The organism is Halobacteriovorax sp. YZS-3-1 (genome assembly GCF_047084945.1).
GTDB classification, from domain to species: domain Bacteria; phylum Bdellovibrionota; class Bacteriovoracia; order Bacteriovoracales; family Bacteriovoracaceae; genus Halobacteriovorax_A; species Halobacteriovorax_A vibrionivorans.
The window spans coordinates 800,828-857,959 of record NZ_JBKIYI010000002.1 but is presented as its reverse complement, the minus strand read 5'-3'; the positions used below and the strand labels follow the sequence as shown (position 1 = coordinate 857,959).

61 protein-coding genes and 3 tRNA genes (2 of these 64 only partly in view) are annotated in these 57,132 nt (G+C 35.8%); 32 read left to right on the top strand and 32 right to left on the bottom strand.

Annotation, left to right across the window (positions count from 1 at the left end; all coding sequences use genetic code 11):
- Positions 1–934, top strand: the 3' end of a protein-coding gene (locus ACMAZI_RS14175) for a DEAD/DEAH box helicase (RefSeq protein WP_412474366.1). The gene continues 1,055 nt to the left of window position 1, outside the view; only the last 934 of its 1,989 coding nucleotides appear in the window; its start codon lies off the left edge, out of view; the stop codon is at positions 932–934.
- An 80-nt stretch (positions 935–1,014) separates the two neighbouring features.
- Here ACMAZI_RS14175 and ACMAZI_RS14170 read toward each other — a convergent pair whose 3' ends face one another.
- The 3 genes from ACMAZI_RS14170 to ACMAZI_RS14160 all read right to left on the bottom strand — a co-directional run bounded on the left by ACMAZI_RS14170 (position 1,015) and on the right by ACMAZI_RS14160 (position 2,524).
- Positions 1,015–1,794 carry a hypothetical protein gene (locus ACMAZI_RS14170; protein ID WP_412474365.1) on the bottom strand — a complete coding sequence of 260 codons (780 nt, stop codon included), beginning with the start codon at positions 1,792–1,794 and terminating at the stop codon, positions 1,015–1,017.
- A 142-nt stretch (positions 1,795–1,936) separates the two neighbouring features.
- Entirely contained in the window at positions 1,937–2,308 is a 372-nt protein-coding gene (locus tag ACMAZI_RS14165; protein WP_114706414.1) for a tRNA-binding protein, read from the bottom strand.
- Positions 2,309–2,448: 140 nt separating this feature from the next.
- A tRNA-Phe gene (locus ACMAZI_RS14160) sits at positions 2,449–2,524 on the bottom strand.
- Between the two features lie 108 nt (positions 2,525–2,632).
- On the opposite strand from ACMAZI_RS14160, the gene ACMAZI_RS14155 reads away from it, so the two are divergent.
- Entirely contained in the window at positions 2,633–3,415 is a 783-nt protein-coding gene (locus tag ACMAZI_RS14155; RefSeq protein WP_158536820.1) for an alpha/beta hydrolase, read from the top strand.
- Here ACMAZI_RS14155 and queG read toward each other — a convergent pair.
- The 6 genes from queG to ACMAZI_RS14125 all read right to left on the bottom strand — a co-directional run bounded on the left by queG (position 3,407) and on the right by ACMAZI_RS14125 (position 12,774).
- Positions 3,407–4,399 (bottom strand): tRNA epoxyqueuosine(34) reductase QueG, encoded by a 993-nt coding sequence (gene queG / locus ACMAZI_RS14150; RefSeq protein ID WP_412474364.1) that lies wholly within the window; start codon positions 4,397–4,399, stop codon positions 3,407–3,409. The genes ACMAZI_RS14155 and queG overlap by 9 nt on opposite strands.
- On the bottom strand, positions 4,396–6,090 hold the full coding sequence (pyk, locus tag ACMAZI_RS14145; RefSeq protein WP_412474363.1) for a pyruvate kinase: 1,695 nt from the start codon (positions 6,088–6,090) through the stop codon (positions 4,396–4,398). The genes queG and pyk overlap by 4 nt, the downstream gene beginning before the upstream one ends.
- Before the next feature lie 38 nt (positions 6,091–6,128).
- Positions 6,129–8,072 carry a hypothetical protein gene (locus tag ACMAZI_RS14140; protein ID WP_162929563.1) on the bottom strand — a complete coding sequence of 648 codons (1,944 nt, stop codon included), beginning with the start codon at positions 8,070–8,072 and terminating at the stop codon, positions 6,129–6,131.
- A gap of 171 nt (positions 8,073–8,243) precedes the next feature.
- Complete coding sequence (locus ACMAZI_RS14135) at positions 8,244–9,290, bottom strand: DsbA family protein (protein ID WP_114706419.1); 1,047 nt, start codon at positions 9,288–9,290, stop codon at positions 8,244–8,246.
- Between the two features lie 81 nt (positions 9,291–9,371).
- The gene (locus ACMAZI_RS14130) at positions 9,372–11,132 is read right to left on the bottom strand and encodes an ATP-binding cassette domain-containing protein (RefSeq protein WP_412474362.1); all 1,761 of its coding nucleotides are present in this window, start codon (positions 11,130–11,132) and stop codon (positions 9,372–9,374) included.
- Complete coding sequence (locus ACMAZI_RS14125; protein WP_114706421.1) at positions 11,104–12,774, bottom strand: ABC transporter transmembrane domain-containing protein; 1,671 nt, start codon at positions 12,772–12,774, stop codon at positions 11,104–11,106. The genes ACMAZI_RS14130 and ACMAZI_RS14125 overlap by 29 nt, the downstream gene beginning before the upstream one ends.
- Before the next feature lie 197 nt (positions 12,775–12,971).
- On the opposite strand from ACMAZI_RS14125, the gene ACMAZI_RS14120 reads away from it, so the two are divergent.
- Positions 12,972–13,862, top strand: a complete 891-nt coding sequence (locus ACMAZI_RS14120) for a sensor histidine kinase (protein WP_114706422.1) — start codon at positions 12,972–12,974, stop codon at positions 13,860–13,862.
- Between the two features lie 8 nt (positions 13,863–13,870).
- Here ACMAZI_RS14120 and ACMAZI_RS14115 read toward each other — a convergent pair.
- Positions 13,871–13,947 (bottom strand) — tRNA-Val (locus ACMAZI_RS14115).
- Between the two features lie 117 nt (positions 13,948–14,064).
- Between ACMAZI_RS14115 and ACMAZI_RS14110 the strand changes: the two genes are divergently transcribed.
- A complete protein-coding gene (locus ACMAZI_RS14110) occupies positions 14,065–14,349 on the top strand; it encodes a hypothetical protein (protein WP_412474361.1) in 285 nt (94 codons plus the stop codon).
- A gap of 16 nt (positions 14,350–14,365) precedes the next feature.
- The gene (locus tag ACMAZI_RS14105; protein ID WP_412474360.1) at positions 14,366–15,418 is read left to right on the top strand and encodes a branched-chain amino acid aminotransferase; all 1,053 of its coding nucleotides are present in this window, start codon (positions 14,366–14,368) and stop codon (positions 15,416–15,418) included.
- A gap of 41 nt (positions 15,419–15,459) precedes the next feature.
- On the opposite strand, the gene ACMAZI_RS14100 is transcribed toward ACMAZI_RS14105, so the two are convergent.
- The gene (locus ACMAZI_RS14100) at positions 15,460–16,779 is read right to left on the bottom strand and encodes a putative Na+/H+ antiporter (RefSeq protein ID WP_412474359.1); all 1,320 of its coding nucleotides are present in this window, start codon (positions 16,777–16,779) and stop codon (positions 15,460–15,462) included.
- A gap of 149 nt (positions 16,780–16,928) precedes the next feature.
- Between ACMAZI_RS14100 and ACMAZI_RS14095 the strand changes: the two genes are divergently transcribed.
- A complete protein-coding gene (locus tag ACMAZI_RS14095; protein ID WP_412474358.1) occupies positions 16,929–18,338 on the top strand; it encodes a hypothetical protein in 1,410 nt (469 codons plus the stop codon).
- On the opposite strand, the gene ACMAZI_RS14090 is transcribed toward ACMAZI_RS14095, so the two are convergent.
- Positions 18,339–18,587 carry a ferredoxin gene (locus tag ACMAZI_RS14090; protein WP_114706427.1) on the bottom strand — a complete coding sequence of 83 codons (249 nt, stop codon included), beginning with the start codon at positions 18,585–18,587 and terminating at the stop codon, positions 18,339–18,341.
- Positions 18,588–18,711: 124 nt separating this feature from the next.
- Between ACMAZI_RS14090 and ACMAZI_RS14085 the strand changes: the two genes are divergently transcribed.
- Both ACMAZI_RS14085 and queC read left to right on the top strand, forming a co-directional pair.
- A complete protein-coding gene (locus tag ACMAZI_RS14085) occupies positions 18,712–20,478 on the top strand; it encodes a phospho-sugar mutase (protein ID WP_412475130.1) in 1,767 nt (588 codons plus the stop codon).
- 18 nt (positions 20,479–20,496) lie between these two features.
- Positions 20,497–21,192 (top strand): 7-cyano-7-deazaguanine synthase QueC, encoded by a 696-nt coding sequence (queC, locus tag ACMAZI_RS14080; protein WP_114706429.1) that lies wholly within the window; start codon positions 20,497–20,499, stop codon positions 21,190–21,192.
- Between the two features lie 38 nt (positions 21,193–21,230).
- On the opposite strand, the gene ACMAZI_RS14075 is transcribed toward queC, so the two are convergent.
- From ACMAZI_RS14075 to ACMAZI_RS14065, 3 genes are read right to left on the bottom strand one after another with little or no spacing between them, the layout of a single operon-like run.
- Positions 21,231–21,446 carry a hypothetical protein gene (locus ACMAZI_RS14075; RefSeq protein ID WP_114706430.1) on the bottom strand — a complete coding sequence of 72 codons (216 nt, stop codon included), beginning with the start codon at positions 21,444–21,446 and terminating at the stop codon, positions 21,231–21,233.
- An 8-nt stretch (positions 21,447–21,454) separates the two neighbouring features.
- Positions 21,455–22,519: a mannose-1-phosphate guanylyltransferase gene (locus ACMAZI_RS14070; RefSeq protein ID WP_412474356.1), complete on the bottom strand. Its 1,065-nt coding sequence runs from the start codon at positions 22,517–22,519 to the stop codon at positions 21,455–21,457.
- A gap of 58 nt (positions 22,520–22,577) precedes the next feature.
- Positions 22,578–23,291 carry an SPOR domain-containing protein gene (locus ACMAZI_RS14065; protein WP_114706432.1) on the bottom strand — a complete coding sequence of 238 codons (714 nt, stop codon included), beginning with the start codon at positions 23,289–23,291 and terminating at the stop codon, positions 22,578–22,580.
- Between the two features lie 166 nt (positions 23,292–23,457).
- Here ACMAZI_RS14065 and ACMAZI_RS14060 point away from each other — a divergent pair, with 166 nt between their 5' ends.
- The 5 genes from ACMAZI_RS14060 to ACMAZI_RS14040 are packed head-to-tail and all read left to right on the top strand — an operon-like array spanning position 23,458 to position 25,381.
- On the top strand, positions 23,458–23,628 hold the full coding sequence (locus tag ACMAZI_RS14060) for a hypothetical protein (protein ID WP_199506624.1): 171 nt from the start codon (positions 23,458–23,460) through the stop codon (positions 23,626–23,628).
- Entirely contained in the window at positions 23,628–23,933 is a 306-nt protein-coding gene (locus ACMAZI_RS14055) for a hypothetical protein (RefSeq protein ID WP_120404534.1), read from the top strand. Before ACMAZI_RS14060 ends, ACMAZI_RS14055 begins: the two co-directional genes overlap by 1 nt.
- On the top strand, positions 23,917–24,573 hold the full coding sequence (locus tag ACMAZI_RS14050; RefSeq protein WP_114706434.1) for a hypothetical protein: 657 nt from the start codon (positions 23,917–23,919) through the stop codon (positions 24,571–24,573). The genes ACMAZI_RS14055 and ACMAZI_RS14050 overlap by 17 nt, the downstream gene beginning before the upstream one ends.
- Before the next feature lie 36 nt (positions 24,574–24,609).
- Complete coding sequence (locus ACMAZI_RS14045; RefSeq protein ID WP_412474355.1) at positions 24,610–25,107, top strand: hypothetical protein; 498 nt, start codon at positions 24,610–24,612, stop codon at positions 25,105–25,107.
- Positions 25,091–25,381 carry a hypothetical protein gene (locus tag ACMAZI_RS14040; protein WP_114706436.1) on the top strand — a complete coding sequence of 97 codons (291 nt, stop codon included), beginning with the start codon at positions 25,091–25,093 and terminating at the stop codon, positions 25,379–25,381. The genes ACMAZI_RS14045 and ACMAZI_RS14040 overlap by 17 nt, the downstream gene beginning before the upstream one ends.
- A gap of 54 nt (positions 25,382–25,435) precedes the next feature.
- Here the strand turns inward: ACMAZI_RS14040 and ACMAZI_RS14035 are convergent, their stop codons facing one another.
- Positions 25,436–25,561 carry a hypothetical protein gene (locus ACMAZI_RS14035; RefSeq protein WP_255509261.1) on the bottom strand — a complete coding sequence of 42 codons (126 nt, stop codon included), beginning with the start codon at positions 25,559–25,561 and terminating at the stop codon, positions 25,436–25,438.
- 97 nt (positions 25,562–25,658) lie between these two features.
- Between ACMAZI_RS14035 and ACMAZI_RS14030 the strand changes: the two genes are divergently transcribed.
- Both ACMAZI_RS14030 and ACMAZI_RS14025 read left to right on the top strand, forming a co-directional pair.
- Positions 25,659–26,894 carry a pilus assembly protein N-terminal domain-containing protein gene (locus tag ACMAZI_RS14030; protein ID WP_412474354.1) on the top strand — a complete coding sequence of 412 codons (1,236 nt, stop codon included), beginning with the start codon at positions 25,659–25,661 and terminating at the stop codon, positions 26,892–26,894.
- A gap of 10 nt (positions 26,895–26,904) precedes the next feature.
- Positions 26,905–28,053 (top strand): CpaF/VirB11 family protein, encoded by a 1,149-nt coding sequence (locus ACMAZI_RS14025; RefSeq protein WP_412474353.1) that lies wholly within the window; start codon positions 26,905–26,907, stop codon positions 28,051–28,053.
- Here ACMAZI_RS14025 and ACMAZI_RS14020 read toward each other — a convergent pair.
- The 3 genes from ACMAZI_RS14020 to ACMAZI_RS14010 form a co-directional block, all read right to left on the bottom strand.
- Positions 27,986–29,035, bottom strand: coding sequence for an aspartate kinase (locus tag ACMAZI_RS14020; protein ID WP_412474352.1), 1,050 nt, complete (start codon positions 29,033–29,035; stop codon positions 27,986–27,988). The genes ACMAZI_RS14025 and ACMAZI_RS14020 overlap by 68 nt on opposite strands.
- 4 nt (positions 29,036–29,039) lie before the next feature.
- Positions 29,040–30,725 carry an energy-dependent translational throttle protein EttA gene (gene ettA, locus ACMAZI_RS14015; RefSeq protein WP_412474351.1) on the bottom strand — a complete coding sequence of 562 codons (1,686 nt, stop codon included), beginning with the start codon at positions 30,723–30,725 and terminating at the stop codon, positions 29,040–29,042.
- 83 nt (positions 30,726–30,808) lie between these two features.
- Positions 30,809–31,669, bottom strand: coding sequence for a hypothetical protein (locus tag ACMAZI_RS14010; RefSeq protein ID WP_412474350.1), 861 nt, complete (start codon positions 31,667–31,669; stop codon positions 30,809–30,811).
- 54 nt (positions 31,670–31,723) lie between these two features.
- Between ACMAZI_RS14010 and ACMAZI_RS14005 the strand changes: the two genes are divergently transcribed.
- The 4 genes from ACMAZI_RS14005 (at position 31,724) to ACMAZI_RS13990 (ending at position 34,499) form a co-directional block, all read left to right on the top strand.
- Complete coding sequence (locus ACMAZI_RS14005; protein WP_412474349.1) at positions 31,724–32,014, top strand: hypothetical protein; 291 nt, start codon at positions 31,724–31,726, stop codon at positions 32,012–32,014.
- A 2-nt stretch (positions 32,015–32,016) separates the two neighbouring features.
- Entirely contained in the window at positions 32,017–33,246 is a 1,230-nt protein-coding gene (locus ACMAZI_RS14000; RefSeq protein WP_114706443.1) for a class I SAM-dependent rRNA methyltransferase, read from the top strand.
- Between the two features lie 8 nt (positions 33,247–33,254).
- The gene (locus ACMAZI_RS13995) at positions 33,255–33,701 is read left to right on the top strand and encodes a DMT family transporter (RefSeq protein ID WP_114706444.1); all 447 of its coding nucleotides are present in this window, start codon (positions 33,255–33,257) and stop codon (positions 33,699–33,701) included.
- Between the two features lie 75 nt (positions 33,702–33,776).
- Positions 33,777–34,499, top strand: coding sequence for a lysophospholipid acyltransferase family protein (locus tag ACMAZI_RS13990; protein ID WP_120404526.1), 723 nt, complete (start codon positions 33,777–33,779; stop codon positions 34,497–34,499).
- Here ACMAZI_RS13990 and ACMAZI_RS13985 read toward each other — a convergent pair.
- From ACMAZI_RS13985 to ACMAZI_RS13960, 6 genes are all read right to left on the bottom strand, one after another.
- Positions 34,496–35,017, bottom strand: coding sequence for a hypothetical protein (locus ACMAZI_RS13985; RefSeq protein WP_412474348.1), 522 nt, complete (start codon positions 35,015–35,017; stop codon positions 34,496–34,498). The two genes, ACMAZI_RS13990 and ACMAZI_RS13985, sit on opposite strands and share 4 nt — an antisense overlap.
- A 349-nt stretch (positions 35,018–35,366) precedes the next feature.
- Entirely contained in the window at positions 35,367–35,885 is a 519-nt protein-coding gene (locus tag ACMAZI_RS13980; RefSeq protein WP_114706448.1) for a 4Fe-4S binding protein, read from the bottom strand.
- Complete coding sequence (locus ACMAZI_RS13975) at positions 35,882–37,039, bottom strand: NADH-quinone oxidoreductase subunit D (protein WP_120404524.1); 1,158 nt, start codon at positions 37,037–37,039, stop codon at positions 35,882–35,884. The genes ACMAZI_RS13980 and ACMAZI_RS13975 overlap by 4 nt, the downstream gene beginning before the upstream one ends.
- Positions 37,040–37,057: 18 nt before the next feature.
- Complete coding sequence (locus ACMAZI_RS13970) at positions 37,058–37,696, bottom strand: NADH-quinone oxidoreductase subunit C (protein WP_412474347.1); 639 nt, start codon at positions 37,694–37,696, stop codon at positions 37,058–37,060.
- Complete coding sequence (locus ACMAZI_RS13965; protein WP_114706451.1) at positions 37,689–38,171, bottom strand: NADH-quinone oxidoreductase subunit B; 483 nt, start codon at positions 38,169–38,171, stop codon at positions 37,689–37,691. Before ACMAZI_RS13965 ends, ACMAZI_RS13970 begins: the two co-directional genes overlap by 8 nt.
- 172 nt (positions 38,172–38,343) lie before the next feature.
- Positions 38,344–39,264 carry a hypothetical protein gene (locus tag ACMAZI_RS13960; protein WP_412474346.1) on the bottom strand — a complete coding sequence of 307 codons (921 nt, stop codon included), beginning with the start codon at positions 39,262–39,264 and terminating at the stop codon, positions 38,344–38,346.
- Between the two features lie 207 nt (positions 39,265–39,471).
- Between ACMAZI_RS13960 and ACMAZI_RS13955 the strand changes: the two genes are divergently transcribed.
- Positions 39,472–40,050 carry a superoxide dismutase gene (locus tag ACMAZI_RS13955; RefSeq protein ID WP_114706453.1) on the top strand — a complete coding sequence of 193 codons (579 nt, stop codon included), beginning with the start codon at positions 39,472–39,474 and terminating at the stop codon, positions 40,048–40,050.
- A gap of 52 nt (positions 40,051–40,102) precedes the next feature.
- Here ACMAZI_RS13955 and ACMAZI_RS13950 read toward each other — a convergent pair whose 3' ends face one another.
- Positions 40,103–40,339: a hypothetical protein gene (locus tag ACMAZI_RS13950; RefSeq protein ID WP_412474345.1), complete on the bottom strand. Its 237-nt coding sequence runs from the start codon at positions 40,337–40,339 to the stop codon at positions 40,103–40,105.
- A gap of 107 nt (positions 40,340–40,446) precedes the next feature.
- Here ACMAZI_RS13950 and ACMAZI_RS13945 point away from each other — a divergent pair, with 107 nt between their 5' ends.
- Complete coding sequence (locus tag ACMAZI_RS13945; protein WP_114706455.1) at positions 40,447–40,809, top strand: hypothetical protein; 363 nt, start codon at positions 40,447–40,449, stop codon at positions 40,807–40,809.
- A 1-nt stretch (position 40,810) separates the two neighbouring features.
- Here the strand turns inward: ACMAZI_RS13945 and ACMAZI_RS13940 are convergent, their stop codons facing one another.
- Genes ACMAZI_RS13940 through ACMAZI_RS13925 form a run of 4 tightly spaced genes read right to left on the bottom strand, consistent with a single transcriptional unit; the run spans position 40,811 to position 44,776 of the window.
- Entirely contained in the window at positions 40,811–41,350 is a 540-nt protein-coding gene (locus ACMAZI_RS13940; RefSeq protein ID WP_412474344.1) for a hypothetical protein, read from the bottom strand.
- Complete coding sequence (pdxH, locus tag ACMAZI_RS13935; protein WP_412474343.1) at positions 41,323–41,928, bottom strand: pyridoxamine 5'-phosphate oxidase; 606 nt, start codon at positions 41,926–41,928, stop codon at positions 41,323–41,325. The genes ACMAZI_RS13940 and pdxH overlap by 28 nt, the downstream gene beginning before the upstream one ends.
- Positions 41,929–41,932: 4 nt before the next feature.
- A complete protein-coding gene (locus tag ACMAZI_RS13930; RefSeq protein WP_412474342.1) occupies positions 41,933–43,828 on the bottom strand; it encodes a hypothetical protein in 1,896 nt (631 codons plus the stop codon).
- A 42-nt stretch (positions 43,829–43,870) separates the two neighbouring features.
- Positions 43,871–44,776: a LysR family transcriptional regulator gene (locus tag ACMAZI_RS13925; RefSeq protein WP_412474341.1), complete on the bottom strand. Its 906-nt coding sequence runs from the start codon at positions 44,774–44,776 to the stop codon at positions 43,871–43,873.
- Between the two features lie 100 nt (positions 44,777–44,876).
- Here ACMAZI_RS13925 and ACMAZI_RS13920 point away from each other — a divergent pair, with 100 nt between their 5' ends.
- The 4 genes from ACMAZI_RS13920 to lipB all read left to right on the top strand — a co-directional run bounded on the left by ACMAZI_RS13920 (position 44,877) and on the right by lipB (position 49,721).
- Entirely contained in the window at positions 44,877–45,434 is a 558-nt protein-coding gene (locus tag ACMAZI_RS13920) for a pentapeptide repeat-containing protein (RefSeq protein WP_114706460.1), read from the top strand.
- 183 nt (positions 45,435–45,617) lie between these two features.
- Positions 45,618–47,909 carry an efflux RND transporter permease subunit gene (locus ACMAZI_RS13915; RefSeq protein ID WP_412474340.1) on the top strand — a complete coding sequence of 764 codons (2,292 nt, stop codon included), beginning with the start codon at positions 45,618–45,620 and terminating at the stop codon, positions 47,907–47,909.
- 95 nt (positions 47,910–48,004) lie between these two features.
- Positions 48,005–49,003 (top strand): lipoyl synthase, encoded by a 999-nt coding sequence (gene lipA / locus ACMAZI_RS13910; RefSeq protein ID WP_114706462.1) that lies wholly within the window; start codon positions 48,005–48,007, stop codon positions 49,001–49,003.
- Positions 48,993–49,721, top strand: a complete 729-nt coding sequence (gene lipB, locus ACMAZI_RS13905) for a lipoyl(octanoyl) transferase LipB (protein WP_114706463.1) — start codon at positions 48,993–48,995, stop codon at positions 49,719–49,721. Before lipA ends, lipB begins: the two co-directional genes overlap by 11 nt.
- Before the next feature lie 25 nt (positions 49,722–49,746).
- Here the strand turns inward: lipB and ACMAZI_RS13900 are convergent, their stop codons facing one another.
- Entirely contained in the window at positions 49,747–50,283 is a 537-nt protein-coding gene (locus ACMAZI_RS13900; protein ID WP_412474339.1) for a hypothetical protein, read from the bottom strand.
- 143 nt (positions 50,284–50,426) lie between these two features.
- On the opposite strand from ACMAZI_RS13900, the gene ACMAZI_RS13895 reads away from it, so the two are divergent.
- The 7 genes from ACMAZI_RS13895 (at position 50,427) to ACMAZI_RS13865 (ending at position 57,011) form a co-directional block, all read left to right on the top strand.
- Entirely contained in the window at positions 50,427–51,008 is a 582-nt protein-coding gene (locus ACMAZI_RS13895; RefSeq protein WP_412475129.1) for an RNA polymerase sigma factor, read from the top strand.
- Positions 51,005–51,349 (top strand): hypothetical protein, encoded by a 345-nt coding sequence (locus ACMAZI_RS13890; protein ID WP_114706466.1) that lies wholly within the window; start codon positions 51,005–51,007, stop codon positions 51,347–51,349. Before ACMAZI_RS13895 ends, ACMAZI_RS13890 begins: the two co-directional genes overlap by 4 nt.
- Positions 51,350–51,367: 18 nt before the next feature.
- Positions 51,368–51,745 (top strand): DUF2237 family protein, encoded by a 378-nt coding sequence (locus ACMAZI_RS13885; protein ID WP_114706467.1) that lies wholly within the window; start codon positions 51,368–51,370, stop codon positions 51,743–51,745.
- A gap of 204 nt (positions 51,746–51,949) precedes the next feature.
- Positions 51,950–54,577 (top strand): hypothetical protein, encoded by a 2,628-nt coding sequence (locus tag ACMAZI_RS13880; RefSeq protein WP_412474338.1) that lies wholly within the window; start codon positions 51,950–51,952, stop codon positions 54,575–54,577.
- Positions 54,578–54,649: 72 nt separating this feature from the next.
- Positions 54,650–54,726 (top strand) — tRNA-Arg (locus ACMAZI_RS13875).
- A gap of 240 nt (positions 54,727–54,966) precedes the next feature.
- The gene (locus ACMAZI_RS13870; protein WP_412474337.1) at positions 54,967–56,160 is read left to right on the top strand and encodes a lytic murein transglycosylase; all 1,194 of its coding nucleotides are present in this window, start codon (positions 54,967–54,969) and stop codon (positions 56,158–56,160) included.
- Between the two features lie 83 nt (positions 56,161–56,243).
- Positions 56,244–57,011 (top strand): STAS/SEC14 domain-containing protein, encoded by a 768-nt coding sequence (locus ACMAZI_RS13865; RefSeq protein WP_114706470.1) that lies wholly within the window; start codon positions 56,244–56,246, stop codon positions 57,009–57,011.
- A gap of 39 nt (positions 57,012–57,050) precedes the next feature.
- Here ACMAZI_RS13865 and ACMAZI_RS13860 read toward each other — a convergent pair whose 3' ends face one another.
- Positions 57,051–57,132, bottom strand: the 3' portion of a protein-coding gene (locus ACMAZI_RS13860) for an NADP-dependent isocitrate dehydrogenase (protein ID WP_412474336.1). 2,135 nt of this gene lie beyond the right edge of the window; only the last 82 of its 2,217 coding nucleotides appear in the window; the start codon falls outside the window, past its right edge; the stop codon is at positions 57,051–57,053.

Sequence of the window (57,132 nt, the reverse complement as noted above, 5' to 3'; positions counted from 1 at the left end):
TTTTGATGACTGTGAATACCTAGACCCAATTCAAGAATTTATTGGCGATAAAATTCCAAAATTTGAAGTTGGACCAGATGATATTTCTAAGCAGCTTTCAAAGAAGCCATTCATTGATCGTAAAACTTACAAAGTTGTCGATAGAACGACTGGCAAGCCTCTAACTCAAGAGGAAAAAGATAAGCGAAAGAAACCTGTACGCAAGAACGCCCAAAATAATTCAAAGAAGAGAACTCAAGAAAGAGTGAAGAAAACGCCTGTAAATGAGCAATCGACAACAAAACCAGTTAAGAAAATAGAAAAGAAACCAAATACACCAAAGTTTACGATTCAAGCAGACTCTCAAGAAAGTGCAAAAAAAGCCGCTCTTGAATTCTTTAAGATAAAGTATGATTCTCAACTAAGCCTTGATGAATCGACACCAGGACGTAAGAAGTTTTTCTTATTTGGAAAAAGGCTTACAAAGTTCACTTATAGTCTTAGACCAACGTATAAGAAGATCGTGATGCCTTTCTTAATTGATGTGATAAAGAAGGCAAACTTAAAGCTATTTGCAAAATTCTCATTCAATGGAAAGAATATTAAAATCTTCTTTTCAGGAAAAGATGAGAAGATGTTAACACGTGATAATAATGAGCTACTCCAAGCTCTTGAACACCTGACAAGACTACACCTCTACAACAGTGTTGAAGTCCCAAGAGAAGTCAGACTAAACTTTAAGTGTAAGGGTATTAAGAATCAAGAAGACTATCTTATTAAGATGGTTGAGCGCGAGACAGCTAAAGTGCTAGACACTCGTGAGCCAGTCACACTTAAAGCATTAAACTCTTCAGATCGCAGGCTTGTTCATCAACACCTTGATAAGCACAAAGAAGTTAAAACAGTCTCGATCGGTGAAGGCCGAATGAAGAAGATTCAAATAACACTAGTGTAAGTACCTTAATGACTCTTTGATCTTCAATGAAATAATAAATTAACTAATTAATAACAAAGTATTGATTAGTTAATTATGTTTTATTTATTTTTAGACTTAAGATAGTCATAAGTTAATTGGTGATACTTCAATCTACATTTATAATCTCTTAAGATTCTACTATTGTAAGAACAAGTTTCCTTATAGTTTGCTTTCGTATGATTAACCAACGTCTTATAAGCGAGAGTACTTGTCTTTAGAGTAACTATATTCCTTAGCTTGTTGAGGTCATCCTCAGAAATATCGATATCTTGATCAACACCCAATGTATATAAAGTTAACGCTTCCTTAACCTCAATTGATTCTATTTTTTCAATATTTGAATTAATAACATGAATTGATTCACTGGAATCAATTAAACTAAGAGTTTCATGTGCAAGAACTCTATCCTTCTCTATATTTGAAAGCGCTAAAGTTGCATCTTTAAAGTTTTGTAATTTTTCAATACACTCATTGCGAACATCCTTAACAGCATGCTTATAATAATTTAATGAGTAGATTAAAGTAATATCAAAAAAAGACTTATCATAAATAGACTCGACTAACTCAGTATAGTTATCGAATCCAGCGCTATAGAAAACTTGACACTTAACAGTTTCCTCTTTGACATCTTCGTTTAAGCTTATAAATTTAAATTGGTCTGTATAATAGTAAGTATCATCTTCTTCCACGGTAAAAAGATTAAGAAAGTCCTGGTCAGTTTTTGATAAAGAATACGTCTTTCTCGAACTATTTATTAGAAGTTTGCTATTAGCATTCTCAGCTTCATTACAAGAGACAAGAGTAATAAAAACGAAAAACATAATAAAAGTCTTATGCATTATCTATCCTCAGCTTGGTGTTCATCTTGCAAAACTATCACATTCAATAAATATCACTTAATAAAGTTATAGATAATGTAATTTATACATAGTATTCACTCTCAAGCACCTATATTCAACAGTAAGTATCCTCGAGCGACGCTTAATGAAGTCTAGCACCATTTGGAACGTCTTTATCTAAATCGAAAAGAACAATATCATTGTTTTTGTCTGAAAATCCCATAACAAGAACTTCCGACATAAACTTGCCTATTTGCCTTGGAGGGAAATTTACTACGGCCAATACTTTTTTACCGAGCAACTCATCTTTTGAATAATGTACAGTGATTTGCGCACTTGATTTCTTTATACCTACACCATCACCAAAGTCTATTTTAAGCTTAAAGCTTGGTTTTCTAGCTTCCGGAAAGTCTTCAACTTCAACGACCTCTCCAATTCTCATATCAACATCAAGAAATTGATTAAAATTAATTTCAGCAGCTGGCTCACTATTTGGATTAAAATCAAGGTGCACTTGCTCTCCCATTCTAATTTAATTCGAAAACTTATTTTAGGGTATAAAAATACCCTTGTAAAAAAATAGAGTTTTGTAGTGTGCAATGTTTTGATGATTGAAGATAAAAAAAAAGCCAGATCAATGATCTGGCTTTTTTATGGTGCCCCGACGCGGATTCGAACCACGGACACAAGGATTTTCAGTCCTTTGCTCTACCAACTGAGCTATCAGGGCATAAATGATTTGGTTCCAATAAATTAATGGTTTATGCCTTCTTCGTCAATAGAAAATTAAAAAGTTTTTTAATTTTAATTTGAGATATCTTTAATTATTATGTCTGCTATGAATGAAAAATTTTTAAGTATCGATAAAATTATTTTAACAGTAAATGAGACTACGGTTAACGCCCTACTCTTTAGACCACCACAAACTAAGCTAAAAAATACTGGTTACGCTATTTTTACTCATGGATATACTTCTCACAAGATAAGTATTTTTTCATGGGCACAGAAGCTTTGTGACGATGGAGTCCCAACTTTAATCTTTGACCAACCGGGTCACTTTACTGGATCTTTTCACGATGTGAACTCATTTGAAGACTTTAAAAATGACGCACCGGAACTTTTTAAAGAAGCAATTACAAAATTAACTCAAGCCTATCCAAATCAAGAAAAGAAACTTCTAGTTGGTGGCCACTCACTCGGAGCTCTTACATCTATTCTAGCAGTTCAAAATAACTACTTTGAAGGCTTTGACATTCATCATGTTGGTGTTGGCTTTGGTGTTCCACCAGAAGGTGTCACACATGTATTTGATACGCCTTTTTATCAGGCCACAGTAAGAGCAAGAGCAGAGCTTGTCTCAACCCACCTTGGCCCAGATACAATCTTTCCTTGGATCAAGGATCAAAAACACAATTTAACCTTATCAGGTCACAAAATTCACCTCATCTCAGGTGAAGATGATGTGGTTGTAGGTAAAGAGGGAATGGAGAATTTTGCAAAGATCTTAGAAGAACTTGGCAATACAGTGACAATGGAGAAGCCTAAGAAGCTTGGCCATCACCTACCAGATATGGCCGGAAGTTTTATAAAGAAATATGCAAAGAAAATTGATCTAATCTAGATAATAGCGAAGGTTTTTTAGCATCCCAACACGTCCAGTGCGCTCAAGAGGAGTGCCTTTGAATTGACGTCGATACTCACGATTACTCATGGCCTCAAGATCATTAATAATCTCATCCACAGGCCTTGTTAAAAAGAAGTCGATAAATTGCCTTCCACTTTCTTTAAACGCTTCAGAGTCGCTTTCTAGCTTTCTCTCAAGCCTCTTATTCCAAGGACAAACATCCTGGCAAATATCACAACCAAAGAATTCTCCGCGGGCCTTATCAAAGCCTTCAGGTGCTTGAATATCTTTAAAATGTTCGATGGTAAAAGTTGATATACACTTATCTGCAACAATTGTTCGCTTCTCTAAATCAATAGCATCTGTAGGACAAGCATCCGCACAACGTGTGCACTGGCCACAGTGATCCGTTTCAAATTTATCATTTGGGGCCTCCACTTCTTTATTAAGTAAGAGTGAGCCGATTATGAAGTAGCTTCCAATATGACGATTAATAAGCATGGAATTCTTTCCATACCAACCAAGCCCTGACTGATAAGCAAAGTCACGCTCAAGAATTGGTTGGGTATCAAGAGAGAACTTAAATTCAAGATTCGGGTCAAGCTTTTGTAACTCTTCCCCTATGGCCTGTAATTTATCTCTCACCTCATAATGATAATCACGACCTTTAAATCCAACAACGTAATTGGCGATTTTTAGCCCATTGCTGTCGCTACTTTCATAGAACTTCTTAGCACTACGAGCGATATGAGAGTAATCAAAAGCGATAACTAATGTTGACTTAATATCAGGATAGTAATTTTTAAGATCTTCTCTTTTTATAGCACGTTCATCCGCAAGATAGCCAAGGGCACCATAGAGCCCATCACTTACCCACTTTTTGAATCGATCAAGAGACTTTGGTTTTGATTCAGAGACGACACCCCATACTTTAAGGCCTTGGCCATTTAGGATATTTTGGATATCATCTCTTTTAATCATGACTTTTCAATAATTTCGATAGCACCTGTTGGACACACTCTGATACATTCATAATCAAGAGTACAGTGCTTAATATTGTCTTTATTAAGCTTTGTAAGCTTTGTTTTCTTATCAGCTTGCCAAATCTCATGCGGACAAATTGAAACACAGTTTTGACAAGTTGAGCAGATATTATGATCTAGTAAAATTCTTTTTTTTTTATCTTCTGCTATATCAAAAGGTTCTTCACCAGATTCTTCATGATGTTTTGCTTGTTTGATTATTTCAACTTTCACCGAGTTAGAATAACCTTTAGAGAAGATCTTTCCATCACCTAAGGTAACAACGATCTTATCTCCGTTAAAAAGCCCCATCTTTTCTTTTGCATGATTCACAATATACTTAACGTAAGAGCCTGTATCTTGTACTTCTTCTTCTACAAGATATGGATAAACACCCCAGTATAAACAAATACGACGAGCGGTACGAAGATTATGAGTCACACCTGCAACTGGTGTTTGTGGTCTAAACATCGAGACCTTACGACAAGAATTACCACCTTCAGTTACTGCAAGAATTCTCTTTGCTTCGACTTTTTCAGCAATCATTGATGCTGCAACCATTACTGATGAATTTACAGAAGAAAGGTCAATATTTCTAAGAAGAGGTCTCTCTTTTGGAGTCTTCTCTGCTTCATAAATAATATTACTCATCATAGTAACTGTTTCAACTGGATACATACCAGAAGCCGACTCACCAGATAACATAACAGCGTCTGTACCGTCCCAAATAGCGTTGGCAACATCACTTGCTTCTGCTCTAGTTGGTGTTGGTGCATCAGTCATACTCTCAAGCATTTGTGTCGCAGTAATAACAGGAATCATACGATCATTACACTTTTGAATAAGCTCTTTTTGAATAGAAGGAACAAGGTGGTTACCTACTTCAACCCCCATATCACCACGAGCAACCATAATGACATCTGTAATATCAAGAATTTCTTCGATATTATCTAGGGCCTGTGGTTTTTCTATCTTAGAAACAATAGGAACTCTTACTTTTAGCTTATGAAGTAAGGCCTTCACTGTTTGAATATCTTCTTTTTTACGAACAAAAGAAAGTGCGATGTAATCGATATTATGTTTTAGCGCAAACATTAAATCTGCTTCATCTTTTTCAGTAAATGCAGGAGCAGAAACTTCACAGTCAGGAAGATTAATTCCTTTATTAGACTTAAGCTCACCACCTACAATAACTTCGATTTTATAAACATCACGATCACGCGTTGTCGCTTTTGCTATTAACTTTCCATCATCAAAGAGGATTCTTGCACCATCATGACAATCATCAACAAGCTTTTCGTATATCGTAGGAATATAGCAATCTTTATACTCAGGATAATCTTCTTGCTTAGACGAAGGACCTATTACCCATGTTTGACCATTTTCTAATTGAAGGCCATTTGGTAATTTATCTGTACGGATTTTTGGACCTTGAAGGTCGATTAGAATCGCAATTTCACGTCCAAGGTTCTTAGAAGCCTGACGTATATTTGAGATAAGCTGTGCATGTGCCTCATGAGTACCATGGCTCATATTTACACGAGCAACATTGATCCCTGCTTTGATGAGTTTTTCAATCATCTCAACAGTGTTTGATGAAGGACCTAAAGTCGCAACAATCTTCGCACGACGGACTCTGCCCATTCCCATTATCTCTCCCTGAATTCTTATATTTCAATTCTTTCTAATTAAGCTTTTCGACTTGCTTGCTGCTCTGAGAACATTCCCGAGCTAATTTCCTTAGATCTTTCTTCTAAGGCCATTGCATTTGCAGCGCGTACCTCTTCAATACGGTTTTCATATTGATTAATAAGGTTTCTTCTTTCAAGCTTAGAGTTCTCATATAAAGTATTATATTGATTTTCAAGTTCTGTCACTTTACTCATATACTTTCTTTGAGACTCATCACGTTCACGTGCAAGCATATCTTCATAGTAATCTACCATTCTTTTTACTTGAATGTCTGCTCTTTGTTTAACTTGAGATAAACGTTTATCAAAGTCACCTCTAACTTCTGCTAGATGATTTTGATTTTCTCTATCCTTAAGAGCAATAGCATTTCTAGTCTGTTCTTTCAAATGCTCTGCTTGTAAGTGGTTTGTCGTTTTTATACGCTCAATCTCTTTAGCATTAGCTTTCTTAAGACGACTTAACTTACCTTCATAAGAAGAAATTAACTTTTGGTTTTGTTCTTCTAATTGTTCGATTTTTTGCGTCATAGACTTAGTAAGCTTCTCTTTATTTTCCAGGAAGCTTTCTTTAACTTCTTTCATCTCTTTTGCATGCTTGAAACGCGTCTCTTGAATAAATTCTTTTGACTCATCAGAGAAGTCTTCTTGCATTTGAGAAATTGCCTCAGAGTTTCTATTATTGATCTTTTGAATCGTTTCACTAAATTGATTTCTTTGTTTTTCATTTATCTTTTTAGCGTGTTCTTGTTCGTTGTAAGCATTGACATCTTTTGCCATAAGCTTTCTCTTATAACTATCATGAAGCTCTTCAATGTCATTATTAACTTCAACATTGATTTCACTTAGCTTATCACTCTTAAATTCGGCCATATCCTTTTCAAGAGCTGCGATATAATTTGATGCTTTTTGTTTTTGATTTCTTAAAACTTCTTTTGTTGACTGGGTACGACGACGTTCTTGAATATCTGCATTAAATCGATCGTCTTCAATTTGATCGCGAATATTCTTAATACGAGTTTCGTAACCACGCTTTGTTTGATCTAATTTATCATTGAAAATATCTTCGCGATTACCACCTGAAAGTTTTTGGTTCATTTCACGACGTGCTCTATCTAGAGAACGCGCATGTTGATTTTGAAGATCTGTTGCAGCTTGCTTATTATCACGTTGTTCAAGTTTTCTCTTTCTTGAGTTACGAATATTGATATCATCAATAGAGGCCTTAAAGCTCTTTTGATTTTCAGCAAGTTGTTTATCTTTTTGATCTCGCAAATCCTCTATTCTTTCATCTTGATATGATTTAAGAGATGCTTCTCTTTGTTTATGAGTTTTACGTAGATTTGTTACATCATCATTAAATTCTTCGTACAGCTTTGCTCTTTCACTACCATGGGCCTTATTTGATTGTCTGATCTCATCTTCAAATCTTCCAATCAAACGACGACGATCATTCTTTGTTGCTAATTCATGATCATGAGCTGTATCGCGGGCATTGGCATAAACATCTTTGATCTTTTCGTTAAAATGACCTTCCATTTTATCGATAGTATTTTCAAAACGTCTTTGATTCGTTGAAAGTCGATTTCCCATCGTGGCCACATCATTCTTACCTTTGGCCTCATATGCTTCACGGATATTTTTAAAGCGATTATTAAAATCATCACGTATATCTTTACGTTCTCTTTCAAAGTCGCGCTTATTTGTATTTAATTTACTTAGGTAATCTTTTTGCTGCTCTTCAATTTTCTTTTTAGTATCTTCTGTTGAGATTTCTCTGAAACGATCTTGAGTTTCTTCTAGCTTCTGAATTGAATTATCATAAGCCTTTCTTTGCTTATTAAGACGATATTCTTGAGTTTCTTTTAACTCATCTAACTGACGATCATAATTTTGGCGCTGCTCTTCGCGCTTACGATTAAAATCCTCTCTGCTCTGTGACAATCTCTTACTATAGTCTCTAACGTCCATAAACTTTCTTCCAATTACCTAAAATATGAAGATTAAATAGGCCAAAATTGGCCAGATTACCTTACTATTCTATCAATTCTGAAGAATTTAAAAAGGCCGGGAATAAATGCCCGGCCTTCTTTATATAGTAAATATCAGAGTCTTTTACTTTGTCATTTCTGAATCAATAAGCTCTTTAAATACCTCAAATGGTTGAGCTCCATTGATTAACATACCATTTACGTAGAATGTTGGAGTTGATTTAACACCAACCTTTACACCTTCTTGTACAGTAGCATCAACTTGTGACTTCATCTTTCCAGAATCAAGACATTCATTAAATTTCTTTTGATCAAGTCCAACTTTCTTCGCCTTGGCCTTAAGTCCATCAACTGCTAGACCTGACTGATCAGCAAACATCTCATCATGTAATTTCCAAAATTTTTCAGATGATTGTTCATTTGCACATAGTGCAGCTTCAGCAGCTTTTGCAGCATCTTTATGGAAGCTAAGTGGAAAATTCTTAAATACAATCTTAACCTTATTTCCATAAGCTTTTTTGATTTCGTTCATAATCTCAACACCCTTTGCACAGAAAGGACACTGGAAGTCAGAATACTCAACAATAGTTACTGCTACATCTTTTCCACCAAAAGTTGGCTCATTTCCTGTAACAGGAATATCGAAGCGAGGTCTCTCAGGCTTTGCAAGATAGATCTCAACTGGTGAGTCCTTTGTTTTCTTAGCGATATAAGCTTCAATAGCATCACGCTTTTTTGTATTCTTTAGGAAGTCGATAATTCTCACTTTTAGTTGTGGATTCATCTGTGGAATATTTCTTTCTTTTGCGAAAGCATTGATTTCTTCTTCTGTGATCTCAATATCTTTAGCAACAACTGTATCAATAAAGTTTTCCATATTCATTGAAGTACGAGCTGGGTCTTCATTCTTATATTGTTCAAGTAGGTAGGCTTTTACCTTCCCTAGCTTCAGCTCATATAGCTTTTGCTTCATTTCGTAGATTTCGGCCTCTGAACCTTTGAATAATTCATCGTGACTTACTTCTTTTCCATTGAATTTAATTACAGCTGTATCATTTGGAGCCTTCTTAAATAGAAAATTAGGCTTTGAATTTACATCACTCGTACAAGCAATTAGTCCCATTGCAGAAATAGCAATCAGACCAAGAGCAATCTTGGATTTTTTGATCATGTTTGTTCTCCTTCACATCAATTTAAATTAATTATATGTAAAAAAGAGAAATAATGCATTAAGGAGTACGTCATTTTTTTGTCAATTTGATAATTCTTTAACAAATTGATCATACTGCGGTGAAGTATTTTTCAACTCTCCGTGTGTTCCTTTAGCAACAATACGTCCACCTTCCATCACAATAATTTGTTGTGCTTCTAGAATTGTCTCAACTCTGTGAGCGACAATAATTGTTACCGCTTGCTTTTGTACAAATAAAATCATTCTACGCAATGCTTCTTCCAGATCACTATCTAGAGATGATGAGATTTCATCAAAGAGAACAATTGGCTTTTTTAAATAACAAGAGCGGATAGCTGAGATAAGTTGTTTTTGTCCCAAAGAGATCTCATTTTGGTCTAATACTGTATCTGGCCTAATTCCCCACTTAGAAATATATGAGATCTGTGTACAGACTTCATTCCAGAAACTGTCGAAGTCACCAAATCCAGGCTGACCCATCGTAATATTAAACTCAACACTTTCAGAAAAGATATGTGAATCTTGTGAAACAATTCCTATTAATTCACGATACTCGTTAAAGTCATCGATATAATCAAAATTATATTCTTTTTTCAGTCCATCGTGGTTTTGAACATAGACCCTTCCTTCATCAGGAATAATATTTGCTGCCATGATATTTAAAAGAGTCGACTTTCCACTACCTGATAGGCCAACAATACCAATGAGGTCACCTTGGTTTGCACTGAAATTAATATCTTCAAGAGTAAATGGCGTCGAATTCTTACCCTTTGCAGGATAAGTAAATTTTTGGATATCAATATCCATTGTATCAACATCATATTTGCGTCTTTTTGCGTCTATATCTGAAGACTTCTCTTTTTCTAGATCAGTTAAAAATTCGTCAATTCGCCCAACCCCAGTTGCTGCCCTTTGTATATTTGCAACCTTAGATGAAACGTCTTTAATTGGATTAATTGAGCGTTGAATTAAATCAATTAATGCAAAGATTAAAGCAACCTGAGTTATACCACTATTTGGAATAATGAAAATTGCACAGGCCAAGAATACAGGAAAAAGAGATTCAGCAAATGAATAATAAGAAGCATCCCAAACATTTGAAGAAAGAATTTTTCTTAAGAACTCATCAAAAACCACTAACGACTTTTTTGAAGTATATTGCTTTGCCGGATTATAATAGTTTTCACGAACCCCACCGATTAAATCAGCAACGACGCGATAAAGTTTAGCTCTTGAGTTTCTAACACTCAAAAATACTGCTCTCATATACTTAGAGCACCAAATAAGAATTAAGGCCGCACCAAATTGAATAGCAGCAAGATATGCACCAGCGATGGCATTTAAACTAACAAAGCTCACCAAAGAAGCTAAAACGAAGAAGATATCAATAATGATTCCAAATGTTCCAGACGTTACAAGCTCTCTTAAACTCTCTGTATCACTCATAATACGTGCAAGAACTTCTCCTTGAGGATAACGATCATTACGATTTTCTTTTGACGTTTGAAGCTCAACACTTGATAGCCACTTCGAATAACAATGAGTTCTAACAAATTGAACCATTCCCACAACATAGCGATTTATAATCAAATTATAAACAGCGCGGTTTATAGCTGTCCCTAGAAAGACAAATGTCATGATTAGAAGGGTCTGGCGATAAATAGCTTCATTATCATAATTTGCCGTTAATTTATTTATTAACTGTGGCAAGGATGCTCCAAGCGCACTTGAGATAACTAGGCATAAAGTCATACTTAGCAGATACTTTCCACTACCTTCAAAGAATAAAAACTTAGAGGAGTTGTTTTTTGAAATGTTCATATATTTCTCCTTCTAAATTACTGTTTTCTTCTTTTTTCTTAAAGGCCTCAACTGTCATTTCTTCTAAGAGACCACCATCATCACAAATAAGAGATAAGTGATCACACTGCATGGCCGTTGTATATCGGTGAGTAGACATAATAAGAGTTCTGCCATCAAAAACGCCCATATCGTTTAAACGCTTTAAAATATCTCTTTCGAGAACGACATCAATCGATGAAAATGGATCATCCCAAATAATAAACTCACTATCAAAGAGTAAAGACTTTATGAGTGCAACACGTTTAATCTGTCCACCTGATAATCTCTTACCATTCTCCCCTACAACTAAATTAAATAAGCTTTCACGGTCCTGGGCGAGATAATCTAATCCAAATATTTTTAATAACTCGTAGGCTCTTTTAGACTCCTCTTCGCTAAAGTCTTGGCCCAGTGATAAGTTTTCAAAAATAGTTCCGTTATAAAGATATGGATCTTGTGCGACATAACTTGTTGTATGAGATTGTAGCTTTAAAAGTTCACTGATCTTTATTAGTAGCTCAGATTTCCCACAACCAGTCTTTCCAACAACTGCATTCTTTTGTCCCACATGAACTTTAAGCGCTAAATCGCGTTCCCAAAATGGAAGTTGTAACTCTACAATTTCCTCTTTCTTCTTTAATGAGAACTCTCGTTTCAAAGACTTTTCTAAATCACTTTCACTATTCATGGCACCAACGAGCTCTCTTACTCTGGCCCATGCACCAGCAGAACGAGTAAAGACAACTCCAATCCAAGCTAAGAACATAATTGGTTCTAAGAATAGGTAAACAAAACCAGAAAATAAGATCAGTGAAGATGCACCAAGCTGTTCCTTATAAATAATAAAAGCACCCCAAACAAGCGATAGCCCCACACCAGTAGGCATAAGAGGAATCGAGATACCGACTCTCTTACCAGCTTCATAGAAGTTATCTAATTCTTCTTGAGACTTCTTTGAGAATAAATCAATAAATGCTTTTTCTGCATGAAAGTTTTTGATTGTTTTCTTTCCTGCGTAAGTTTCAATAATTGTATTTTGAACTTCACCTTGTAGGTCTTGAGTTTTTCGATAAAACTTTCTATTTGTAGAGACAATGACGCTGAAGACGATGAAAGCAAAGAACATCGGCAGCAAGGCAACAAATAATTCTTTATTAAAGCTTAAAAGTTTTGGAACAAGAATCGAAAGTGCAATAATGATATTTGCAATTTGAAGTAGAGCAAAACCAACGAGGGCCCTAACATGCTCTAAGTCCCCTCCAATAATTTGAAAGATTTGTCCTTTAGAAAATTCTTTATAGCGAGATGGGCTGACTGTCTCAAGCTTCTTCATTAACTCAAATCTTAAGATCTTTTGCAGGACTCGTGCTGGGTAAAAGAAGAGAAGCCTAGATGAAGTTCTAAAGATAATAATCCCTAGAGCTAATAAAAATAAATGCCCCACAGGAATTGAAATTCCCTCTGATATTTTCTCTGCCAAATCTTTAGCAATAAATGGTAATTCACTTTGAATATTATGAGTTAAATAGAGACAAATAAAAGCCCCTATATAGTAATACCAGTAATGAATAAATTGGCTCACAACTAGTGAAGTTAATTTTTTATTAAGATAGCTTTTCATTGCGCACAGTCTACTTGAATAAGAACTATCAGTCTATACAAGGGTTTATGGTGATTTATATAATGAACAATCAACAAAATATGAAGATACCTTCTTAATTTAAGTTAAGTTTAAAGCTGCCGTCTTTTTATTGAATAACTTTACAGTTAATATCCATAAAAATAATTTAAACAACAACACTTCTGAAAGGAAACATTGTGACCTATATCGCCGCGATTCTCTTAGTATTACTCTTAGTATCCATGGCAACAACAATGCACATGGTCATTAAAAATAAACAGCTTGAGGTCGATAAGAACGATCTTTCTCAAAGTCTTGAAGAAAAGCAGCACTTATTATCTGTCCTCTTCCACGACCTCTCTAATTCAACAACATTATTATCTCTTTTAAGTGACTCAACAATATTGGCAATGAAAGATAAAGAAGGGATTCTTAAAAATCTTGGTCGAGTAAGTGGTGTGATTGAGAATATGAGTGAATTAATTCAACATATAAGAAAAATCCAGTCTATCGAATCCGGAAAATCCACAATCAAATTAGAGCCTGTTAAATTAGAAGATACAATAAAGAGCTCAATTCAGTTAGTGCGAAAGAGGCTCGATAAGAAAGGACAGCATATTAGGCTTGAGATTCTTAATAAAAACCTAAAAGCAATGGCCGAACCATCTTCCTTAAATCAAAGTGTCTTCACAAATCTTATTACTAATGCTTCAAAATTCTCTCCACAAGGATCAGAGATCCTAATCAAAGTCAGCAACAGAAACTCAGCAATTCAGGTTGATATTATTGACCAAGGAATAGGTATTCCAGAAAGCATGCTAAGTGGTCTTTTCTCTTTTACAAATGAAACTCATCGAGAAGGAACTCACGGCGAAGAAGGCTCAGGCTTTGGTCTTCCAGTGGTTAAGAAGTATATGAATTTCTACGGCGGAGATATTAAGGCATTTAATAATCGAGACGAAATCGGATCGACATTTCGCTTAAAATTCGTAAATGCAGCATATGTTGACACATCAATTGATACTCAAATTGTAGCAAAAAGAAGCCTTAGCAATCGAGATAAAGACGTATTAGAAATCCATCATTAAAAAGAAAATGGTAGGACTATGCAGATTCGAACTGCAGACCTCTACCATGTCAAGGTAGCGCTCTAACCAACTGAGCTATAGTCCTAAAATCACTCAGAATAATATTAGAATTCTCAAACAACGTCAAAAGATAAAATTGACGCACAAACCTAAGCCTCATTGTTTCTGATTTGCTAATATAACCAAAATTCGTGGAGGATATATGAAATATATTTTAATGATACTACTACTTTGTAGTTGTGCCGTTTCAAAGACAAAGCTTACAGAAGAAGGAAGCAAAGTTAAGGTTACATACCAAAAACCACGTAAGAACTGTACTGTCTTCACTTCTGTAATCGGTGAAAATGAAAACGGAATAAAAGACCTTGCAATTAACCACGCTATCAATCAAGTTGCAGATAAAGGTGGAAATACAATCTTTATCAAAGAAGCAGTTAATGAAGGCGGTCACTGGAAAGTGACAGGAATGGGTTATCACTGCAAATAATTAATTGAGGAGTATTATGAAAGTTTTAGCAAGTGCTAAAGAGGCCATCGAGAATTTTTCGATGCCTGATAAAGTAGGATTTGGAAAAGTTCTTTTACCAATTATGGCAATGTGTGAATTCAAGCGTGGCGAATGGGGCGAGCTTGAGATTAGGCCATATGCAAAACTTGAACTAGATCCAACATGTAAAGTTCTTCATTACGGACAAGAGATCTTTGAAGGAATGAAGGCATATAATTACAAAGGAAATGGACCAAACCTATTTCGTCCATTAGAGAACTTCAAACGCTTTAATCATTCAGCAAGAAGAATGGCCATGCCAGAAGTTCCAAATGAGATTTTTGTTAATGCGGTAAATACAATTACAAAGATGGGTGAAAACTTCATCCCAAAAAGAAGTGGTGAATCTCTTTATATAAGACCGTTTATGATCGCAACAGAAAATAACCTTGGGATAAAGCCAAGTGAAGAGTTTCTCTTCATGGTTATCGCCTCACCTGTTGAGTCTTATTTTTCTGGTGGTAGTTATAAGGTTTTAATTGAAAGACAAATGGTTCGAGCCTGCCCAGGAGGAATGGGGACAGCAAAAACAGGCGGTAATTATGCAGGTGCTCTAAACTCTGGTGTACGCACGCAAAAGCTTGGCCTTCACCAAAGTCTTTGGTTATCTGCAAGTGATAGAAACTCTATTGAAGAACTGAGTGGAATGAATTTCTTTGCTGTCATTGATGGAGAAATTCACACTCCAGAATTAACAGAGACAATTCTTGATGGAATCACACGTCGCTCACTCATTGATATTGCACGCTCAAAAGGACTTAAGGTTATTGAGAGAAAGATGAGTATCGATGATTTAATTGAAGATATTAAATCAAATAAATGCACGGAATGCTTTTCTTGTGGAACGGCCGCTATTATCACTCCAATATGCTCTCTTCATGAAGAAAGTGGAGAAAGATATAATGTGAAAGAAGAGTTTGGTCCAACCACAAAAATGCTAAGAGAGACTCTTCTCGGTATTCAAGAACAAACAGTGGAAGATCAATTTAACTGGGTTGTAAAACTTTAGATCAAATAAAAAAGGGCCTCAAATTGAGGCCCTTGTTATATCTACTTTCCTAGATTAGGAAGAATTTGGAAGAATACCATTGCTAGGATTGTTGGAAATAAGGCTCCAAGAAGAAGCTTTCCAGGATTAATCCCATCTTTACCAAATGTCCCCTTAAGGATTCCAAAACCAGCAGGGTTTGGAGCATTGGCAATAACAGTAAGACCACCACCGGCAACCGCACCAGCGACAAGGTTATACTTAGCCGAATCTGTAAGTTCAACAAGTGTCCCTAGATAAGTAAGAGCTGCGTTATCAGTAATCGCTGTAAGTGAAGTTGCACCAACAAAGAGAACAAAATCACCTAACTGAGTTAGGATCGGTTGTAGCCACCAACCTTGTTGTCCACCAAGTGTAACAAGACCACCAAGGAAGAAACCAACAAGAAGTGATTCTTTTAGTTTGATTTGATCTTGGTATTCGTTAGTTACTGTTGTGAAACCTAGGAAGAATAGGAATAGACCTAGGAAGAAAACCATATGGTGAGCAGAGAAAACAACTAGTCCCATGAAGATGATATGAATTAATGTCATCCACCAAGTTGGAGCAAGCCAGTTTTCACTCTTTTCTTTAATTTCAAGCTTTCCTGCAAGTTCATTTTTAAATAGGAATGCAATAACTAATGTTCCAATAATAATTGAAATCGTTGCTTTATAACCGAAGTTAGTCAGCATGTGCATGAATCCCCAGTGCCATTTTCCAGCAACCATTAAAACAGGTGGAGCAGCAAAGTGAGACAGAGTTCCACCGATTGAAACGTTTACAAATAAAAGACCAATCGTTGCATACTTAAACTTCATACTCATCTTCTCATCTGAGAAGAAGTAATCAAGAAGGATCAGTGCAGTAACTGTCATAGCTGCAGGCTCAGTAATGAATGAACCTAGGATTGGCCCAACGATTAGAGCTGAAATATAGAAGGCCATCTTTCCTGGGAAAGGTAGAACCTTAGCAATCATACCAATAATTTTTTCAGCAAGAACGATAATTGGCCTCGTACCGGCCATACACATAATAACAAAAACAAAGGCTGCTTCAGTGTAGTTAACGTCTTGTTCAAGATATTTTAGAGCACCGCCAACAACTTTGTGCTGATCATCGTAAACAGCAAAGCCTTGAGTTGCACTGTAATAAACAATAAAAGCAGCTGCCCACATTCCAAAAACCGCTTCGACTTCACCTAAGAAGTGTAAAAGGTTTTCCATCATCGACCCTTCTGGGTACTTGTGTGCTAAATGTTGAATTTTCGAAACTAGAAACGTGTGCAAGATGGCACATGCAAATAGAATCGAACCTACGAGCTGTAGATTAGTTGGATTCATGTTACGTCCTTTGTAAGTAAAAATACTCTTTTATTTTATTCCTGTCGGTAAAACTGCGCAAGTACTGAAATTTTCATCTACATTAATTTATTTTAGTATTTTCCTAAAGTTTTTCTAAACCTTCATTCTATGAAAACCGAATAGATATCGTGTCACTAAATAAAATTAGCATATTCCTATTTTCATTTATTCTTGCTCTCAAGAGCATTGCAGGTATCGATTCGATTTCTAATCAGGTTATCAATATCAACGGCACTAATTATCGAGCTAAAGATGTTATTTCAGATATTGTTCGTATTGCCAGGACCAGAGATCCAAAACACGTCTCACCTCGACTAATAACTCATGAATACGGTGAAACCCCTGTTAGAAATGAAGGTACTAGAGAGATCTGTATCGAATGCCAAGACATGACAAACTTTACATCTCAAATTGTCGACATTGTTCAAAAGTTTAATGAAGACAATCCTAGAAAAGACAATGTTGAACTTTCACAGGAAAGCTTTAAATTACAAGCAGTACTAGACTATACAAAAATAACTGACAACGATGGTCAGCCAAGATGCATAACGAATACATTTGCCAGTAAAGAGGCCTTTTACAGACCTGAGCTGTTTGAGGACTTCGAACTTGTTTTTACATCTGAAGCAGATTTATCTCAGTTTTCTTCAATGACTCTTCAAAGTAGCTCAAATATCCTTTCTCATATCACGTGGTTTAGGGCCACGGATGAAGTTGGCGAAGATATATTTGTCAAAGTCGTTAATATTAAAGATAAGAAGCCATATTTTCAGATTTACTATGCTGGGGAATCCTTTGTTGATCCCATCGCTCATCGAAAACTTGCCCTACCAGATCTTACAACTTCTGAAGAAGAGATCATTCCTCGAAGAAGAGAGTTATCTGCATTGGAGAATCGATCATACGAAACAGGCCTAGGTTCTGTAAAAATTAATAAGGCCCTCCATCTTAGACAAGATTACTATATTCCAACATCTCTCACTCTGATTAATATGGAGACTGAGAGTAAGCCTTTTGAGAATACAACGATTAGAAGTAATCTAGATATTTCAGATCGTGATCAAGAATTAAATATTGGTGTGGATAATAAACTAACAGAAACAATTGATCTCAAAAGTAATCTTGAAATCTCTCCAAAAGATCAGGAGCTTGATATGGCCGTAGAAGTAAATGGCCGTAGACGTGCAAGCGCTCACGTCGAAGCAGATGGAACTTATCGAGTCGGTGTTTCAATGGCCTCACCTCGATTCAAGAACTTTGATTTTGAAACTGATATTTCATATGACTCAAATCGAAATACTCGAATTGATAATAACTTTCGTTTAAATGGCTCAACGATTATTCAAACAGGTACAATTTTAGCAGAAAATGGCGATTTCGATTTTGTTGCTGGAAGATCAATTGATGTATTTGATGATGCTATTGTTACTTTTGAAGTTAGAAAAAATGGCATCGCTCAGAATGCAACAGATAACGACAGTCTGAACAGACTAGCTGATCAGACTTCCGCATATATTAGATTTGATATGAAATTTTAATTATCCATCATCACCGATTGAAGCAACTGGACATGCATCCATTTGCTCTTGGCAAAGCTCTTCATCTTCAGGAGTTTCAGGCTGCTTCTTAACATAAGCATTTCCGTCCTCATCTTCAGCGAAAAACTCTGGTGCACCTGTGTAACAAACGTTACATGCAATGCATCCTTCTCCATTATCATCATCAGGATCTGTACAGTACCACTTACCTGCTACATTATCCTTATGCTTCATATCTTTGTTTGCCATGTTAACTCCTTGATTTTATTAACACACAACGTAATAAATTGTTGATATTATTTTGCCTAAGTCTACTAGATTTGAGAATATATCACAAGATACTCAATCATAAATTTCACAGGAGATTTTCAAAATGACAACGAGCCTTGAAAAAGCTAATGCTTGGGCCAATAACCCTTACTTTGACGACGAGTCACGTGCTGAAATCCAAAAATTAATCGACGCTGACGATATGAAAGAGATCGAAGAAAGATTTTATAAAGATATCGAGTTCGGTACAGGTGGACTACGTTCCATACTTGGGGCCGGGCATAATCGTATTAATAAATACACTGTACGTCGTGCCACACAAGCTCTGGCCGGTGAAGTTTTAGACTATAGTTCTAAAAATGGAATTGATAATCCATCGATTGCTGTTAGCTACGATTCTCGTAAATTCTCTTTTGAATTTGCAAAGGAAGTTTGTGGCGTTATGGCGGCCAATGGAATCAAGTCTTATATCTACAAAAGACTTAATCCAGTGCCAATGCTTTCTTACTCTGTAAGATATCATAAGGCCCAAGCAGGAGTTATGGTAACGGCTTCTCACAATCCTCCTGAGTACAATGGCTACAAAGTATACTGGAATGATGGAGCACAGGTTACTCCTCCAAATGATAAGAATATTATTAATCGCTACTACGATATTACTTCTTATGATGCAGTTAAATTCATGGAATTTGACCAAGCTGAAAATGAAGGATTTATTCACTGGGTTGGCGAAGATGTTGAACAAAGCTTCTATAACGACATCTTATCTAAAACAGTAAATCCTGAAATGTGTAAGAAAGATGGGAAGGATCTAAAAATCGTCTATACTCCAATTCACGGAACAGGACTAATTCCTTGTACAACGGCCTTAGCACAACTTGGGTTCACAAATGTTGAAGTAGTAAAAGAGCAGGCCCAACCAGACTCACGCTTTCCAACAGTAAGCTCACCTAATCCAGAAAATCCATCGGCAATGAAAATGGCCGTTGATTTAATGAAAGAAACTGGAGCTGATATCGCTTATGGTTCAGACCCAGATACAGATCGTCTTGGAGTTGCTTTTGAACACGAAGGTGAAGTTCAGTATATCAACGGAAACCAAATCGGAATCCTGATGCTTTACTATATGTTACATAGCCTAAAAGAAAATGGAACAATGCCTGCAAATCCATACTTTGTTAAAACTGTTGTAACAACTCCTCTACAAGAGCTTATTGCAGATAAGTACGGAGTTAAATCATATTCTACTCTTACTGGGTTCAAATGGATCTGTGGACTTATGAATAAGATCGAAAAAGAAGATCCATCTGCAAACTTCCTATTTGGAACTGAGGAATCATTTGGTTACCTACCTCATGACTTTGTTCGAGATAAAGATGGTGTTGCTTCAATAACATTCATGTCAGAAGTAGCTCTCTACTTCAAAAAACAAGGCCTAAACTTAATTGAGCCCCTCGATAAAATCTATGAAGAATTTGGCTTTAGCCAAGAGACCCTTTTAAATCTTGTTTACCAAGGTAGAGAAGGGGCCGAAAAAATTACACGAATTATGAGTCATTTTAGAGACTTAGCTCCGTCGAGCTTGTGTGGTCAGGATATTCACGTTATAGAAGACTATCAGACAGGTATTGTTAAAGATCTTGAATCTGGTGAAGAGTCAAAGCTGGAGTATCCAGTAAGTAATGTAATTGGTTACCACTTTAAAAATGGAAACCGCCTGTATCTTCGCCCATCTGGAACAGAACCAAAAATTAAGTTCTACATAATGATTCAGGAAAAAGAAGGAAGCTTAGCAGATAAAAAAGCAAAAGCTTCAAAAGTAACTGATGAGTTCTTAGCGTTTATTAATAAAACAGCAGAAGGACTATAAAGTTAAGGAGTAAAAATTTTGAAAAGTGATAAACTTGCAGTTGTATTAGTTAGTGGTGGTATGGATTCGTTAGTTTGTGCTGCAATTGCAAATGAGAAGCATGAGAACCTTGCATTTCTTCACCTTAACTACGGACAAAAAACTGAAGAACGAGAGCTTGATTGCTTCCAAAAAATCGCTGATCACTACGGTGTAGATAAATCTCTTCGTAAAGTAATCGACGTATCTTTCTTAAAGCAGATTGGTGGAAGCTCACTGACTGACGATGGAATTGATGTAAAACAATACAAAGGTGACTCAGAAGAAATCCCTGATAGTTACGTACCTTTTAGAAATACTCACATCATTGCAATGGCCGTATCTTGGTCAGAGGTTGTTGGTGCAAAGAATATCTACATAGGTGCTGTTAACGAAGATTCATCCGGTTATCCAGACTGTCGTCCAAGTTACTACGCAGCTTATAATGAGCTAATCAAGCAGGGAACAAAGGATGGTGATATCGAAATCATCACTCCAGTGATTGATATGGCAAAGAATGAGATTGTCCAAAAAGCGGTAGACCTAGGTGCTCCACTTCAATTTTCTTATTCATGTTATGCTCGAGGGGACAAAGCATGTGGAGTGTGTGATTCATGCGCTCTAAGACTTAGAGGCTTTCAAAAGGCCGGGATTGAAGATCCGATTGAGTACGATCAAAGACCAAATTATCTATAATATAAAAAAGCTCCACTAAGGAGCTTTTTTTATTGGAATTATTCAGCAGCAGCTTCTTGAGTTTCTTCAGCAGGAGCTTCCTCTGCAGGTGCTTCTTCTACTTTTGGAGCAGGAGCTTTAATTAAGCCTGCATCTAAAAGGATTTTTACTTTTTCTTCTTTGTTGATAAATTTTCCATTTGCATCTTTAACAGCAAAACGGCCAGATCTTTTTTTAACGATTGTATACTCGCCTACTTTTTTAACAACTTCCATGAATTCTCCTATAATAATTCTTTGCGTTTGTTATCTTTTAAGTGTTGAACAATTTCTTTCACTCGTTGCGAATCATCCTTTGGCACAATCATTACGGCCTTATCATTTGAAACAACAACAAGATCTTGAACATTAATTAAAGAAACATGCTTATCCGGTGCATAAATAATATTTCCCGTAGCGTCCTTTAAGAAAGTTCCGTTACTATCAATTATAGTGTTTCCTTCCACACGGTCAACTACTTGTTCAAGTGCTTCCCATGAACCAAGGTCATTCCAATCAAACTCGGCCTTAACTAGAGTAATGCGGCTCGACTTCTCCATGATGGCATAATCAATAGAGTCTTTTGGAATTTTATTATAAACTTCTTCCAGTTTGACCTCTTCATTAAGATTGGCCTTTAAATCTTCATAAAAATTAAACATCTCTGGTGAATGGGCCTTAAATTCTTCTTTAAAGACACCAAGAGGGGCCATAAACATTCCGGCATTCCAAACATACTTACCAGTCTTTAGGTAAGCCGTGGCCTTTTCAAAATTTGGCTTTTCAACAAATTCTTCAACCTTAAAGCCATCACCAAGAGCATCCGCAACCTTAATGTAGCCGTATCCAGTATGTGGAAAGTGAGGCGGAATACCAATTGTTGTAATGGTTTTTGACTCACTTGATAGCTTAACAGCTTTTTCGAAACTCGAGCGAAAGCCCGTTTTATTTAAGATGACATGATCTGAAGGCATAACAGCTACGATATCTTCATCTTTAGCTCCTGCTGCTTCTATTGCTGCAAGAGATAAGAGAATACATGGTGCGGTATTTCTTCCTGTTGGCTCATAAATGATATTATTCTTATTAACTTGATCCTTAGAACAATCGATGGCCAATTCACTTTGATCACGCGTTGTAATTATGAATCTCTTATCAATATCAACTGCACCATCAAATCGCTCAAGAGTTTGACCAAGTAAAGTCTCGCTACCAACTAATGAAAGATACTGTTTCGGTTTAGATTCAGTTGACTCTGGCCACAGACGAGTTCCCTTGCCACCGGCCATGATAAGTGTATAAATATTCATAAAAAAAAGCCCTTAATTATTAAGGGCCATCATATCATAAAAATTTTAAAATGATGAATTAATCAAATTTGGTAAAGAAGTAATCACGCCCTGCAAAAAGAGAACGATTTTTCTTAACATACTGCTTCGCTTCAATAATTCTCTCAAAAGCTCCCAAGCTTACACGAAAGCGATTCCCCTTTCCTGGAATATCCTTCTCATTAATAATTGGACTAAAACCAAGAACTCTAAAGCCTTCAGCAAATTCTTTAGCATCATCAATTGACTCAAATGAACCAACAACAATTGTGTATTTACCTGTGTACTCATCTGTACCACTTGATGTCTCTTGAATTTGAGTCGTCTCTGTTTGAGCTTGAACAACTGGTTCGGCCTGTCTTTCTTCTACTTGTTCTTGAACAGGTGGAGTATCTGCAGCGAGATCATTGAACTCTTTATTCTCACTTGAGAACTCCTTAACCATTTTTTCTTTCAATGATTCCTCAATTCGCTTGTTAAGATCTTCTTTTGAAACGTCTTTTGTACGTTGCTCTTGAACAAGTTCTTGAACCTTTTCTTCTTCTGGTGAAGTTAATTCGATCTTCTCTTTTTGTGTTACCGGTGAATCTAAAACCTTTTCAGCTTCTTGATCTAAACCAGACTTTTCAAAAGCATAGTTTGAACCAATCTTTAAACCAAAGAAGAAAGATGTTACCGCTACTAAAATAACGAAGATAACAACCAATAGGATTTCTTTTTTCTCAAAAACGTAGAAGTTACTTTTATCATTCATAAGGATATTTTAATCTCTCCCAAATTATTAGCAACTTGCTGAAAATACTAGGAAAAATAATCCTTTATTTCATAAATGAAATAATCCCCGAGTTTTTCTCTCATCTTAATGAAAACATTCATGCAATCATTTATAACGCCTCTAACTTAATTTTCGGAGGTACAAAGTGAAAAAGATTCTAAGAAATAATAAAGGCCAAGGTGTTATGGAATATATGATCATTACAAGCCTTGTAGGAATCATCTGTATAACGGCAGTAAAAGGCCTAGGTAGCCGAGTTAAAACAAGACTTGAGGATGCTTCATCAAAGATCACAGAAAGTATTAAGATCGACTAATGAAAGTCATTCCTTTTTTCATATCAACTATTCTAATTTTAACGGTATTTCTTGCGGGTATTTCAGTTAGCGAGAAATACCGTTGTAAAAATATGATGGTATTTCGAAGCTATGTTCACACCCTAGCAAATACTCATCATAAAAATGAACGATTCAAACATTTCTCATGTGAAAGTCTTATTTCTCTTAAGAGATGGATTGATCCAAATTCACAATTAACTTTCGTGAAAACAAAGACAGAAAAATTTCTTATCTATAAAGGTAAAAAACACTACCTAAGGATGAAAGATGGACTTAAACCATAAGAAGATTCTAAATAATGAAAGAGGTAGCGTTAGTCTTATTGGTGCTTTCTTCTTTATGACTTTTATAGCTATCACTTTCTACAATATGGCAAAGTCTTATGAAGAACTTCATATTATCAAGCACTATAACAAATCATATATCTGTGCAAAAAAAACCGTTAAACATTACAATGACTTTTACAAGTTTATCTCTCAGACGAATATCGTTATTCGCTCCTTCTTTTATGGAAAATTTATACCAATATTAAGCTGGCTAAGGCCCTTTCTTTCATATGGAGAAAAAGGATTAAAAATCCTACAAGCAAGTTATCGATTTTATTTTCGATTAAAGTTGCTACAAATCAGTGAATGTAATTCTTTAAATATTGTTTCTCTAATGAAGGATGATCCTCTTGGACAAAAAGTCTGGAAAATTAAAAGGCAATTCGATGGAGGTGCAATATTTCAAAAAGAATGGAAGGGATTTATGCCTTTTCACTACAAAGGAAGTGATCTATCAGAAAATCATTCGTTCGTAATTACACTAAAGTTCAAGTTAAAGAAAGGCTACGTCTTAGACGATTTCACACTCAACTCAAGACATATGGCACCAATGGGTTTTCAACAATTGAAGGAATACTATGGTCTTCAATTCTTATAAGTACCCTCGTTTTAATAATTAACCTGGAGATTAAAATTGAAAATTCTAAACAACAAGAAATCAAAAACTTTACCAAGCAATGGAACGCAATCAAATAACTCTTGTACTTCTAAGCTTTTATTTAATAAAGAAAAAGAACAACAATTAAAAAAATCACTCTATCTTAGATTTTGGGTAGCACTTGTCTTAACTAATATCTTCACATTCATCCTATCCCAACCCATGACAGAGGCTACAATTGAAAAAGAAATAAATATTGCTAAAGATGAAAGACTTTTAAAACTTAGAATTAATGAGATGACTAATCTTGTAGGAAAAGACCAATATGTTGCCCTATATTCGGGGAATAACCACCTTACAAACAAGGCAAAGATTGTAAAAAGGCTTGAAAACAATACGAAGTCCATTTACTTAGTAAAAATATCTATTTCAGAACTGAATAAAATAGCTCCATATAAGGCACTTGAGTTAGATTCCTATCCAGTTACTAATCAACCAAAGAATATTGGAGGCGTATATGAAATTGAAATTTAGCTTACTACTTCTACTTATTTCCCTAAACACTAATGCACGAAATGTCGTTGTCTATACTTATGATATTAAGGACGTCATGTTTGAAAAAGTCATGAAACTTGTTTTAGATGAAAATGCTGTAAAGAGTGAAGACATTAAGTTTATTCAAAAGAGTAATCCATGTGAAGACATCTACAAAGATGCTCTTCTTCATATTTGTATTAGTGAGAAAAATGAAGAATTTAAAGTTGTTCGCCAGAACAGAGTCGCTTTAAATAATACTTTTAACAAATAGCAAAAAGGACCCTGAAGAGGGCCCTTTTCTTATATCTAAAAATTAATTGATTTATTAATCTAGATGAATTTTAAACTTAGGAGTTGTTCCCTTGTTTCTGTTTTGCGCTTTTCTTCTAGCACCCATTTTTGTTTTTTTAGCATTACGCTTATTTCTTGTAACACGAGTTCTTGATACCATGATAAATCTCCTCAATATATTTAAAACTAATCTGAAAACAGTTTTCGAGTATAGCTTTATACTAACTTTCATGCCGTTTGTCAAAGTCATTTGCTTAATGTTCATAGTAAATTTAAACGTTTACGCACAAGTTCACAAGCAAATAACACTCAGTATCGGTCAAGTATCTGAAATTTCATTAAAAGATGCTGAAAACTTCAGTGTTTCCAATAAAGAGATCCTCTCTTCAAAGGTCATAAAAGCCAAACAAAAATTGTATATAAAAGGCAAAATGAAGGGACAGTCTTTAGTTACAGTCTGGAAAAGCAATGGAAATAAAGTCGTCCATACAGTCTATGTATTGTCTAAAAGTGGCCAATTTAAAATCCTTGAGACCTTATCAAATTTAAAAAACTTTGGCATCAGAGGAACAATAAAAGGAGATAAGCTTCTCATCTATAGTGATATTAAAACTATTGATCAATATCGAATAATCAAAGAACTTTTAAAAAGTAATGAGGACATAATCTATAAAGGAGAGCTACAAAATAAAGTGGCCAAGAAGATTATATCTGAAGTTCACCATCGTTTCTTCCAAAACTTTTATGATGATATTCGATGTCAAAAACAAGAACTTGATATTATATGCTTAACAACTGAAGAGATCCTTTCAGATGAAGGCTTTCTCTCACCTATTAAGGATAAATTCAAAGTTAAGTTTAGAACATCTCAACGGTTTAATAACTTGAGAAATCACAAATTAGAGATGCGAATTATTCAAATAGAGCGTCTTGATGGTAAAGAAATTAACTTTGGACTTGATCAAATTGATGTAGGCTTAACTGATCTTCTCGACAATGGAGCAATAGCACTTACTCGTAATCAGAATATAGTGTTAAGAGATACTGAATATAATGTTTCAACACTAGCAACGCAAAAGATTCTTCTGCGTACAAAACAAAAGTCGACGGTACAGATTGGATCAGAGATCCCATTTACAACGACAACGGCCAACAATGGAAATAATACTCAATGGCGCTTTGCTGGTTTAAAGATCTCAATGACACTTGAGAGAATTAACAATCGATTTAAGATTGAATATCAAACAAAACTAACCAGACCCATGGCCCAAAACAATGGCGACACTTATATAAATGGAAGCGCTCAGAGCTCAAGTTTTCTAATTCAAAAAGATTCACCTATTCAAATGTTTGAAATTGATCTCACAACAGATGATCAAAGCGGCCGATCAATTCCATTATTTGGAAAGATTCCAATTTTAGGAAAGCTCTTTTCTTCTTCGGCTAAATTTAAAACTTATAAACGAATCATTGCAATTGCAAAGCTAAAGTAAGGATATAAAGATGGAAGATTTGAATCAGTTTTTCTTTAATGAATTTAGAACTTTATTAATTGAGAAGTCAAAGAAATCAAACCTCTTAAGCTTTGATTTAATCGTAGAGGAAGCTCTATCAATTAATAATCTTAGGCCATCTGACTTAGATAATATCGATCAAATAAAGATTTGGTTTGAGCATGTATACAATCAAAGCTATATCGATGATCTTCTTAAAATGTATGATGCAAGAGAGTTCATTATTCACTCTCCGAGCGATATCGAAGTTCACGCAAAAACAAATGAAAAGCTTAAAGTAGAATTCCTATCTAACGAAGACTTTCAATTAAGTCTGACTTTCTTAACAAGAAAGTTAAATATTGAATGGAGCTTTAGTTCACCATTTGCATCATTCAAAGTCTCAAGAATAATTACAGAAAAACCAATTGATATGAGAATAAGTTTAACACATCCTTGCCTTTCCCCAGTTAAGCAAGCGAAAGCTTTTATTCGAGTTCACAGCAAAGAAGTTTTTAATTTAGATAATTTCACACAAGACAATCAAGTTAAGTCACATATATATAAATTAGTTAATGAATATAAGAATATCGTAATTGCTGGCTCGACAGGAAGTGGAAAAACGAGTTTTCTAAAGGTTTGCAAAGATATGGCAAACTCAAATGAACATCATGTCATTATTGAGGATGTCGCTGAAATAGATGGAGATATTTCAAATACCACTCACCTCCTTTCACACTCGAGCTCTGGAAAGAGCTTAAATGATTATTGTACCTATGCTCTTAGGATGTCTCCAAAGAGAATATTCTTAGGAGAAATCCGTTCTGAAGAGATTGTTCCCTTTTTACTAGCGATGAATACGGGACACAAAGGGATGATGACAACAATCCATGCAAATAATGCCAAAGAGACTCTACTAAGGCTTAGTACTCTATTTTCTATATTCTCATCGAGTAAGAATGGAATTGAATTTAATCAAGTCTTAAAGTTAATCTGCCAATGCGTAGATAATGTTGTCTTTGTTGAAAACAAAGAAGTCACTGAGATTATAGAAGTCTATGGAAGCGAAGGAGACAATCCTATTTACTCTACTATTTATGAGAAGAAAAAAGATGATCACCAAAAAGGTTTATCAACGCCGCCAAATCTTGCTGTCTAACTTCCAAGCTAAAATAGTCATCATTATTCTCATCAAGTTCATAAGGATGCTCATTTGTAACCAAGGACTGATCATAATCGAGTCCAAAAACGGTTAATAAAGCTTTTGCCCCATCGATCTCTTGAGTTGAGATTGCCTTAAGTTTTGCAACCTCACCTTCACTAATACAACTTCCAGACTCATCAGGAAAAAAGACACTCTTAACAATTAGGGGTAGATTCTTTTCTATCAATGGATTCATTGTACGGTGAAAGAGAATCTTTGCTCCTTTATTTGTTAGAAGTTTAGTCTGACGATAGCTAAGATTTGGTATGAGTGGCGCAGAGTCTAATAACTTTGGATCATGGCCGTAAATCCCTTTTACATCCTTCCAAATCACAAGTTCTCGAACATCATCTAAGGCCCAAGCAAAAATAGCAGCAGAATAATCAGATCCTTCTCGACCTAGCGTAGAAGTTTCCCCGCTAAGTGTTTTTGCAATAAATCCCTGAGTAATGATCAGTTCTTTCTCATTTAATGGGTGGCACTTATCTTTTGTATTTTTAAAGAGAACCTTAGCTTCATTAAAATTACGATTAGTCGTAATATAGTCTCTAGCATCTGCAAGATGATTATGAACTTCCCTCTTTTGAAGATAATCTGAGAGAATCCTCGTTGAGACTCTCTCTCCAATACTATAAACACTATCTAAAACAGACTTAGTCTTTTCATTTTTAAGATAAGACTCAAGTTCACTTTGGAAATAAGATAGATCAGTGGATGTCTCTAACTCATCAATAATAACTTGATGCTTATTAAAAAAAGCTTTAACGAGATCAAGACTAGAAGTTTCAAAGATCTCTTCTAGCTCGTTTGTGGAATTATAAGTTGCAGACAAAACCACCAAGCAATTATTTGGGCACTTTATAATAAGGTCTGCAATTTGTTTTATAGTGGCAGCACATTTTATCGAGCTGCCACCAAATTTATAAATACTACGCAAAAAATTAGTCTCTTGTTAATTTCTTATAAGTGTAACGTTTTGGATTAAGAGCGGCATCACCTAGACGCTTTCTCTTATCTTCTTCGTACTCATCAAAGTTACCTTCAAACCAAACAACTTTTCCTTCTCCTTCAAAAGCAAGAATATGAGTTGCAAGACGATCTAAGAAGAAACGGTCATGGGAAATAATTACAGCACAACCAGCGTAGTCTACGAGGGCCTTTTCAAGGGCCTGAAGCGTATTTACATCAAGGTCATTTGTAGGCTCATCCAGTAATAGAACGTTTCCACCTTCTTTTAAGACTTTTGCAAGGTGAACTCGATTTCTTTCCCCACCAGAAAGTTCAGAAACTTTCTTCTTTTGGTCTTCACCAGAGAAGTTGAATTTTGCAATATAGGCACGAGAATTAACTTCAGTACCTGCAACATTAATGAACTCTGTCCCATCAGCAACAACATCATAAATTGTTTTTTCTGGATCTAAGTCACGTCCTTGGTCAACATAAGCAAGCTTAACTGTTTCACCTACATCAAAAGTTCCTGATGTCGGCTCTTCTTGTCCGGTAATCATCTTAAATAATGTAGTTTTACCAGCACCGTTAGGGCCAATAATACCAACGATCCCACCTGGAGGAAGAGAGAATTCAAGGTTTTCATAAAGAAGCTTATCGCCAAATGCTTTTGAGACACCTTTTGCTTCGATTACTTTATCACCAAGGCGAGGACCTGCAGGAATGAAAAGGTCATTTGTTTCATTTCTCTTTTCATTAGATAACTTTGCTCTTTCCTCATAGTTTTTAATACGAGCTTTTGACTTAGCTTGACGAGCTTTAGGGTTTGAGCGAATCCACTCAAGTTCTTCCTTCATGGCCTTTTGTCTTTTAGACTCAGACTTCTCTTCTTGAGCAAGACGTTTTGCTTTTGTCTCTAGCCAACCAGTGTAATTTCCTTCAAAAGGAATCCCTTGTCCACGGTCAAGCTCTAGAATCCAGCCAGCGACATTATCTAAGAAATAACGGTCGTGTGTTACGGCGATTACTGTTCCTTTATATTGCTGAAGATGTCTTTCAAGCCACCATACTGTTTCAGCATCAAGGTGGTTTGTCGGCTCATCTAAAAGTAAAATATCTGGTTTTTGAAGAAGTAGACGACATAGCGCAACCCTTCTCTTTTCCCCACCTGATAAGTTTTCACACTTTGCTTCTGAAGGAGGACAATTTAGAGCTTCCATTGCAAGATCAAGCTGGCTATCAAGAGACCATGCATCAACTGCATCAAGTTTATCTTGAATTTTGGCCTGCTTATCAAGGAGATCGTTCATCTCATCGTCACTCATCGGCTCAGCAAACTTTGCAGAGATCTCATCAAACTTAGCGAGAAGATCAACAGTCTCCTGGCAACCTTGCTGAACAACCTCTCTAACAGTTAACTCAGGATCAAGCTTTGGCTCCTGTTCCAGATAACCAACAGAATAGTTCTTTGCTAAATGTGTCTCACCTAAGTGATCTTCATCTAGGCCGGCCATAATCTTAAGTAACGTTGATTTCCCTGATCCGTTAAGACCAAGTACACCAATTTTGGCACCATAGAAATATGAGAGAGAGATATCTTTTAGAACGTGCTTTTGCTTATAAACTTTTCCAACACGGTTCATTGAATAAATAATTTGCTTATCGTTTTGATAGGCCATCGAGTAACTCCATTTGGTTAAATACTTACACAAATAAAGTACCTACAAAAGTATGGAATATCAATCACTCAGCGCGTTCCAATCTAAAGATTTAAATGACTTATCAAACGAAAGAAGTTTCCCACATAAGGAATGAAAAAGAAGACAACCAGCCAGATAAACTTACATATTTTAATTCTTGATAGTAGTTGTTCGTTTTGTGACTTGTATTCATCCCATAGTCCTATTTCAATTGACTCAAGGTCATCCCCAATATCTAGTCCTTGTGCCTGTTTCATCTCAACGAGGGCCGTTAGACGACGAAATAACTCCTTTGCAAAGGACAACTGTATATCTGCTAAGGAATTGATTCTTGAACGATTTATTAACTGATTAAGAGGTGTTCCAACATCATACATAAGCTTGAAAATTAAAAAACTGTGAAGCACATGGCCAATTGGGACAATTTGCTTCTGTGCTAATTTCTTAATTAAATAATGAAAAGTTATAATCCCTATTAGATTGTAAGCAAGGGCACAACTAATAAATAGTGTATCGATTTCAAAATCGAGAATCTTCGTCGAGAAAATATTTAGGAATAAGGTTAAGCAAGCAGCAAGAATAAATTGGAAATAACTTTCATTCATCACACCAGAGCTCTTCTTCTCGATCTGTAAGTCTGTAGACAATGAGTGCCTAAGCTTTGAAAGTGTTTTACTTGTTGCAGCTCCAAACTCCTTAGCAACTTGTGAAATTTCACAAATTAACTCATCAAAGAACTTATAATGAGAGAGGTGCGTCAAATCCCCCATTAGGTTTAGTTGCGACAAGTCAATTAGGAGATCCTTTCCTCTCCGATATTGACTACGATAACGATATGATAAGTTACTGGTTTTACGAATGAGCTTCTCTGCTGGAAGTAAGAAGACCAAGATTGATATAGAAAGGAATGATATTATTGCCAAAGTGAACCTCCAATATCTTGACGTAACGCTATGTATCTGAAATAACAATTACTAATGGATAATAAAGAAGAGTTATTTCACATTCGAAATGAAAACAGACAACTTCATGCTGAAAGCGAGAAGGTTTCTCATCCAGACTTCTATCTAAATGATGAGACACTTGAAGAGCTTCAGAAGTTCTGCCAAGACTTTGACCCTTACCGAGACCTAGATCTTGAGACAAAATTTCGTCTACAAGAATTTGGAATAATTGATCTTTCTAACCCATTTGATATCACAAATAAATTACTACTCTTATTAGAGAACAACCTTCAGTATCGTATAAAGTTACAAGAGAACAAATAGTCATGAATAAAAAGACGTCAGCATCCTCTGGAAAATCCAAGGGGAAATCAACAGGGCGCTCACGCATCCGTACACCACGAGTCGAGCTACACCCTGCAAGTATCAAATATCTTTATAAAGGTCATCCTTGGATTACAAAGGATCGCTTCTCAATGAAGTTTCCTCAGGGATCTCCATTTGTAACGGCAAAACTAGAAGAAGGTAAATTTGCCATTTTATTAAATGACCCTACTCACGATAGTGTGCTAGCTCGCTTATGGAGAATTGGAGAAGGCTCACACCTTGGCCCTAAAGATTTCTACTTTGAATTAAGACAAAGAATGCAAGATAGCTTTGAGGCCCGCCGAGGAATAACAGACCGTGAGAACTACTATCTGGCGTTTGGTGAAACTGACTTCTTGCCAGGTCTTTTCATAATCAGACTTAAAGATCGTATTCTTGTTCAATTCTACTCTAACTTCTGGAATCACTTCGAAAAGGATATTCTAAAGATTATCAAAGACTTTTATCCGAATGATAAAGTTTGGGTACAAAAGAGAAACTTGAAACGTAAAAAAGAATTTTACTGTGCAAGTAATAAATCCATTCAAGAAGATGAGTTCACTGTAAATGAGTTTGGAGTCGATTATATAATCCGCCTCAATCAATTTTACGATATTGGTCTCTACACTGATATGGCAGCGATAAGAAATAGAGTAAAAGATGACTTTGAAGATAAGTCAGTTCTAAACTTATATAGCTATACAGGTGCATACACTCTCTTTGCTCTAAAGCAAGGAGCAAAGGATGTTACAAGTGTTGATCTTTCACAAAAATACCTGGACTGGCTTGAGGAGAACTTAGAATTAAATAAGATGGAAGGAAATACTTCTCTTTGTATGCCTACAATCAAGGCATTAGAAAAGTTTAAAGAAGAAGGTAGAAAATTTGATCTTATTATCTGTGACCCTCCTAGTGCTTCAAGTGATGGAAAGAAAGTATCAAAGGCAATTGATGCATATAAGGATATGATCCCTTTATTCGATATGATTTTAAATAAAGGTGGAAAAGCACATATCTTTTTAAATACTCACTCAATTACAAGAAAGAAGTTTGAAACAAAAGTAAAAGAGTATATTGGAAAAAGAAAGATAAGTATCACAGGAGCTTTAAGACTGACAGGCGACTGCCCTTCTCTAAAAGGCTTTATTGAAGGTGATTATCTAAAAGGTTTAACGCTTTTAAAGAAATAGGAAAATAAATGACAACAAATATATATGTACTAGTACCTGTATTAATTGGTTTTATTGGTATCCTTCAAGGAGCACTAAATCGTGTAATGACCCAAGATATTGGCCTTACTTGGATGGCCCTTCTTGGAAACTTTGTGACTTTAGTAGTTTGTATAGGATTCTATTTCTTTGCAAAGGCCAACCCAGAATTCTTTCCTGATTTTGTTCGTCTAAAAGAATTTCAATTTAAATGGTGGTATGTCATTCCTGGTATCTTTGGATTCCTCTTCGTAGTCGGTCTTCCAATCGGCATTTATCAAATTGGAGCTGTTAAGACGACAGTTGGACTTATTGCCGCCCAAATGGTGACGAGTGTTATGTGGGATTTATTCATAGAGAATATACCAATGACTGTCCCAAAAGGACTTGGTGTTCTTATGGCGATAGCTTCAGTTCTTCTTATTACGCTATTTTAACATTTTTAAAAGATTGCGTTAAAATAGAATAAATTTAACGTAAGCACCGCTAAAATATTATGCTATAAGAAACTTATGGTTTTAGCTTATTTAAGATTACTCTTAGTTGGTATATTTCTCGTTCTTGGAACCCTTGTGTGGATTCCTATATGCATGCTACGTCCTGCAAATCGTGGAAATACATTCTTTATTGCTCGTTACTATTCTTGGCTGACGAGAATATTTCTCAATATTAAAATTGAAACACGCCTACCAGCAGGTTACAAGAGTACTCGCAATGCTGTTTTTATCTCAAATCATCAATCAAACCTAGATATATTCTTTGTAGGCCCGGCCCTTCCAAGACGAACTGTTTCACTTGGAAAGCAGTCCCTTGTTTGGATACCAGTATTTGGTCAAATGTACTGGCTTGCAGGAAATATCCTTATCAATCGAACAAATAAGAGAAAAGCCTGGTCTGTTATGGAAAAGGTTGCTCAGACAATAAAAGAAGATAATTGCAATGTTTGGATCATGCCTGAAGGTACGAGATCAAAAGGAAAAGGACTTCTTCCTTTTAAAAAAGGCCCATTTATTGTTGCTATTAAAGGGCAAATGCCAATTTACCCAGTAGTTTTTTCTAAATATGAGGATTCATTTGATCTTGGAAAGATAGTACCTGGTAAAGTTATTATCGAAGCTTTGGAGCCTATCTCAACACAAGGGTTAACTGTTGACGATATAGATGAGCTAATGAATAAAACTCGTAATCTTATGGCCGCAAAGCTCGATGACTTAACTAAAGAGCTTGCAAATTAAAAGATATTTACGCGAGTCATATAATCAACATCTCTAGCACTTGTTCTTCTTAAAGGGCCCTTTGTTCCTGGTGTAGTTGTTCTTCTTCCATCATTAACAGCAACACTACTTGTTGGACAAGCCATTCCTAACCCACAAAGGTCTTTATTATTTAAATATAAAGCTGCCTCAAGAAAGCTATACTTCTTACCTTTATACATTAGTCTTAGATCTTCAATTTTTCCTGAGCTATTTGGAAGAACAACAAAGTCCCCCTTCTCTAAAATATCAAGCATGAATTCTTTGTATGGTTGATACTCTTCTGTGATTTTAAAAAGGACGTCATTATATTGTCTACCATGTCTATTTTTAGAATATGCACTTACAGTATCTCCATAAACTCTAATTGAAAGGATCTCTTGGTCACCATAATAAGGCCCTCTTATTTTCAGGTCACCTGTTGTTGCAAAGATTTGATCATAAGAAAATGCATTTAAAGTGATAAAAAGTGCAATTGTAAGCTTAAGAATAGTTTTCATATTTTTCCCCTTGTGACTTATATATATGCACTTTGTATGCCAAGTATTTCACGTATTATTGGGGAGATAGAGTGTTTAAAAGATGAGCAGTGTAAACAAAATAACTACTCTACCTTTTGAGTTGAGTTGGGTTGGGTTGGGTTGGATTGGCTTGGATTGGGTTGGATTGGGTTGCTAACTTTCACTTCGTGAAAGTGTCGCTTCTTCTTTGCGATTACTTTCCCATTGCTCCTGAAACAACAAAGCCGGGCTTGAACCCGGCTTGTTGAATAAAATTTTCTAGCTAAAGTGTTGGGGAGCTAGCACCGCAAACAATAGACTGGCTTTGGCCAGTCAATTTTGCGGGTGCTTAACCAACAATACGTTCACGCCATTTTCTAATATCTGGCGCTAGGTAGTCGTACTTCATCTCATCAAGAGTATATTGAGAGAATTCATAGTCTGTCGTGTGAGTTAGACACTCTGTTGGACAAACAGTTGTACAAAGACCACAGTAACAGCAAAGTGCTGTATCAATTGTGAATTGCATTAGATCAAGCTTAATAGGAGTACCATTTTTCGCTTTAATCGTTGGTGCATCTTTTTCTCTTCTAGTTGCTGTAATGTAAATACAGTCAACTGGACAAGCCGTTGCACACTGGTAACAAGAAATACAGTTTTCAACATCGTTGAAAAGACGAGAGCGAGAGTTTTTAGGAAGCTCTTCTCTTACTTCTGGATACTCAATTGTTACAGGCTTTACACCGTATACATATTTAAAAGTAATACCTAGACCTTTTGTTACAGTTCTAACTGCTGTCCAAATATTCTTAAACCATTTTCCTAATGTTAATTGCTCACCTGCTTGGTAAGTTGCTTGTGTACTCATCGGTCAACCTCTCCTAGTACAATATCAATACTTCCGATTGTAGCAACGAAGTCTGCAATCATCTGACCCTTTCCAAGCTCAGGAAGCATTGAAGTGTGTGTAAAACATGAAGACTTAACTTTAACTCTGTAAGGAGTTTTACCACCATCTGAAACGATGTGATAACCAAGCTCTCCACGTGGACACTCTGTTTTTGTATAGATTTCACCTTTAGGTAACTTGATGATCTTTGGAACTTTCCCCATAATTGGACCTTCCTCAATTCCATCAAGTGCTTGGCGTAGAATCTTAATTGATTCAAAGATTTCGAAAACACGTACATAATAACGGTCCCAACAGTCACCGACAGTTCCCATTTCACCTTTACCTGTAACGACATCAAAATCAAACTTTTCGTAGTAACCGTATGGCTTCTTCTTACGAAGATCCCACTCAACACCTGAACCACGAAGAACAGCACCTGTTGCTCCGTATTGGTAGGCCATTTCTGGAGTTACAACACCAACATTTGCAGTTCTGTCACGGAAGATAGCATTCATACCAACAAGATCGTGGTACTTTTTCACATTCTCTTCCATCTTAGTACAGAAAGTATCGATACGACGAAGTTGATCATCAGTGATGTCGTTCCATACACCACCTACCCAAATATAATTATAAAGAAGACGTGCACCAGAAAGCTCTTCAAAGAGTCTTAGGATTTCTTCTCTATCTTGGAATGCATATAAGAAAGGAGTGAAAGCACCAAGGTCAATTGCATAAGTACCAAAGTACATTAAGTGTGATGCAATTCTTTGTAGCTCTGCTACGATAATTCTGATGTATTCAGCTCTTTCTGGAATTTCTGTCCCAAGCATTTTCTCAACACCGTGAACGTATCCCCACTCCATTCCCATAGCACCTAAGTAATCCATACGGTCAGTGAAAGGAATAATTCCGCGGTAGTCTAAGTTCTCGCTGTGCTTTTCCATACAACGGTGTAAGTAACCAAGGTATGGAGTTGCTTGAACAACAATTTCTGAGTCTGTTTTAATCTCAACACGTAAAACCCCGTGAGTCGCCGGGTGTTGAGGACCCATGTTAACAGTTAGAAGATCTGTATGAAGAGCCTCTTGCTGTTTAACATCTTGTGTTTTATTTAATGTATCTTCCATTAAAAATATCCTTAAAAATTAATTATTTGCTTCATCCATTTTCTTATTTAGAGCGGCCTCTAAATCTGCAGAAATCTTTCCATCCCATGAACCAGATACTTTCTTTGGTTCAGCAGCATCAACTCTCGCTTTAGCGAAGAATTCATGATCAGCATTATTGATTTTATGTTCAGGATTAATCTCAAGACCATGCCAAGCTTTTTGAACTTCATAATCTTTACGAAGTGGAAAACCTTCCCAGTCTTCAGGGCATAGGATTCTTCTTAAGTCAGGGTGTCCAACAAATTCAACACCGTTCATGTCATAGACTTCTCTTTCAAGAAAGTTTGCAGACTTCCAAACGTCACATACTGAATCAACCTTAGGAACATCATCCTTGTTAGCTTTTGGAAGCTTAACTTTAATGATGACGTCATCAGAGTTAGTAATAAATGAAGCTAGCATATAATTAACTTCAATTTCACTATCGTAGTCAACGCCTGAAACAACTTGAAGAACATTGAATTGATATTCAGAGCTATCTCTAAGAACAAAACAAACGTCTTTGATTTTAGAAGCATCAACTAAGATTGGCTTATCACCTGCTTCATTTTCAATTAAAGATGCGTTTGCGCCATTAACTTTATCATTAATAAAACTTACTAATTCATTAAGCATGCTTCACCCACTTATCTTTAAGAAGTCTCTCATTTGCTACTTTCTTTTGAAGTGTCATAAGACCCTCAATAAGAGCTTCTGGTCTAGGAGGGCAACCTGGAACGTAAACGTCTACTGGAATGATTTCATCAACACCCTTAAGGACGTGATAACCATGTTGCCAGTAAGGGCCACCTTTGTTGGCACATGAGCCCATTGAAATAACATATTTCGGCTCGGCCATTTGTTCATAAAGAGTCTTAATTCTTGGTGCCATCTTAAGTGTTACTGTCCCTGCAACAATCATTAAGTCCGCACGTCTTGGAGTCGCCATGAAAGCACCACAACCAAAGCGTTCTAAGTCATACTTAGCACCACCAGTTGCCATCATTTCAATAGCACAACAAGCTAGACCAAATGTCATTGGCCATAGAGAATTCTTTCTTCCCCAGTTAAGGAAGTCATCGAGTTTTAATAAAACAACACTATCTTGCATTGTCAGCAATCCTTTTTAGATATGTAAAATTATGAAATTCTTAGCTTATAAATTACCAATGCTTAGGTTTCTAGTCAATTAAAGGCACACAAAAAACGCATGTTTTTTGATAGCGCATAGGGACAATCCCTAAACAGCTATATATCAAACAAATCAATGGACTAAATAAAATTCAATCTAAATATGCTCGACATCGAGCATTAAAGTTGGCACGTGCCTTTGTAACCTTCTCATTAGCACTAGCAATTGAACGAGTTTTTGACTCCGAAAGATAGGTCATTCGTTTAAGGTCATTGTGACAGACCTTTGTCATGATTTCTTGAAACTCTTCTACGATGGCCACCGGATACGGGCTGGACCAGGCAGATGAGATCAAGCTCGACTGTTCAGGTGAAATATGTGTAATCACTTCTTGTTTAATTCCGTGCTCATCAGCAGACTTTTTAAACTTATCATAGTGTTCACCTAGTTTATAAAATTCCTTTATAGCGAGACTTCTTGAGAACTCTTCCCCATCTAAGATATTAAGACATTGTGCAGATATGGACTTTAGGCCATAAATGTCACGTCCCACCTTACATTCAACTATAAATGCATCAACTTCCCCTCCTATACCTTGAATAGTATCTTCAAGAAAAGAGGATAGAGAAAACTCTCCAACATAAGGATTAAAAGGCTTCTTATAAATATAGTGTGTAAGTTCGTGAATTAAATCTAAAACAGCGTTCTTTGTATTATGTGACTTATCGATATAAACTTTTGAGCGAGTTTCAAAGCGTACACTTTCTGGAGAATTTGGACTGAACTTTCTTACAAGTGTCGTATCTGTAACAGAGACTTCACCACTTTCAATAACCTCTTCAAGCCTTTTGTGATCCTTAGCAGCTCTTAGCCTGGCCTTATCAATTAAATTCACACCAAGTTTAGAGGTGTTAATTATATTAATTAATTGCTCAATACTCTTTTCTTCAGTTGAAGCAAGTCGTCTCCAATTCCCACTGTACTTCTTAGTACCAGAGTAAATTGTTCCGCCTCTTTCTCCCCAACTTTGTGCAAAAGTATTGCCCATGCTGCAAAGCAAGTAAGTCATCATTATAAATATCGTAGAATTAGACAATATCGACATTAATTTAAGTATCGACATTTGATGGTAATTCTTGAGTTATAATTAGCAGTTTTAACGAAAGTGCAAAATACTTCCTTTAACTTAATGCGTTTTGCACTTAAGAGGCAAAGCCATTAGAATAAGCATGTTCAAAAAAGAAAGAATATTAAGAATCTATGAATCAAGGAGAAAACAATGGAACATAAACTTCCAGAACTACCATGGGCAAAGGATGCTTTAGCACCTCATATTTCAGCTGAAACAATCGAGTATCACTACGGAAAGCATCACAATGCATACGTAACAAAGCTTAACGCAGCGATTCCAGGAACTGAATTTGAAAACATGACTCTTGAAGAGATCATCATGAAGTCAAAGGGTGGATTATTCAATAATGCTGCTCAAGTATGGAACCATACATTTTACTGGAACTGTCTTGCTCCAAACGCAGGTGGAGAAGCAACTGGTGCAGTAGCTGACGCTATTAATGCAAAATGGGGATCATTTGATAAGTTCAAAGAAGAATTCTCTAATTCTGCAGCAACTAATTTTGGTTCAGGTTGGACTTGGCTTGTTAAGAACAAGGCAGGAGAGCTTGAAATCGTTAACACTGACGATGCTCAAACTCCAATGACAGATGGTCACACTGCTCTTATGACAATCGACGTATGGGAACATGCTTACTACGTTGATTACAGAAATGCTCGTCCTTCATATATCGACGCTTTCTGGAAACTAGTTAACTGGGACTTCGTAAACAAGAACCTTGCTTAATTAGCGACAAACAAATCAAAAAAGAAGGGCCTCTATTTTAGAGGCCCTTTTATTATCCAACAAATTTTAAAACTTTTACTTCTAGTCCAAAATTATCCTCTTTTCGAAGAAGCTTAAATCGAGTCTTATCCTTAGTAGGATGAAGGTGCTTCACCTTTCCTAACTCTTCCTGAAGGTGTTTAGCGGACTCAATCGACTGACATTCAATCTTGTACTGATCACCCTTCTTTTGTTCAACAGGCAATAGATAGAACTCATCTTCAAATAAGTTTACATCAATTAAAAACATAAATAATTCCCCTATCTCTCTAAGTACCTATTTTTTCGGAAGGAATTAAAAAATATTAATGATTTTTTTCAGAATGTCGATATGTTTAATAAGTATTGGAGCAAATTATGAAAAGAATTATCGCAGCAAATTTAGTTATTTTAATTGCACTTACAGTTAAGGCAACTCAGGACTTTAAAAATAAAGATGAGTCTGTTTTCAATAAACACATTAATGCTCAAGCAAAGACTGCTGTTGAACTTTCTAATTTAAAAGATCAAGCGGATTTTGCTACGCGAACAGCGGCAACATATAAAGAGAAGTATGAAAAAGTACTTCAAGAAAAAGAAGTCCTATTATCTGAATACAAGGCCTATAAAATAAGAAGCGAAAAGCTTGTTGAAGTTCTCGATGAGAAAGGTCTTATTACACCAGAGATTGCAAAATATACTCAAAGATACGATGGTCGCCTACCGGCCAGTGACGAGTAATCTAAAAGCTAATTACATTATACGTAACAGAAATATCAAATTGGAGAAGAGAGTAAATCTCTTTTCCAATATAATAATTGAAATCCGTCCTCACTCTTAGAGCTTCTGTTATCGGAAAATTAAAACCCATTCCAAAAACCACTGAAGAAAACGTTTGATCTAAGAGACCTGATAACTTTGTACCATTATATACTGAAGAACTTCCCTCAACTGCTGTTGAATGATAGCCAAGGTTGAGATCAACTATATCTTCGAGCGTGAAACGAAACATAAAACCAAATTGTAAGGTTTCTAGGTCGATTTTATAACCCTGATGATCATTCTTTAAAGTTCCTGGCCTAAAGAATCCTTCAAGAGAAATTGTGTCATATCGAATTCCAACATTTGCAGAAGGAATAATTGCAGTAGCGCCATTATAATAATCGCTCTCAGAGATGACTCCGGAAAATGAGGTTCCACCTCCAACATAGAAGTCCAAGGCCTTTACATTAATAGATATGAAAATAGCAATTACTATGGATAAAGTCTTAAAGAATCCCACTTATTACCTTTTTTAACAAATTGAAAACGATCGTTAAGTCTGTGCTCTCCGTAAATGAAAAAAGTTATCTCATTAACTTCAACATAATACCCTCCCCAATTCTCTGGATAAGGAACACTTTCATTATTATAACGTATTAGGTTTTCATGGTATTCAGTTTCTAAATTTTTCCTACTAGATACAGACTCTGATTGTTTCGAAGTAAGACTAGCAATTTGGCTTTCCTTAGCTCGTGATTGGAAGTAGTTTCTTGAAATATCTCTTTCACACTTACTAATTTTCCCACGTATACGGACTTGCTTACCTAGACGGTGCCAATAAAAAGTCATTGCAACATTATTATTACCATCTATCTCTTTTGCTTTTACAGAATTATAATTAGTAAAAAAGAGAGGTTTTCCTTTGTGAACTTCTTTTAGCAAGAGAGTCCTTGCATTTGGAGCACCGTGTTCATCCACTGTTGATAAGATAAATGCTGGAGCATTTTCTTCTTTATCTTGTGCATCTTGGAACCATTTTTCAAATATTTCAACAGGTGATTCTTTAAAGTCTCCAATAAAGTCTTTGTAATCGCTCAAATTATTACTCCATAATTATTTGAAAATCTCGCTTCGAATCGTGAAAGTCACGGTTGATATCGAGAATTTCATAGTAAATACTTGGGAATTCATGCTCTCCGTACTGAAAATGAACAGGGGCACTTCTGTTTCCAAGAATATCAAGTTTAAAGTACATCAAGTTTGGTAGATCATTAATTGGTACCAAACTCTGCACAACTCGATAAAAGTACTTCCTAAAATTATTCTTGTCGATGTTATCGATCACCTTTTCTAATTTTAAATACACATTATCTGGATGAGATTTAAGAACTTTTAGAATTTGCTTGGCCACATGCCTTGTATGGGCCCTTTGCCAGAAGAAAACTCGACTTATAAAGTACTTACCATTTTTTCTCGTTCCAATAATACGATAGCCACGATCTTTCTTTATCTTATTAACTTCATGAATAATATCATCAAGGGTAATGTCGCCAATATAATCAAAGATCTCTTTTCTAAGTATCAAGCGATAGCGTACTTCTGTGGTAATATTCGTCTTAAGTCCTGGTACTTCTCCAAAGTCAATTTTTCTAAAAATAAAAGAAGGAACGAGTGCTCTTAACTTACGATAAGTTTTTTTCCACTCTCCTTTAGTGAAGTAGCGATCTTTTCGAAGATAATTTGTCCCAAAGTCTAATGCTGAGTTTAGGACTTTATTTTTAGGTATAAATGAAAAGAAGGACTCTTCCATCTTATCTTTTCGTCGATGAATTAGAATATTAAATTCTTCGCTATATCGGTAGACTTTATTAGGAAAGAAATAATCTCCTTGGTCTTCTCCATTTAGAATTGAAATATTATTCTTATAATAAGTCATATTGTAGTCGATCTCAGAAATAAATACTCCAAACTTCAATCCACTTCTTTCGTACTTATATTCGTTAAAGCCTTGAAATAGTAATTCCACCCCACCATTAAAAGCGGCCAACTCATTTGCTAAGCTAAAGTCTGAGATTAACTTCTCTTCAATATATTGACGTCCCGTATACTGGCCGAACATTTTATCAAAGTTTAGCTTAAACTTTGGCTTTAAAATTAGATCGAAAGCTTCGCGTGCCTTTGGTTTACTTAAATCAAACACGTAATCTAAAATATATTGTTCACCGATTCCTCGACCATAATTGAACTCAAAGACTTCAAGCTCAAAGCGTTTTGATACAAAATCAGGAGCTTTAACTGCTTTTACTAAAGTTACAAAAAAATCACTTTCAACTTTTGCTCCAGCTCTGGCCTCTGTAGATGTACGAGTAACTATTTTGAGTCTCACCTTAGACTCATCCATACGGTAAATATTTATAATATAATTACCACTAGTGATAACATTTGCGTTTACTTTAGCACCAATAATATCGGCATAATCATAACCGTAACTAGCTCCAATATTTAAATTCATGCTCGCAGGCATGGAAACAAAGTCTCCAACATTTAAACGCTCTAATGTACTTTCAGCATCAAATGGAATCTTATGGAATGAATAAGGAAGTGCGAGTATCGCTTTTTTCTGACTTTCAAAATGTCTAATAAAAGTAACTCGATCATCTTTTGAAAATGTAAGGCTTATTGGAGTAATGGCATCGATATAAGAGCCAGGGTTTACAGATCGATTAAATCTCCACTCATCTACTCTTGCAAACTTCCCCTTCAGATACGAAGGAGTCATTTCATAATTATACTTTAAACCGAGTCCGACACCTTTAATTTTATCGTAATTAAAAATATCAACAGAAGTTGAAAGGTTTAAATTTGCAACCTCTCTAATAATAATGTCTTTTAGTTTTCCATCTTTAAGAAAACTATTATCTTCACTATTGGCAAATGAAGACAAATTAAACACTGATAAGAGTGCAATAATAAAGTGAATTGGTCTGATTTTATTCATCGCTAGATGCTAACGATTTTTGAACTAGTCGGCAAATACAATTTAATGAAGATTTATAAGGCCTCTGGCAGTATTATCCTCGTTTTCAACATGTAGAAGATCCTTTAGTTTACGTGCATAAAGAAGATTTTCGTTATGGCGTTTTAATATGGCATATGTTGGAACTGCAATCTCATTATCTGGGCCAAGGCAATATAGATTCTGAAAGATTGTTTCATTACCTATTGCAGCAAGAATGATCTCACCTCTCAATGCCAAGGTTTCAAGATATTCAAGGTGCTCGCTAAAAAAGCTCTCTTTCAAATAAATTCCCTGCTCTTTTAATAATTGCGTAGCATTAAGAATTAAAGACTCATCTGATGATAAGAATCCAACTGGCAATTTTTTAACAACTTGCTCCATAGGCAAATCTCTAAACTTAGCGGCCATGGAAGTACTTATAAAGAAGCGAAGCTGATTATTTGCGACCAAGAAGTTCTTATACATGTCATTACTTATCGGATTGTCACTAATAGCAATATCAACAGTATCGTTTTCTAAGAAGTACATTGTCTGTGAAAAGTTTTTGGATCTCTTTGTTTTTGTATGGCCAAAGTCTCGATATAATTGAAAGTAATCTCCCAAGAAAGCTGAGACGGCCTGTGATTCTAAATGTGACTCTATAGAAAAAGAAACATCATACCCGCCATCATCTTCAAAAGTTAGGCTATCAATAAGGCGCATACCATTATCAAAGATATTCTTTGCATAGGAATAAACGTCTTCGCCTTTTTGCGTTAGAACAATCTCACGGACCTTACGCTCAAACAATTGAACATCGTAATGCTGTTCAAGCTTCTTCACCTGTTCACTCACTGTAGAGGGAGCTAGCCCCATTTTTAATGCGGCCTTCTTTACAGATTTATGCTTTGCAGCTTCATAAAAACAATAGAGATGATTCCAATTCATAGAAGTAACATAAATCGGAAATTCCGAATTTACAAACAATTGACTTAATATAGCTAAATAAAATCGCTACTATCTTAACAGTTTTAAAAGAGGAAGACTTATGACTACGCAAAACACGATGTTTACTGCTATTAAAAAGCAAAATGAAAACCGTATAAACCTTCGAAATATGGAGAATATACGACTGATCAGTGCTTCAAGACTAGAGAATAGTTCATTCGATAACTCAATGCTAGATAAAATCAATATTAGACACTCAGACCTTAATGAAAGTGACTTGAGAAAGTGTAATATGAAGTACGCAAAGCACAATAATTCAAATTATGAAGGTGTTGACTTTACTTGGTCAAACCTAACAAGAAATAAATTCAAAAGAATCAATCTTAAAGACGTTACTCTTGAGTGTACCAACCTTGAAGATAGCTCTTTTGATGAATGTGAACTAGCTGCAACAAGCTTTCGCTGGGCAAACCTAAATGGTGTAACTTTTAAAAGCTGTAACCTAGCAGGTTGTGACTTCTCAAATGTAGACCTTACAAATACAGTCTTCATTAATTGTAACCTTAAAGGTGCCATTTTTAACATCAATACAAGAATGCCATTTCAAAAAGATAATGCAATTAACAAACTTGGCATGGACTTCGTTGGAATCCAATAGCCAATTAAGACGCGCTCCAGAAGATTTTACTCATTCAGTAGTAAATTGCTTAAACATTTCACTGCTTAAGTTTCTGGAGCGTCTACATATTCTATCTCATCCATTTCTTAATAATATTTCCATAGATTATCTTAGAAGAACTTTATATATTTATAGAGTAATTTTAAAAAGGATTAAATCGTAATGAAACGTGCTCACTCCATCGCAGAAAGCGTTGCTAAGTATATTGTTGATCATACTAAAACATGCCTCTTTCTTTCATTCTTATTACTTGCTATTGCCGGAAGTGGAATCGTAAAAATTAAAGCCAATTACTCAGTAAAAGGTTGGCTAATGGATGATGACCAACGCCTTGTTGATCTTAAGGCCCACGAAGGAACATTTGGGAGTTCAGATACAATCGATATCATGCTTTATAAGGAAGATGGTATTTTCGATGAAAAGACGGTTAAGACGATTCAAGATATCACAAGAGATCTGTGGCAGATTAAGCATATTGTTCGAGTTGAAAGCTTAACAAATTATAATTCAATTGAATCAGAAGAAGATGATATTTTTATCACTCCATTTTTAGATGAAGAGGTTGAACTATCAGCTGAAAACCTAGCAAAGAAAAAAGAGAGAGCAATTAATGATAATCAACTTATCAATTCATCTCTTTCAAAGTCTGGACGATTCACTTACATAAGGGCGTTTCTTGATACATTTGAAACGACTCCTCCTTATGATCAAGTTGTTGTTGATACCGAAGAATTGTTAGAGAAGTACAAAAAAGAAGATAATAATATCCAGTTTTTTCTCGGTGGGATTTCATTTATTAACGAATCCCTACAAAGAGCATCTGATCGAGATATGGCCGTTGTTTTCCCTATTGTTGTGACGGTTCTTTCGATAATTCTTCTATGGTTTTTTAAAAGCTTTCTTGGCGTTGTTCTCCCCTTCTCACTTGTTGGTCTTGCGATTTTAACAACTTTTGGTATTGAGGGACATTTAGGAATCGAGCTATCAAGTATTATTGCTGCACTTCCGGCCATTCTAATAGCGATTGGTATTGCAGACTCGATCCATATCCTCATTGGCTATCGTCACTTTGCTTTATTTGAAGGAATGAATAATCACGATGCTGCAATTGCATCTTTAAAAAAGAACTTCATTCCAACCCTTCTTACAACATTAACAACTTCAATCGGTTTCTTCTCTCTAACAACGACAGAAATTAAACCAATTTATAATCTTGGTATTCTCTCTGGTATTGGAACAATGATTGCATGGTTCTTTACTTACTTCTTCCTAGGAGCCTTACTAACTAAGATTTCTTTTAAAAGAAAGAAAGATGAAGACGAGAATAAATTCAGTGCATTTGATGGAATCTTCCAATTTGCAGAAGATCATAAAGTCTCTATAAATATCATGACACCAATTATTGCAATTGGCGCCATTTACCTAGGAATGCAAAATTATATCAATGCTGATCCTATTGAGTACTTTGATAAAGGTACTCCTGTAAAACAGGCCTTTGATAAAACAAGATCTGAATTTGGTGGATCACGTGTCATCGAATTAGTTTTTGACTCAGGTGAACCTGAAGGAGTAAAGAATCCAGTTTTTATGAAGAAAGCTGAAGAGCTAGTTCAATGGATGCTAGAGGATGAGAAGATTATTCGAGTAAGCTCAATTCTTGATATCATCAAGAAAATGAATAAGACGCTCCACTCAGACAATGAAGAATATTATGCAATTCCAGATACAAGAAGGGCCATTGCGGATCAACTCTTCTTATACACTCTAGGACTTCCTCAGGGACTTGATCTAAAGAATCAATTATCTCTTGATAATCAAAAGTTTCGCGTACTCGTTATGTGGGATATCAATGACTCAACTGCTGCAATTGAAAAAACTGATAAGATTATGGAAAAGGCCAAGGAAATTGGAATTGATATTTACGAAGCGGGACAATCCCCTATCTACAATCGAGTTAATGACCTTGTTGTAAACACTCTACTAACATCAATGAGTATTTCACTTCCAATTATTTTCTTAATTATTCTCTTTGTTTTCAAAGATCTCTCACTTGCACTACTTTCATTAATTCCAAACGTCTTACCTTTAAGTGTAGCCGCAGGAATTATGTACTTAGTTGGTGATGAATTAAATATTGGAAACGTAATCGTCTTTGCTGTTTGTCTCGGTATTGCGGTGGATGATACTATCCACTTTGTCTCAAATTACAAACTAAAGATGATGGCCGGTATGAGCGGGCACGACGCTTTAGCATCAACAATGCACCAAACAGGAAAAGCACTGACCTTGACAACGTTAATGCTTACGATCGCCTTTGGTCTCTTCTACTTAGGAGACTTTGTGCCTAATCAAAAATTTGGTGTTTACTGTTCAATTATTCTAACTTTAGCGCTTATTGCAGACCTAATTGTCCTGCCTGCTGCGTTATTAAGTCTAAAGAGTTCAAGAGAATAGACTCTAAGGTATAGAAATTACATATCAACTCATCATATGTCTTAACTTACAGCTTACAAACTGCTATAAGCTAAGACATATTTTGAGGTATTTTAATGACGAATCAAACAGATCAAAACACACAAGAGTACACTGATCAATACGAGGCCCAACGCCAGAAAATTCAACAAAAGAAGGCCCGCCTAAATATCGGAAAAGAGAAAGAGGCCAGAAACCTGGAAAGAAAACCAGAGTGGCTTCGAGTTGGTCTACCAACAGGTGATAACTTTAAAGAAGTAAGAAAAGAATTACGCGAAAAGAAGCTTTTTACAGTATGTGAAGAAGCAAGTTGTCCAAATATGTCGGAATGTTGGTCCGCAAAAACAGCAACAATGATGATTCTAGGTGGAACATGTACAAGAGCATGTAAGTTCTGTCATGTTGATACAGGAAATCCTAAAGGTGTCGTTGATTTTAATGAAATAGAAAATGCCGCAAAAATGGTTGAAACCATGTCACTAAAATACCTTGTTGTAACAAGCGTTGACCGTGATGATCTTCCAGACTTCGGTGCTGGCCATTTTGCTAATGTCGTTAAACGAATTAATAAAGACTATCCAGATACTCTAGTAGAAGTTCTAATCCCTGATTTTAATGGTGAGTCCCAACATATGGACACTCTTGCAAAGAGTAATCCATTTGTCATTGCTCAAAATATTGAAACAGTAAAAAGACTTACTCACGATGTACGTGACAGACGTGCGGGATATGAACAAACTCTTAATTGCTTAAAATATTACAAAGAAAACTATCCTCATATAGCAACGAAATCCTCTATCATGCTTGGACTAGGAGAAACTCATGAAGAAATTCTTGAGACGATGCAAGATCTAAAAAATGTAGGATGTGATATCGTTACTCTAGGTCAATACATGCGCCCTACAATGAGACACCTAAAAGTTGAGCGCTACTATAAACCACAAGAGTTTGAACACTATAAGAAAGTCGCCTATGAAATGGGATTTGAATTCGTAGCCTCAGGACCGTTAGTACGTTCAAGCTATAAAGCAGCAGATTATCTTGATCACCTAAGAGCGAAAGGCCATGACATTTAACGAATTACTTAAAGAATTAAATATCAATGAATTTGACCTTGAGACTCAAGGCCAAACTCATATTTTTCATAAAGATAATTGGGACTATGAAGAAGCTCTTACCTTTCAAGAGAAGGTTAATGAGTTTATTTATAATAACCCTGAACAAATGGTTTATATTATCACTTCCCATCCAGAAGTCTTTACGATGGGACGAGGGTTACAACGTAATCAAATCGAACAACATGGACTTGTTGACTTTGACCAGGCCATTATTAATAAAATTGATGTTCCTGTAGTTAATATAAAAAGAGGTGGCGGGTTAACCTTTCATCATCCAGGTCAAGTGATAGTCTATCCAATCGTCCATATTGGTAGGCAGAAACTAAAGACAATTGAGTTAATTAATAACCTATTCAAAAGTACAGTTAGGGCCATTGAAAATAATGACAAAACAATTTCTAATCTAGACTTTGATAGGCCATTGCTTGGATTATGGCATGGAGAAAAGAAGTTAGCATCAATGGGCGTCCAACTTAAGCGCTTTGTTTCTATGCATGGAATGGCATTAAACGTCTATCCATCACAGAAGATGAATCGTGCACTACAATTAACTTTTCCATGTGGCCTGCCTGGAGATATTTACAATACCCTCGTAAATGTATCAGAAGATGTCATTGATAAAGAAAATTATCGCTCAAATTTTATAAAATGTTTAAAAGAACAATTACTTAATTAAAAAAGGCCTCATTTGAGGCCTTTTCTTATTTTCGATATGATTTAATCTTCTCTCTAAACTTTTTGCGCTCGGCCTTCATTTGGGACTTAAATTCTTTCTTTAGTTTCTTAATCTCATCTCGTTGAGTTTTATGTCTAAGTTCTTTCATTTTTTTCCTAAACTCAGAGCTTTTCTCTTTCAATTCTTTGCGAATGCTTTTATTTGCATCTTTATTACCAAATTTAATTTTCGACTTTATAGCATTCATCTCTTTTATATGCTTTAGAACCATACTACGGTTCTGTTCCAAAAACTTTTCTCTTAAATCAAAGATTTGATTTTCTAACTTCAATCTTTTATTCATTTGTTCTTTTTGAAATTTATTAAATTCACCTTCAAGCTTAGCAATATCTTCTTTAGAAAGTTTTGCAATATCTTTTGAAAAGTCCTCTACTTTTTCATGACGATCTCGATGACCTCGCCTTCCCTCTTCGTCACGATATTTTCCGCGTCCTCCACCTCTTTCAGCAAGAGCAGAAAAGGTTAATAAAAAAGTTAAGATAAGAATATTAAATTTCTTCACGACTCACTCCTTAGGTTGGTCTTTAACTATTATACTCAAGCGATATCAAAAAGTTTCACACAAGCATAAAGTGCTGATATTAATGGCATTTTTTATCTAGTGAAACTTAATACTCAAATAACAGTATAATATATATGCGTATGATGAAGACAATATTTGGTGCAAATTCAAAACTTACAAGGGCCTCTGACAAAGAGCTGATGCTTCTTGTTACCAAAGATAATAATCATCATGCTTTTAGAAAACTATATGAGCGCTTAAGTGAGAAGCTATATCGCTTTATCTATTATATTGTCCTCGATGAGAGTGTTGCCCAAGAAATCACTCATGAAGCTTTCCTTACCCTCTATGATAAGAGAAAGATGTATCGAAGTGATTACCAAGTTTCAACATGGCTTTGGACTATAGGTAGAAACAAAGCATACGACTATAAAAAGAAGAAAAAAGAGATCAGTATAGATGATGAAATATTAATTTCATTACCAAATGATGATATCTCAACACTTCAAAAACTTGCACAAGAAGCAAGCTCTGAAACAATAAAAGAAGCATTAAAGCTTCTTCCAGATTCACAAAGAGATGCCATCCTCTTATGGATGGATGACTATAATACAAAAGAGATGGCTGAGATTATGGAAAAATCGGAACAGGCCATTAAAAATCTTATAAACCGAGCAAAAATGAAACTTAAGGAAGTACTTGAAGGAAGAATGGAGTCGATATGAAAAAAGACTTATTAAAAGACATTCTAAATGAGAAAACTCAAATTCAGGTTCCAAGAAACTTGGAACAGGATTTCTTACAAAAGTTTGATAATCATATTGAAATGAAAAGAACCAAGAAGAGAATTTTCTTTGGTATTAAGAATATTACTCTCACTATCGCCTCTTTATGTATTTTTACTATAGCTTTTATTAACTATACAGCTCCATCATCTAATAAAACGACTACAGTTTCTGATTATCTAAGCTTTGTTGAAAGTAATTTTAAAAACGACGATATTATTAACGAGAATATTGATGAAATAGATGGACTTGCATATACTAACTTCTATGATGATTACTAAACCATAATAGGAGTTTAAATGACACAAGAAAGAAATGACCACTTAAATGTTTTAGGTACTCCTTTACAAATGTGTGGCTGTACTCCAATGACAGGTTTTTATCGAGACGGTTTTTGTCGAACAGATATGCAAGACAGAGGAATGCATACAGTTTGTTGTGTTGTAACAGAAGAGTTTTTAGAGTTTTCAAAAGCTGACGGCAATGATCTCTCAACCCCTATGCCTCAATTTCAATTCTCAGGATTAAAACCAGGAGACAAGTGGTGTCTTTGCGCTGGCCGCTGGCTAAATGCATATAAGGCAGGGAAAGCTTGTCCTGTTATTCTTGAATCTTGCCATGAGGAAACCCTAGCGGTAATCCCTCTTAGCGCACTTAAAGAATTTTCACTTAGATAAGATAACTGCCTTGTTCCTTTAGATAATTTTTCATTAAGATGACTTTTGTCATACTTTAAGAGCAATTTTAAAATTATAAGCTGTATACCTGAATCAAAAGTATACGGACCCTAAAAAAAAGTTAAAATTAAAGTTACTTTTTAGAATATTCGTATATATAGATTCTTAAAAAGTTTTACTTCTAATTATTATGAGGAATAAAAGTTGAGAAAGCATCTTATCATCATCTTGGTTTTTTTATTTTCACAAGCTGGCCAAGCAGCTAAGAACAAAGACAATAGTCAATCTCCAAACAATCAAAATACTTCAAGTAGTAAGAATACTGGAAGTTCGAATAATAATGGCAACAAGGGCAATGGAAATAATGGCAACGGTAATGGCGGCTCTGAGGGTAACCAAGGAAATGGCAATAGCGGTGACAATGGAAACGCTGGTGGCGATAACGGAGACTCTGGAAATAACGGAGACTCTGGAAACAGTGGAGACAACGGAAACCATGGTAACGGAAATAATGGCAACGGTAATGGTGGTTCTGAGGGTAACCAAGGAAATGGCAATAGCGGAGATAACGGAAACGCTGGTGGCGATAACGGAGACTCTGGGAATAGCGGAGACAACGGAAACCACGGTAACGGAAATAATGGCAACGGTAATGGTGGTACTGAGGGTAACCAAGGAAATGGCAATAGCGGAGATAACGGAAACGCTGGTGGCTATAACGGAGACTCTGGGAATAGCGGAGACAACGGAAACCACGGTAACGGAAATAATGGCAACGGTAATGGCGGCTCTGAGGGTAACCAAGGAAATGGCAATAGCGGTGACAATGGAAACGCTGGTGGCGATAACGGAGACTCTGGAAATAACGGAGACTCTGGAAATAATGGAGACAACGGAAACCACGGTAACGGAAATAATGGCAACGGTAATGGCGGCTCTGAGGGTAACCAAGGAAATGGTAATAGCGGTGGCCATGATGGCGATAACGGCGACAATGGCGATAACGGCGACAATGGCGATAACGGCGACAATGGTGACAATGGCGACAATGGCGATAACGGCGACAATGGCGACAATGGCGACAATGGTGACAACGGTGACAATGGTGACAATGGTGACAATGGCGACAATGGTGACAATAGTGACGATGGTGACGATGGCCAAGAAGAAGACCAAGATGATGAGTCACAAGATAATACAGATAATGATGAAACACCAAAAGATACAGCAAAGAAGACAGATGAACTTAAGATGGAGTTTGCAGGGATAAAGCCAATTGTATTTGGTAATATTTACTCAACTTCTAGAATTGAAGCTACAGGTGAAGGCTTTGATGCTCCATCAGAAATTCAGTATACAGATAATGCTGGTGGATACCTTGTAACAACAAAGAGAAAATATGATTTAGGTCTTGGAGCTGCTGGTGTTTGGAATTTCCCGTACGCAGGTGAAGAATATCCAGAGCTAGTAAACTCATCTTTTGTTATTGGCCTAACAGCACTACAAAATTCAAGTGTTATCTATAAGAAGTCTTACCCTACTCTTGCACAAGCAAAGGCAAATTCACTTAGTGGGAAACTTCCATTTAAGGCCAGCGAACTTGAAATTTGGAACAATGGGGATAGTGTAAATTATATGGCAGAAGGAGGAGTTCTCCTTTCATTCACTGCTGTCTACAACTCTATTCCAGTTACCTTAGGTGGTATTTTTAAAGGTACTTATGATTACTATATTGAAAAACTAGAGGATAAAAGAGTCTATGTTGAAATAACGAGAACAGACTTAAAATCTGCGCTACTTTCAACAGGTATTTACTATGCGAATGCTTCTCTTTCAAAAGTTGAGAAAGAGGGTAAAAAGCTATCATATATTTTTGATCTATCAGATGAATATACAGCAAAGGTATATGAAGATGTTCTTAAAGGTAAATTCTTAGAAGCTCAAGAGATGGGAGAAACATATCCAGATCTAAGAGTGACTAAAGTTGAAACAACTGATTTTAAAATGAAAGGAAAAGAGTTTAATATTGGATTCAAGACACCTTTTGTGCAAATTCTTTCTTGGAACTTTAACAAGAGTCTTTTTGTTGGATTATCAGACACTGAGGTTCATAGTAACGGAGTTATCACTCATCGTGATTATGGAGTATATAAGAGCGGAGTTTCTTCAAACTTTGGGCCATTAGAGAGAACTTCACTTAAAGCATTTTATGGTGCGACAGCGAAAGCGACAGTAGAAGGAAAAGACATTAATAATACTAGTGGAACATTTGTATGGTTATATGAATCTAACAATGGAACTTATAAGAAGTTAAGAAGAGCACTTTCGAAAGTTAAAGACTTCACTAACCTAACTGACTTTCTAAATGTTAAAATTGGAAAGAAGAAAGAGAAGCTTAATTACACAAAGCTTGAGCTAAGTCTTGAGTATTCTGAAGCATTTACAAAATATTTAATGGATACAGACTTAAGCTACAACACACTAAAATATGATCTTGTTGGCGATATCAATACTGCATGTACACAAAGACATTACAATTATGATCGCCGCACTGAATGTATAGATAATGAATCAAGAAAAGCAAGGTCTGCACTATCTTCTATCAAGAAGTATCTAGCTAAAATGAAAGCAAGCTTTAAGAAAGATAATAAGGACTTCGTTAGTAATTATGCAAAAGTTGGAAAGAAGATATTATCAAGTAAGTACGTCTTCCAGGAAATCTTTGAGAGAGGTACTAAATGTGGAATGAAATTAAAACTTCATATGACAGGAGAGAAGTTTATTACATTTGAAAAAGAATTAAATTATCCGAATACACCTGAATGTAAATAAAGAGATAGCCAGCTTAGCTGGCCTTTTTTATTCTTTACCTTATCTCACTCTCCTTTTACAATTTAACTACATGCAGCCGTAGTTCAGTTGGATAGAACGTCAGACTTCGGATCTGAATGTCGGGGGTTCGAGTCCTCCCGGCTGCGCCACATCGTGCGGCAAAAGTGCCCCACAGGGCAGTTTTGAAGCACAGATGGATGTCATTTACTGAATACGACCTAGTATTCAGGCAAGACGAGCGAAGCGATGTCGCGGCTTTCGGTTACACTAAATCCCAACTCTAACATCTTCTAACTATAGAGCTTCGTAAGCAACTAACTTCGCGTAATTTCGTAGACTACGTCACAACGCGTCTTCAAATACAATTGCCTAACGTGTAATGTCACTGCATGAAAAAACTAATCGCAATAACACTACTGGCAATCAACACATTTGCCACACCCACTACAACTGAATTCAACAACTGGCTAGAAAGTCTAAAGACAGAATTAAACGAGAAAAATGGCTTTTCGTACTCACTACTAGATGAAGCATTTGACGGAGTAACATTTAATACTGATGTTATAAAATACGACCGCAGACAACCTGAGCATGTCATGAGTATGGGCCGTTATTTAAATATCGTCATTAGTAGTGAACGAGTTGAGAAGGGACAAAAATACCAAAGACAACTTGATGATATCTTCACTCAAATAAGACAAGACTATAACTTTCAAAGCCGCTTCCTTCTTTCATTCTGGGCACTAGAAACAAATTTTTCAAGTATTACTGGAAAGCTTGATATTATACGATCATTAACAACACTAACTTATGATGGAAGAAGATCTGCATTTTTCAAGAAAGAACTTATTAATGCACTAACAATGCTTGATAAAGGAATCTACTCTTACCCTACTGAGCGCATGCAAGGGTCTTGGGCCGGCGCAATGGGGTCAACGCAATTTATGCCATCTACAATGTTGGCCTATGCAATTGACTATGATCAAGATGGCTACATTAATATGTGGGAAAATCGTCATGACTTCCTTGGTTCTTCTGCAAACTTCCTATCACAAGTAGGTTGGCGTGGAGATGAGAGTTGGGGCCATGAAATAGAGCTTCCACAAGACTTTGATTACTTTCATAGTGGACTAAAGTATAAAGAAGATCTTCAATATTGGATCGATCGCGATATCACTCTAAAAGGAGGAACTCAACTTCCTCACACAGATGGAAAGACTGCAATTTACCTTCCTCAAGGAGCAAAAGGGCCTGCATTTATTGTATATCCAAACTTCTTCACTATCTTTAAATGGAATAATTCTGAAAAATACGCTCTAGGAATTGGTGTCTTGTCTGACTTAATTAATAATCGTGCGGATTATTTTTCAAAGTTTAATTTAAATGAAAAGTCATTCATGTCATTTGAAATGGCAAAACAAATTCAAGCTAAGTTAAATGAACTTGGCCATGATGCAGGTCCAGTTGATGGAATCCCTGGAAAACAAACAACAGCAGCAATTCAACGCTACCAGGTCTCTATTGGGCAAATACCCGACGGCTACCTAACTAAAGAGTTGGCCGAAGAGATTCTCTCAAAATAAACTATTCTTAACTTTAATACACAACCTCCTTCCCGATGAGAAGTTTACTAACTAAGTAATTAACTCATTGGAAAGGAGATTATATGCTTAAAATTATGCAAGGATTGCCTGATAGCATTGTAGGAATTGAAGGTTCAGGAAAGATCACAAAGAATGATTATATTGATGTTCTCGAACCCATTCTAGAAGAGGCCCTTGAAAAGGAAGAAAAAGTTTCATTGCTTTTCTACCTAAATGAAAACTATGAAGGATATACTCCAGGAGCAGTATTTGAAGATACAGCAATGGGAGTAAAGTATTTCAATGTGATGAAAAGATGTGCTGTAGTAACAGATAGCCCACTTATCACAGGTGCTGTAAATCTCTTTGCTCCAATTATTCCCATTGATTTTAAGTCATTCAAAATTTCAGAATTATCAAAGGCCAAAATGTGGCTTGGAGAAACACCTGAAACAGATATTGAATTTCACTTCGATTCAAATGACAATATTTTAACAGTTACTCCTACTGAAGCATTAAACATATCAGATTTTGAGACTTTGCAAACACTATTAAACCAAGTTTATAAAGAGACAGATATTATTTCGGGAGTAATCCTTAACACTCAAAACTTCCCAGGATGGGAGGATTTAAGAAGTATGTTAAGGCATTTTGAATTTTTAAAAGATAATCGATACCACTTTGAAAAAGTTGCGATATGTACTGATAATCGTTTTATTCAAAAAGCATTACCGACAGTTATTAAACATCTTGAAGATATCGATGCTCAAATTTTCAAGTATGGTGCCATCGACGAGGCAAGGAATTGGCTTCGAAATGTGGAGACACTAGATCAGATGCGTGCCGTATAAAAGAAGGCCCTCTTCATTAAGAGGGCCTTTTTATTTTTTTTAAAGTGAATCAATCACAGAGTTAAGTGTTTGAGATGGTCTCATTGCTTTAGCAACAAGTTCAAAATTAGGATGATAGTAT

Excerpts from the sequence above, each read along its gene's own strand:
- ACMAZI_RS14170 (WP_412474365.1), bottom strand. The coding sequence starts at position 1,794 with ATGCATAAGACTTTTATTATGTTTTTCGTTTTTATTACTCTTGTCTCT.
- ACMAZI_RS14155 (WP_158536820.1), top strand. The coding sequence starts at position 2,633 with ATGAATGAAAAATTTTTAAGTATCGATAAAATTATTTTAACAGTAAAT.
- queG (WP_412474364.1), bottom strand. The coding sequence starts at position 4,399 with ATGATTAAAAGAGATGATATCCAAAATATCCTAAATGGCCAAGGCCTT.
- pyk (WP_412474363.1), bottom strand. The coding sequence starts at position 6,090 with ATGGGAATGGGCAGAGTCCGTCGTGCGAAGATTGTTGCGACTTTAGGT.
- ACMAZI_RS14135 (WP_114706419.1), bottom strand. The coding sequence starts at position 9,290 with ATGATCAAAAAATCCAAGATTGCTCTTGGTCTGATTGCTATTTCTGCA.
- ACMAZI_RS14130 (WP_412474362.1), bottom strand. The coding sequence starts at position 11,132 with ATGAACATTTCAAAAAACAACTCCTCTAAGTTTTTATTCTTTGAAGGT.
- ACMAZI_RS14125 (WP_114706421.1), bottom strand. The coding sequence starts at position 12,774 with ATGAAAAGCTATCTTAATAAAAAATTAACTTCACTAGTTGTGAGCCAA.
- ACMAZI_RS14110 (WP_412474361.1), top strand. The coding sequence starts at position 14,065 with ATGAAATATATTTTAATGATACTACTACTTTGTAGTTGTGCCGTTTCA.
- ACMAZI_RS14105 (WP_412474360.1), top strand. The coding sequence starts at position 14,366 with ATGAAAGTTTTAGCAAGTGCTAAAGAGGCCATCGAGAATTTTTCGATG.
- ACMAZI_RS14100 (WP_412474359.1), bottom strand. The coding sequence starts at position 16,779 with ATGAATCCAACTAATCTACAGCTCGTAGGTTCGATTCTATTTGCATGT.
- ACMAZI_RS14090 (WP_114706427.1), bottom strand. The coding sequence starts at position 18,587 with ATGGCAAACAAAGATATGAAGCATAAGGATAATGTAGCAGGTAAGTGG.
- ACMAZI_RS14085 (WP_412475130.1), top strand. The coding sequence starts at position 18,712 with ATGACAACGAGCCTTGAAAAAGCTAATGCTTGGGCCAATAACCCTTAC.
- ACMAZI_RS14075 (WP_114706430.1), bottom strand. The coding sequence starts at position 21,446 with ATGGAAGTTGTTAAAAAAGTAGGCGAGTATACAATCGTTAAAAAAAGA.
- ACMAZI_RS14070 (WP_412474356.1), bottom strand. The coding sequence starts at position 22,519 with ATGAATATTTATACACTTATCATGGCCGGTGGCAAGGGAACTCGTCTG.
- ACMAZI_RS14065 (WP_114706432.1), bottom strand. The coding sequence starts at position 23,291 with ATGAATGATAAAAGTAACTTCTACGTTTTTGAGAAAAAAGAAATCCTA.
- ACMAZI_RS14055 (WP_120404534.1), top strand. The coding sequence starts at position 23,628 with ATGAAAGTCATTCCTTTTTTCATATCAACTATTCTAATTTTAACGGTA.
- ACMAZI_RS14050 (WP_114706434.1), top strand. The coding sequence starts at position 23,917 with ATGGACTTAAACCATAAGAAGATTCTAAATAATGAAAGAGGTAGCGTT.
- ACMAZI_RS14040 (WP_114706436.1), top strand. The coding sequence starts at position 25,091 with ATGAAATTGAAATTTAGCTTACTACTTCTACTTATTTCCCTAAACACT.
- ACMAZI_RS14035 (WP_255509261.1), bottom strand. The coding sequence starts at position 25,561 with ATGGTATCAAGAACTCGTGTTACAAGAAATAAGCGTAATGCTAAAAAA.
- ACMAZI_RS14030 (WP_412474354.1), top strand. The coding sequence starts at position 25,659 with ATGTTCATAGTAAATTTAAACGTTTACGCACAAGTTCACAAGCAAATA.
- ACMAZI_RS14025 (WP_412474353.1), top strand. The coding sequence starts at position 26,905 with ATGGAAGATTTGAATCAGTTTTTCTTTAATGAATTTAGAACTTTATTA.
- ettA (WP_412474351.1), bottom strand. The coding sequence starts at position 30,725 with ATGGCCTATCAAAACGATAAGCAAATTATTTATTCAATGAACCGTGTT.
- ACMAZI_RS14005 (WP_412474349.1), top strand. The coding sequence starts at position 31,724 with ATGGATAATAAAGAAGAGTTATTTCACATTCGAAATGAAAACAGACAA.
- ACMAZI_RS14000 (WP_114706443.1), top strand. The coding sequence starts at position 32,017 with ATGAATAAAAAGACGTCAGCATCCTCTGGAAAATCCAAGGGGAAATCA.
- ACMAZI_RS13995 (WP_114706444.1), top strand. The coding sequence starts at position 33,255 with ATGACAACAAATATATATGTACTAGTACCTGTATTAATTGGTTTTATT.
- ACMAZI_RS13990 (WP_120404526.1), top strand. The coding sequence starts at position 33,777 with ATGGTTTTAGCTTATTTAAGATTACTCTTAGTTGGTATATTTCTCGTT.
- ACMAZI_RS13985 (WP_412474348.1), bottom strand. The coding sequence starts at position 35,017 with ATGAAAACTATTCTTAAGCTTACAATTGCACTTTTTATCACTTTAAAT.
- ACMAZI_RS13980 (WP_114706448.1), bottom strand. The coding sequence starts at position 35,885 with ATGAGTACACAAGCAACTTACCAAGCAGGTGAGCAATTAACATTAGGA.
- ACMAZI_RS13975 (WP_120404524.1), bottom strand. The coding sequence starts at position 37,039 with ATGGAAGATACATTAAATAAAACACAAGATGTTAAACAGCAAGAGGCT.
- ACMAZI_RS13970 (WP_412474347.1), bottom strand. The coding sequence starts at position 37,696 with ATGCTTAATGAATTAGTAAGTTTTATTAATGATAAAGTTAATGGCGCA.
- ACMAZI_RS13965 (WP_114706451.1), bottom strand. The coding sequence starts at position 38,171 with ATGCAAGATAGTGTTGTTTTATTAAAACTCGATGACTTCCTTAACTGG.
- ACMAZI_RS13960 (WP_412474346.1), bottom strand. The coding sequence starts at position 39,264 with ATGATGACTTACTTGCTTTGCAGCATGGGCAATACTTTTGCACAAAGT.
- ACMAZI_RS13955 (WP_114706453.1), top strand. The coding sequence starts at position 39,472 with ATGGAACATAAACTTCCAGAACTACCATGGGCAAAGGATGCTTTAGCA.
- ACMAZI_RS13950 (WP_412474345.1), bottom strand. The coding sequence starts at position 40,339 with ATGTTTTTAATTGATGTAAACTTATTTGAAGATGAGTTCTATCTATTG.
- ACMAZI_RS13945 (WP_114706455.1), top strand. The coding sequence starts at position 40,447 with ATGAAAAGAATTATCGCAGCAAATTTAGTTATTTTAATTGCACTTACA.
- ACMAZI_RS13930 (WP_412474342.1), bottom strand. The coding sequence starts at position 43,828 with ATGAATAAAATCAGACCAATTCACTTTATTATTGCACTCTTATCAGTG.
- ACMAZI_RS13925 (WP_412474341.1), bottom strand. The coding sequence starts at position 44,776 with ATGAATTGGAATCATCTCTATTGTTTTTATGAAGCTGCAAAGCATAAA.
- ACMAZI_RS13920 (WP_114706460.1), top strand. The coding sequence starts at position 44,877 with ATGACTACGCAAAACACGATGTTTACTGCTATTAAAAAGCAAAATGAA.
- ACMAZI_RS13915 (WP_412474340.1), top strand. The coding sequence starts at position 45,618 with ATGAAACGTGCTCACTCCATCGCAGAAAGCGTTGCTAAGTATATTGTT.
- lipA (WP_114706462.1), top strand. The coding sequence starts at position 48,005 with ATGACGAATCAAACAGATCAAAACACACAAGAGTACACTGATCAATAC.
- lipB (WP_114706463.1), top strand. The coding sequence starts at position 48,993 with ATGACATTTAACGAATTACTTAAAGAATTAAATATCAATGAATTTGAC.
- ACMAZI_RS13895 (WP_412475129.1), top strand. The coding sequence starts at position 50,427 with ATGAAGACAATATTTGGTGCAAATTCAAAACTTACAAGGGCCTCTGAC.
- ACMAZI_RS13890 (WP_114706466.1), top strand. The coding sequence starts at position 51,005 with ATGAAAAAAGACTTATTAAAAGACATTCTAAATGAGAAAACTCAAATT.
- ACMAZI_RS13885 (WP_114706467.1), top strand. The coding sequence starts at position 51,368 with ATGACACAAGAAAGAAATGACCACTTAAATGTTTTAGGTACTCCTTTA.
- ACMAZI_RS13870 (WP_412474337.1), top strand. The coding sequence starts at position 54,967 with ATGAAAAAACTAATCGCAATAACACTACTGGCAATCAACACATTTGCC.
- ACMAZI_RS13865 (WP_114706470.1), top strand. The coding sequence starts at position 56,244 with ATGCTTAAAATTATGCAAGGATTGCCTGATAGCATTGTAGGAATTGAA.